The organism is Actinosynnema sp. ALI-1.44, assembly GCF_001984155.1.
In the GTDB taxonomy this organism is placed as follows: Bacteria; Actinomycetota; Actinomycetes; order Mycobacteriales; family Pseudonocardiaceae; genus Kibdelosporangium.
In genome coordinates, this window is sequence record NZ_MTQO01000044.1 from 230687 (window position 1) to 286848 (window position 56162).

Genomic DNA, 56162 nt, shown 5'->3' on the forward strand with positions numbered 1-56162 from the left:
CGCCCCGGCGGATGGCCAGGTCCACCCCGTCGACGGCGTACACGTAGCCGATGGTCCGGTCCAGCACCACCCCGCGCCTGATCGGGAAGTGCACCTTGAGGTCGTCGACCTCGACCAGAGTGCCGGTCATGTGAGTGCCTCCCGCTGGGTCGCGGTGACCGGGTTGTGGCAGCGCAGCAACCGCCGGGACACCAACGGGTCCACCGCCATCTCCGGGGTCACCTCGACACAGGTGTCGATGGCGTTGGGGCAGCGGGGCGCGAACGCACAGCCGTTCTGCCATGGGATGTTGTCGGCCACCGAGCCCTTGATCGGCACCAGCCGTTCGCCCCTGGGTGAGTCCAGTCGCGGGATCGACGACAGCAGGCCGTGCGTGTAGGGATGTCGTGGCGCCGCGAACAGGTCGTGGCGCTTGGCCCGTTCGACCACCCGGCCCGCGTAGAGCACGTTCACCTCGTCGCACAGACCCGCGACCACACCGAGGTCGTGGGTGATCATGATCAGTGCCGTCCCGGTGTCCCGGACCAGTTCCGCGAGCAGCGCGAGGATCTGCGCCTGGATGGTCACGTCCAACGCCGTGGTCGGCTCGTCGGCGATCAGCAGCCGTGGCCGGCAGGCCAGCGCGATGGCGATCAAGGCGCGCTGCCGCATGCCACCGGACAGCTGGTGCGGGTACTCGCTGAGCCTGCGCCGCGGATCGGGGATGCCGACCTTGTCCAGCAACTCGGCCGCCTCCATCGCGGCCTGCTTGCGGGGCGTGCCCTGGTGGCGTTCGAGCACCTCGGTGACCTGCAACCCGATCGGCACGACCGGGTTGAGCGAGGACAGCGGATCCTGGAACACCATGCCGAGGTCGCGGCCGCGGCGGTCACGCATCTGCCGGTCGGACAACGACAACAGCTCGGTGCCGTCGAACCGCGCCGAACCGGTGACCTGGTTGCCCCGCTTCGGCAACAGTCCCATGATCGACATCGCGGTGACCGACTTGCCGCAGCCGGACTCGCCGACCAGCCCGACCGTCTGGCCGGGTGCCACGTCGAAACTGACGCCGTCGACCGCGGCGACCGGTTGCTCTCCCGTGCGCTGATGCCCCCTTGACCGGAACACCACCGAGAGGTCACGGACTTCGAGCAGTGCCATCAGCCGATCACCGCCTGCTCTTCGGGTCGAGCGCCTCGCGCAGGGATTCGCCCACCAGCGTGAACCCGAGCGCGACGACGATGATGCAGCCCGCGGGCCAGAACGCCAGCTGCGGGTGGCTGTCGATGACGTTCTGCGCCTGGCCGAGCATCTGGCCCCACTCCGGTAGCCGGTCGTCGGGGTTGCCCAGGCCGAGGAACGACAGCCCGGCCGCCTCGATGATCGCGATCGCGAGGACGAGGGTGGCCTGCACGATCACCGGTCCCAACGAGTTCGGCAGCATGTGCCGGAACACGATCGCCCTCTGCCGCACGCCCAGCGCACGCGCGGCGAGCACGTGGTCGCTGTGCCGTTGCGCCAGCATCGAACCGCGCAGCAGCCGGGCGAACACCGGGATCTGCACGATCGCCACGGCCAGGATCACGGTGTACTGGTTGGGCTGGGCGAACAGCGCACCGATGGAGACCGCGAGCAGCAGGCCCGGGATCGACAGCATCACGTCGACCGCGCGCATGACCACGGTGTCCACCCAGCCGCTCAGCGCGCCCGCGAGCGTGCCCAGCACCAGCCCGCCGGCCAGGCCGATCAGCGTGGCCAGCACACCGACGAGCAGCGTCTGCTGCGCCCCGACCAGCAGGCGGGACAACAGGTCCCGGCCGACCTGGTCACCGCCGAGCGGGTGCCCCGGCTGGGGGGGTGGGATCTCGTTGCGGGCGCGGACGACCTGGTCGCCCAGCATCGGATCGGCCGGGTCGTGCGCGGCCAGCAGCGGCGACAGGATCGCCAGCACCACGAACAACACCACGATCCCCGCACCGACCAGGAACACCGGGTTGCGGCGCAGTCTGCGCCACGCCGCGGCGGCCAGGCTCACCCCGGCGTCCGATTCGGCGGCCCGCTGAGCCAGTTCGTCGATCTTGTCCGTGCGAGCCGTCATCGCCCACCGCCCGATCCGGTCCGGATCCGTGGGTCGATCACCGCGTACGACAGGTCGACCGCCAGATTGACGAGTACGAAAACCCCTGCCGCGCTGAGGATCAGCAACAGCAGGACCGGGTAGTCGCGGCGTTCGAAGCCGATCGCGAGCGCCTGCCCGATGCCGGGGAAGGCGAACACCTTCTCGGTCAGCACGGCACCGGCGAGCAGTGCCCCGGTTTGCAGCCCGATCGTGGTCACCACAGGCAACATCGAGTTGCGCAGCACGTGCCGGCGCGTGATCACCTGGGTGGTCAGGCCCTTCGACTCCGCGGTGCGCACGAAGTCCTCGTCGAGCACGTCGAGCACCGAGGCGCGCGTGATCCGCACGATCACCGAGAACGGGATGCTGGACAACGCGATCGCGGGCAGGATCAGGTGTTTGACCGCGTCCCACGCCGCGTCGAACTCGCGCGTGATCAGGCCGTCGAGGACGAAGAACCCGGTGACCCGCGTCGCGTCGAGCCCGCCCTCCTGCCGTCCGGTGGTGGGAAACCAGCCCAGTTCCACCGCGAAGACCTGCTTGAGCACGAACGCGAGGAAGAACACCGGCACGGCGACCCCGATGAGCGAGCCCACCACGCTGAGGTTGTCCAGCAGCCCGCCGCGACGGCGAGCGGCCAGGTACCCCAACGGGATCCCGACCGCGATGGCGATCACGATGGCCAGCACCGACAGCTCGAGGGTCGCAGGGAACCGCTGCACGAAGATCGCCGCGGCCGAGTCGCCCGGCTGGACACCCGTGGACACACCGAAGTCCCCGGACGCGGCGCGCCCGAGAAACTTGAAGTACTGCACGAAGATGGGCTGGTCGAGTCCCAGCTCCGCGGTCAGCCGGGCCCGGGACTCGGGGGTGATCCGCTCGCCGAGGAGGGCCGAGACCGGCCCTCCCGGCAGCGAACGCAACCACGCGAACAGCAGCAGCGACAGCGCCAGGACGACGAACACGAGCTGCAGCAGCCGCCGAACGGTGTAACGGAGCACTGTTTCGTTCCGCCCGTCAGCCGAGGCTGACCGCGTTGAACCGCTCGTCGGTCAACGGGCTGGGCACCAGGCCACTGACCTTGGCGGACGTGACCAGCGCGGGCGGCGAATGGGCAACCGGGACCGCGGGGAGGTACTCCGCCTTCAGTTTCTTGTTCAGCGCCTCGTACATCGCCTTGCGCTTGGCCGTGTCCGGCTCCGCGTCGGCCGCCTTGACCTCGGCGGACAGCTGGTTGCCCCAGGTCGCCGAGCCGGTGGCGAACCGGTTGTCCGGGTCGGCGAAGAAGTTGCCGATGAAGTTGTCCGGCGTGTTGTAGTCGCCGTTCCAGCCCAGCAGGAACACGTCGGCCTTGGCCTGGTCGACGTCTTCGAGGTAGCCGCCGTTCCACGGCTTGCTGACCACGTTGAGCTTCAGGCCGACCGCCTCGAGGTTGCCCCGGACGAATCCGAAGATGTCCCGTGGGCTGGGCATGTAGGGCCTGCTGACCTCGGTGGGCCAGTAGATCGTGACCGCGAGTCCGCTCGCGCCCGCCTCGGCGAGCAGGGACTTCGCCTTGTCCGGGTTGTAGTCGTACTTCCGCACATCACCGGTCCAGCCGAATATGGTGTCCGGGTACAGGTTCTCGGCGACCTTGGCGCCCTCCGGGTACTGCTGCTTGACCAGTCCCTCGCGGTCGATGGCGTGGGCGATCGCCTGGCGCACCCGCAGATCGCGCAACTTCTCGTTGGACTTCTGGCCGATGCCGATGTACATGACGTTGAACGCGGGCCGGATGAGCAGCTTATGGCCGTCCTTCTTCAACTGCTCCCAGTCCGCGGGCGACGGCAGGTCGTAGCCCTGGACGTCGCCGGACTGCAGCGCCTGCTTGCGTGCCGTCTCGTCCGGGATCGCGCGCAGGATCAGCTTGTCGAGAAACGTCTTCGGACCCCAGTAGTCGTCGTTGCGGACCAGTTCGACGGTGCCGTTGGCCTTGTCGTACTTGCTGAACTTGAACGGGCCGGTGCCGCTGGGGTGCTGCTGGCCGTACGCCGGGTAGACGAAGCTGTCGCCCTGCTTGACGACGTTGTCCGCGTCGTGTTGCTTCATGGCGGCCGGGCTCTGCATGGCGAACGACGGCAGGCCGAGGATGTCGGGGAACTTGCTGGTGTAGCTGGTGAGCTCGACCACGACGGTCTGCGGGTCCTTCACCGCGCAGGACTTGTAGAGCGACGGCTTGGCACCGTCGGAGAACCCGCCGAAGTTGTCCTGCCAGTAGCCCGTGACCGCGGTGCTCTGGCCCGCGCCCTTCTGGTTGTACCAGCGGTTGAAGTTCTGGCAGGCCGCCTCGGCGTCGAACTCGGTGCCGTCGTGGAACTTGGCGCCCTTGCGCAGGGTGAACGTCCACTGCTTGCCGTCGGGGGTCGACGTCCACTTCTCGGCAAGGCCGGGGCCCGCCTCCGCGGTGCCCGGCTTGAACTCGACGAGCCCTTCGAAGATCTGCTGGGAAGTGCGGAAGGTCGCGCCGTCGGTGGCGAAGAACGGGTCGAACAGTTTCGGTGCGCCCTCGGTCGCGAACGTCATGGTGCCACCGGTTTTCGCGGCGCCGCCGGAGGCGTTCGGGTCGTTCTGGCTTCGCTGGGACTCCGCACAGCCGGATAACACGAGCAGCGCGGCGAGACCGACTGCTGCCAGGTGGCCGGTTCGGACCTTGCGGGTATGCACCATCGAACACCCCAAACAGTGAGAACGGCACGTTCTGGTCGCCGACCATATCCCGATCCGGGGCTTTCTCAGGTTACGAATCGGCCAAACCATGCCGTGGACCAGCGATTGCCCAACGGTGTCACGAACACGTGTCCGTCCTGTCACCATGGACCCCGTTCGATCCGCAAGGGCCATCAGTCGGGTGAGGGGCGATGGGATGGACAGGACATCGGCGGTGTCGGCGTTGTCGGCTGTTGTCGCGTTGACCAGTGCGCTGGTGACCGTCACGCTTGGCGCCTTCTTCGAGTACCGGCGCCAGCGGGCGACAAGGCGGCACGAGCGCCGCGCCCTGCTGGCGCGATACCGAGATCCGTTGCTGGAAACGACTTCCGCGTTGCAGGTGCGGCTCACGGAGCTGATGAACCACGGGCAGCGGACGATCGACAAGGACACACACGCCTACCGATACCTGCGGTACAACACCATATACCGCTTGGCGGAATACCTCGGCTGCGTGGAGATCATCCGACGGGAAGTCGTCTACCTCGACACCGGGTCACGGCGCCGCGACAAACGACTGCTCGACCACCTCGCGTCCATCCACGAGGCGTTGAACGAGAACCACGCCGAAGATTCGCTGTTTCGGCTGTACGGCGGCGAACAGCGAGCGATCGGCGAGCTCATGATCGAACCCGAGCCTGACCCCCACGGCAGGCACAGGTGCATCGGTTACGCGGCCTTCCACCGGAAGATCGCCGAAGACCCCGAATTCACCGGGTGGTTCCAGCCGCTCCTCGACGACTTCGACCGGGCGGCCGACGACGCCACCGCCGGACGCGCCCGCATGTCGCGATTGCGGCTGGCACTGGTCGACCTGCTGCGGTTCCTCGATCCCCGGCACCGACGCCTCCTCTTCGAACGGAGATAGCCCGCCGATGAACAACTCGCTACCGCTGATCTCGGCCGCGGTGTCCGTGGCGGGTGCGCTGGTCACAGCGGTTCTGGGTGCGGTGTTCGAGCACCGCCGTCAACGGGGTCAGCGCGTGCAGGAACGAAACCACCTGGCGAGCAGGTACAGCCATCCCCTGCTGCGCGCGGCCTCGGCGCTGCACAACAGGGTCGGCTGGTTCCTCCGGCAGATCCAGGACGAGAGAACACCCGTCATCCGCCATGCCGACCAGCGGGACACCGACTACGCCAGGTACGACACGCTCTTCCGATTCGCGTGCTACCTCGGCTGGGTCGAGGTCATGCTGCAGGAGGTCCACTTCCTCGACCTGGGCAGCCGCAGGCGCAACCACAAACTGGCCGTCCTGTTGGTCGGGGTCCAGGACGCGCTGTCCCGCGACGACCCGGATCTCGGGCCGGTTTTCCGCACGCGCGGCGGCGAACAACGCGCTATCGGCGAGCTCATGGTGGTCCGGGACGAGCGGGAGGACACTCGGACGCGCTGCCTCGGCTACGTCACGTTCAGGTCCAAATTGGACGATGAGCCCACCTTCGCGTGCTGGTTCGCCCCGGTGCTCGCCGACATCGACAAGGCACTCGCCCAGCCGCTCGAAGCCAAGGCGCGGATGCACAAGGTGCACGCGGCGCTGTCCGCGCTGATCGACTTCCTCGATCCGCACCACGTCCTGCTGCCGTTCTCCCACAACCCGCTCACCCCTGACCGGTGACAATCGGGTCGCTCAGCGCGTTTAGCCATGGCTGACCTTGGGAAACCCGGGTGGCCACAGCTGTTGTTCTGCCCCACGAAACGAGGACCCATGCAGTGCCGAGTCGAAGAACGGGATCACGCCGTCATCGTGTCAGTGACCGGAGCCGTCGACTTGGTCGGACAAGCCGCTTTCGCCGACGCGGTGCGCGATGCCCTGGGACGGGAACCGTCGTCGGTGGTGATCGACCTCGCCGGGGTCACTTTCCTCGCGTCGCCCGGTCTCGCCGTCCTGGTCGAGGCCCAGGAGAACGCGATGCGCGCCCACAAGAGCCTGCAGGTGGCGGTCGGCAACGGCATCGCCGCGCGATCGCTCGAGGTGACCGGCCTGGCGCAGGTCCTGTCCCTGGTGCCGGACACGGACACGGCTCTGGGCGGTTAGGAGTCCCCCGACAACCGCGTGGGCGGCGGCAGCTCGGACTTGTCCGGGCGCGGAGAAACCGCCTGAAGAAAGACGTTTCACGCTCCCCTGAAACCCCTTGAACCGCCGGGCGGTGTTATCGCTACAGTTCCGGAGGTTCGACACGAAATGGGGGTTCGAATGAGGAAATTCCTCACCGCCGGTCTGACCGCGTTGCTGGCAGCCGGAACGGCCGGGGCCATCAGCGTGCCTGCTCACGCGGACGCACAGCTCGATTTCGGGGCCTGTCCCGCGGATGTCGCACAGGTTTACCCGCAGCTGAAATGCGCGACGGTAAACGTGCCGCTCGACTATTCCCGACCGTTTGGCGCCCGGATGAACGTGCTCGTTTCGAAACAGTCGAGCGCGAACCCGGCAAAACGACGCGGAGTGCTTTTCGTCAACCCCGGCGGCCCGGCGAGTTCCGCGGTGATGCAAGCGGGCAAGCTGACCCAGCCGTCGGCGAACGGCTACACCCGGCTGCCGAAGGAAGTGCTCGAGGCGTACGACGTCATCGGGGTCGATTCCCGCGGCACCGGCCACAGCCAGCCGTTGAGCTGCGTCGACGAGGACTACTGGAGCCGGCTGCAACCCGACCCCGACCTTGCCTCGGAGCGGGACAAGAGCTGGGAACGCTGGAAGGCCTTCGCCCGTTCGTGCGTGGAGAAGAACGCCGACAAGCTCAAGTACACCGGCAGCCGCAGTGTCATCAAGGACATGGACCACGTGCGCACGCTGCTCGGTGAGGAGAAGATCAGCTACCTGGGCTACTCCTACGGTACCTACCTCGGCAGCGCGTACGCCGAGACGTACCCGGACCGGGTCGACCGGATGGTTCTCGACAGTTCGATGAACCCTGTGGAACCGCAGATGTGGTACCACAACTCGACCGGGCAGGTCACTGCGGGCGCGCCCCGCCAACGCTCCTACCTCGAGTGGATCGCCAAGTACGACAACGTGTTCCACCTCGGCAAGACCTACGACCAGGTGAACGCGGCCTGGCAGAAGCTGCTCGGCGACTTCCGCGCACGGCCACGGGGGCCGGGCAAGAACGTCGGCGCGGTCGAGTTGATGGACGTCTACATCGCCAACCTGTCCCACGAGATCTACTGGGAGCCGCTCGCCAAGGCGATGGCCGACTACGTGCTGCGCGGCGACGAGCGCGCCGTGCTGGACTGGGCGACCCCGTCGGGTGGCGCGGCGGGTGAGAGCTTCATCGCCGGGATGATCTCGATCGCGTGCGTCGACTCCGACGCGCCCGCCGACCGGACGAGGATCGAACGCGACTTCGACCAGTTGGCCAGGACCAGCGAGTTCGCCTGGTACAACGTGTCGATCCCGTCCGCGTGCGCGAACTGGGCCGCCGGGCACGACCAGCGGATCGTGCCGTCCGGCCGGAACCTGCCGCCGATCCTGATGTTCGGCAGCGACGGGGACTCCGCCACGCCGTACGCGAACACGGTCGCGATGCACAAGCGGCTGCCCAGTTCGGTGCTGGTGACCGAGCGCGGCTCGGGCACCCACTGCGTGTTCGGCAGCCACCCGGCGATGGTCAACTGGGAGGCGCAGCGCATCGGCAAGGCATACCTCGCCGACGGTGTTCTTCCCAGCGGTGACATCGACATCGCGCCGCACCCGCTCCCCGTGCCGACCGCGTCGACTCCCGCGGCCGCGCGCCCGGCGGTCGTGTCGTCGCAGGCGTGACACCCGTCCGGCTCTCCGGTTGCCTGGCCGGGGAGCCGGTCATTTCGTGGCTATCACCCAGCGGTTGGACTCCAGCGCGTCATGCGGTGGGTCGGGCAGCGGGCCGCGGCCGTGCCGTCGGGTGAAGTCGAACGGGGTGTGGACCCGTGTCGTCCAGCCACGGGAGCTGAGGGCGGCGGCTGAGTCCGGGCGTCGGCCCAGGTCGAACAGGGCGAGCAGGTCGATCCCGATCTGGGTTTTCGTCGACGTGTAGATCGGGTGGTCACGGGCCAGTGCGAGGTCACGGATCGGCTTGATCTCGTAGACGATGGTGCTGCCCGGTGCGGACAACCGGTCCATGATCTCGATCAGGTGGCGTTCCGCATCGGCTGACAGGTACAACAACAGGCCCTCCACCACCCAGGTGGTGGGTTCGTCCAGCCGGAATTCACCCAGCAGCCCTGCCCAGTCGGTGCTCAGATCCGCCGGGATCGTCCTGCGGGTCGTGCGCGGCCGGGCTCCCACCGCGTCCAGGACTTCCTGCTTGAACGCCAGCACTCCCGGCTTGTCCAGTTCGTACACGACCGAGCCGGGTGGCCAGTCCAGCCGGAACGCCCTCGTGTCCAGGCCGGCTCCGAGCAGCACCATTTGGCGGTTGCCCGCGTCCAGCACCACGTCGTCGAGCACACGGGTGCGCAGGCCGAAGTAGCGGCCCAGTCTGCCCCACAAGGGGTTCGCGTCGCCGTCCGGCACCTCACGCGGGTGAACGGGCCAGGACGCTGAGGCTGGTGCGGCCCGCACGAAGTGTTCGGCGTACTCGTCACGGGCCAGCGCGTCAGGGCGGTGTGTTTCGATCGCACGGGCCGCCGCGACCATGAGCGCTGTCAGGCCGACGCCTCCGCTGATTTCCCCGCCAGGCTCCTCGCACCACTCCTTCGTGCCCGCGGTGATCACCGTGCGCCCGGCACCAGGTGGTCACCGGCGATCCCGGTCGCGTCCGGCTGGTAGTAGTCCTTGATCCCGGTGACCCAGACGGAGACCGTGATCTGGTCGTCGTCGTTGGGCTCGAACGCGTCGAAGAGCGCGTCGATGTTCGGGCGCTTGAACCCGATGGCGGTCATGAGCGCGGTGAACACCGGGCGCTCGATGAGGCCGTCGCCGTCCGGGTCGCCGAGTGCCGCGAGCGCGCGGGCGAACTCGTCGATCGTGTCGTCGAAGCGTTCCGGCGACAGCACGCACGCCCGGAACTCCTCGATGCCGACCCGGCCGTCGCGGTCCGCGTCCAGTTCGGTGACCAGTGTCGTCCAGTACCGGCGAAACGCCGACACGATGGCGTCTTTGGCCTCGTCACCGGATTCCGACGCGACCGCGACGACCCGGCTGGCCATCAGCTCGAAGTCGGCGGCCTCGAGGTCGCCGCTGCCGTCGACATCGAAGAGCCTGAAGAGCAGATCCACGCGATCCACGGCGTCCGCAGCCATGTGTGCTCCCCTATCGTCCGAGTTGGCCCCAGAAAACCTCAACGGGATGGCGGGAAACAGCTGTCTCACCGGAAAGGATGACTCGAACACCCCATTCAGCCGACAACGGGTGCGGCGACGACTGCGACGAAAGTGCGACAGCGGTGGACAGCGGACTACCGCGGTTCGCCGAGTTCGTCGATCGCCCCGGTACGGAAATCAGCGGTGAACTCGGCGATCCTGGCGATCCCCTCGTGCTGCCACACGCGGCCCAGTTGGTCGCGGGCGTCCTCGTAACCGGCTTCGCACAACGCCGCGACCCGGTCAGGGGACAGGTCGACCAGCCCGGTCAGACCCCCGATCGGGCCACCGGGGTTCAGCGGCCTGCTCGGCATGATCTCGATCAGGTTGAAGTCCGGGTCCGCGGGGTTGAACAGCGGGTACGGCTTGAGGTGCACGACGACCACCCGGCTGACATCCACCAGTTCGGCGAGCGCGCCGACAGGCAGGTTGTCCGCGATCCCACCGTCGCGGTAGACGCGCCCGTCGACCACGCGCGGCGGCATGACGATCGGCAGTGCCGCACTGGCCAGCACCGTGTTGTGGATGAACTCCTTCGGCTGGCTGTTCACGCGGATCCATTCCGCCTTCGCGCCGAGGAACCAGCCGCGGACCACGTCGAGCGCCCACCCGAACCTCGGGTGCAGGATCGCGCGGTCCGGCCCGTCCTTCCTCGGCAGGCGGAAGAACCGCTCGATCCCGCCGATCGACGGGTCCACCGACGGGAACACCGAAACCAGCAGCGGCAGTCCGCGCTGCACGTCGTCGAGGTCGACGAACCGCATCAAGAGACCGTCGAGGAAGTCCCGCCCGAACAACGGGCCTTTCATCCGGGACACCAGGTTGAGCAGCTGCAACCGGGTCGGCTCGTCCACGACCGGCCGTTCGGCCAGGTCCGGTGCCACCTCCTCGCCGTCGGTCAGCGCGGCCCGATGCGGTGGTCTGCCCGTCCGCTCCGCGACGTACGTCCACGCCTCGACCATCCGCTCGGCACCGGCCGTGAGCGACGGTGCGGCCGCCAGGATCGCTCCGTTGAGCGCGCCGATACTCGCTCCGGACACCGCAGTCACCGGCGTGCCTGTTTCGGCCAGAAATCGCGCCACACCGGCCTGATAGGCGCCGCGGGCACCGCCACCGGCGAGCACCAACGCGACGGGCTCGGCACGGGGATCCGTGATTCCCCTGCGTTGGAAGGCTTCAGCGGGATCACGCAGTCCCCGCGGCAGCGGACGGCGCGGGCGTGTTTCCCGCGCCCGGTTCTCCGCTCTGTCCGCGAGGCGCCGCGCCTGTTCGGCGATGTCCCGTGCCGACATTTCGTGTTCGGTCATCGCTTCACCCTTCGCCGGACACGCGGGGAGGCCGCCACAACGCCGCCCGAGCGGCCAACGCGGACGCCGACTGCTCAGCGACGGCGCGTTCGACGAAAGCCTTGGCCGTCAACTGGTTCGGCACCCACCGGCTGCCGGTGAAGCGACCGGCCAGCCGGAGCAGGCCGGCGCGGGTGGTGTCCGGCGGCTGGTCAAGACCGACGGCGAACGCGCTGCTCAGCGGGCCCTGGTCGAGTGGCGCATAGGCCTCGGTCAGGCCGACGCCGAGCAGTTCGGCGACCATCATCCGCTCGTCCTCCGACCCGAGTTCGCTGATCGCCTCGGCCAGGACGTCGACGAACGGCCGCCGCCCCTCCCACGCCCGCTCCGGCCGGGTCGCCTTGATGATCGTGCGGACAAGCCGTTTCTGGAACCACTGCGGGTCGGTCGGCATGCCTGCCGCCGTGCGGGGCGCCATCAGCTCGTACGCACCGCTCGGTCCACTCGCGACTTCCTGCGCCAGCAACAGGACCTGGATCGCCCACGGCATGTCGGTGTACGTCTCCCCGTCGCTCCACCGTTCCGTGCTCAGGGTGAACGCTTCGGTCGCCGCGGCACGCAGTTCGAGGATCTCCAGCCGACCGGCGTGGTCGGTCAGTGTCTCCGTGTGCGCGGCCAGGATCCCGGAGTGCTCGGCGAGGACCTTCGCGTGGGACGCCAGCATGAGGGCGTGCCTGCCGAGGACGAGGTCGTGTTCGTCGAGCCGGTCCTGGCAGAGGGCGACCAGTTCACCCAGCCTGCCGGTCATCCTGGCCAGGTCGGCGATGTCCGCCGCGTTGCGCCGCGCCAGCCCGGTGGTGTGCTGCACCGTGTACTGGACCTCTCGCAGGTGCCCCGCGACGCGGGCGACGTCGACGTCCACGGCGATGCCCCGGGCCCGCATTCCGTCCAGTTCGGCCACGATCTCCCGCTGGGTGCCGACCAGGTTGCGGTTGATCTGGGTCTGCACCTTGCCGGTGAACGCCTCGGCGATCCGGCGGAAGAAACCGGGCTTCGCCCGGCGTTCCACGTATCCCGACGTGCGTTCGACCGACTGCGCCAGCTCCTTGACCACCCGCCCGCCCGCTCCCGGAACCCGGTCGAGCATCGCGCCGAGTGCGTTCCGCAGGAACGACATCGCGTCAGTCACCCGCCACTTCGGGCAGTTCGGTGAACACGACCGGGAGGCCGAACGTGTGCCCGCCGACCCGGTACGCGGGCACGACGACGAAGCTCGGCACGCCGTCCTCGGTGCTCGGGTGCCAGATGTGGTACTCCTCCCCCGCCGCGGGCGGAGTGAAGTCGAACTCGACCTCGCGCCCGGTCGCCGCGATCCTCGCCCGCAGCCTGGTCGCCGCGTCGACGAACCGCCGCAGCCTGCCCAGGTCACCGGGTTCCAGGTCGATCACGTTGCCGACCAAGGCGTTCCGCACGCCGTCGGTGTCCACCATCGGACCGGTCAGACAAGCCTGCATTATCTCGCGCACAGCCACGGCGACCGAGGTGATCGGGTCGTACTCGCCCGTCGCGTCGTGTGGCCGGGCGCTGGTCACCAACGCCCTGGCCTTCTGCGTGCCGAGGTTGGTGAGTTCACTCGCGAGCGGGTGGTGTGCGTGATCCTGTTCTCGTAAGAGATCGGCGTCGGCGCGCACGCGCTCGGCACGCAGGTTGCGCCAGCTGTCGTCCAGCGTGTTCAGGCTGTCACGGACGGGGCCGACGGCGTGTTCCGCGGCGGCGGCTGCCTCACGGCGTGCCACGTCGAGCATTTCCTCTCGCAGCGCGGCGAACTCCGCTTGCATCTCCCTGCGCAGCACACCCAGCTGGTTGTACACGCCGCCGCGCGTCTGCACCCCGTCGACCTTGGCCAGATGAGCTGTGTGCGTTTGCACCTCTTGCATGACGCGGTTGACAGACTGCCGCAGCCCTTCGGTGATCCGTCGATCACTGAGGCTCCCGGACCGCAACGTCCCGACGCTGGTCCGCAACTGCGCGACGTCGTCACGCAGTTGGTGGTAGCCAGCCGGTACTCGCTGCGCCTCGGCGGCCTGCGCGTCCTCGATGGTCTGCCTGCGGTGGCCGTCGATCCTCGAGTCCAGCTCCGCGATCTCCTCGTAGCGCTTGGCGACGTCGAGCACGATCTTCGGGATCTCCAGGTTGGCCTGGGACATCCCCTTGGCGGCACCCTCGTCCAACGCCTGCTGGAGCGCCACCCACAGGTCGGCGATCTCGTCCTTCAGCTCCCGCACCTGGGCCAGCAACTCCTCGACCGGGTCGTGTGTCGTGTCCCCAGCCGACTTGCCCAACACCATGTCCACCAACCACCTAACGCACATAGTCGATCTCGAATCTGGTTTCGGCTTCCTCGCCTGTTCGCGGGTTCACCGCACGCACCCGGGTCTGGGCGTTGCCGAAGTAGAAGTAGAGCTCGACGGTCCGTTCGGCCCTCGGTACGCCGATCGACTCGGTCAGGTCGATCGTGACCGTGCCGAGCAGTTTGCCGTTGGCCTCGGTGACCCACTCGGGATTCTCGTCGTCCGGGGTTTCGAACACCCGCACCACAACGGAATCCGTCTGGCTGCTCGCCGCCGAGACCTCCATGCGACGGGCGAAGTCGACCTCGACGCTCTGTCCCTTGGCGACGAGCCGGTGGAAGCGGGTCGTGCAGTACAGTTCGTTGTCGTCGCCCGCGAACTGGCTCTCCAACGGATCGACGCCCTGCCGGAACAGCACGCTCGCCTGGTAGCCGAGGGTGAACCGCGCGCGCCGGGCCCGGATCACGCTGGGGTTGTAGCAGTAGTGGACCGCGCCGAACATGACCGCGCCCGCCGGGTCCTCGGCCAACAGCACCCGCGCGTCGTCCTTGAAGGTCGCGGCGATCCGCGCCTGCAGGTATTCCGACCGGCCGAAACCGCCGACGACGACGAGCAGTTCGGGACCGGTGGCGGGGCCGTCGTTGCGCGCCATCGTGCGCAACTGCTTGCGGATCACGTCCATCATCGGGTCGAGCATGGTGTCGAAGATCTTCTGCACGTCGGCCTCGGGCACCACGACACCCCACTGGCTGCCGTACGCGTCGGCGAGCGACCGCCTGGTCGGCTCGTCGAGCAGACCCCACAGCGCGGGTGGGACGGTGAGCATCACCGGGTCGACGATCCGCGGCGCGCCGTCGATCACCTCGACGGCGACGTTGGCCTTCTCGATCTCCCACTGGTCCTGCAGCGCCTGCAGGTCGGCCGCGCAGTCCGCCTTCGCCTTCGCGATGACGTCGGGGCCGAGCCGAGCGGCGAGGAAGTCGTCGATCAGCGCGGCGTTGGTGTACTCGGACCCGAACTTGCCGCCGTCAGGCTGGCCGATCTCGCTCAACCGGGCGCTGCCGTCCGGTGCCCGGCCCAGTTTGTACGCGGTGATGTCGATCGTGCCGCCGCCGCAGTCGACCACCATGAACCGCGACGCCAGACCGCCGTCGTTGAGTTCGAGGAACTCCCGGTCGTCGTCGGTGCCGAGTACGTAGTTGCTGCGCACCATGCAGTAGAGGGCGGCGGCCTCCGGCTCGATGGCCAGCAGCAGGCGGTCCTCGTCGTCGGGCAGTCCGGCCTCGACAGCGGCCTGGCGCATCAGCCGAAGGTCGGCCTGCTCCCAGATCGCGGGGACGGTCAGGCACCAGCGGATGTGGTCAGGCCGGTAGTCCCGCTTGCCGACGTCCGTGATCACCTCCTGGTAGACGCCACGCAGGTACTCGGTGATCAGGTGCCGCGCGTCGTGCGGGTCCGCCAGTCGAACAGTGCCTTCGCCACGCGGCACGTCACCGTGGTAGGCGTCGGGTTTCAACATCATCTTGAACGCGTACGCGTAACCGATGCCGGATTCCCCGGCACTCCGCGCACGGACCCACCGCCGCCGCGCCTCGAATCCCCGCGCGGACACCGAACCGTCCTGAAAGAACAGCGCGGACAGGTTCTTCGGATACACCACAGGCGCGCCGCGATGGTCGGCTTTGTAGTTGATTATCCGCCGGTGTGCGTCGTTGTTGACGGCATCGACGGTCGCCCAGGCCCAGCCGGTTCCGTGTGTGCCGAAATCGATCGCCGCGACCACCTGCCATTTGTCAACCACGACACACACCACCCGCGAACCGCAGAGAAACCAAGAGCGAAGACCCAAGAATCAACACGCTCACGTATCGCGCACGCCCCAGTCGCGTTAACGCGCCCCGCGAATCCACACCATCGGAGACAAATCCGTGACGTTGGAAACTATCAAACGACAAATCAGGGCGGGGTCAGGGGCACGGTTTCTCCCTTCCGTACGGCCTGCCGTCAAAGGTCGACGACGAGACGCCCGGACAGCGCACGGGAAACGCAGCAATACATCCGGCCGGGCGGTGCGCCGATGTCGTCGCGGTGCTCCGGTTCACCGTCCACGACAGTGATCTCACAACTGCCGCACACCCCTTCCCGGCAGCCGGACGAGACCCGGCACCCCGCGTGGTTCAAGGCGTCCAACATGGACTCTTCGGCGGCGACGGGCACGGTCTTCCCCGATCGGACGCAGTGCACCTCGAACGGCTGGTTGGGCGCGAACTGCCTGACCGTCGGCTGGAACCGCTCGATGTGCAGCCGCTGCGCGGGAAACACCGCCTCGGCCGCGTCGAGCATCGACATGGGGCCGCAGCAGTACACCAGCGCTTGGGGGTTCAGCGCGGCCGCCAGGGCCGCGAAGTCGGGCCTGCCGTGCTCTTCTGTGGCGTACACGCGCACCCGGTCGCCGTACGCGGCCCGAAGCTCGCCCGCGAACGGCATGGTGACCAACGACCTGCCCACGTACACCAGCGTCGCCACAGCACCCGATTCGACCGCCGCCGCGAGCATGGACACCATGGGCGTGATCCCGATGCCACCGGCGACGAACAGGTACTCCGGCGCGGGCAGCAGCGGGAAGTTGTTCCGTGGCAACGAGACTTCCATCGTACGACCGGTGCGCAGGAACAGGTGGATGTACTCCGAGCCGCCACGGCTGAGCCGGTCGTGACGGACGGCCACGCGGTAGCTGCCGCGGTCGGCCGGGTCCCCGCACAGCGAGTACTGCCGGGTCAGCCAGTTGGGCAACGCCAGATCCACGTGCGCGCCCGGTTCCCACGGCGCCAGCGGGCCGTCCGCACCGCGCAGGACGAGCGACACCGTGCCGTCGGCGACCGGCTCCACCCGGTCGAGAACTGTCGTCTGCATCGAACAATCCCCTCAGTACAGCTGCCGGTAGGCGGTTTCGAGCATGTTCTCCAATACCGCCGGATCGACGTCGAGCCCCATCTGGTCGACGGCGACCTCACCGGCGGACGGCAACTCCGCGGCCAACGCCTGGCTCGCGGGATCCCACAGCCGGGACCGGATCAGCGCGCGCCCGCAGTGGAAGAACGCCTCCACCACCTCCACGACGATCGCCAACTGCGCGTCCTTGCCCTCGGTGCGCATCCGGGCGAGCACGTCGGGTTCGTCAGTGGGGTACGCGTGACCGTTGACGCGCATCACCTCCCGCATGCCGGGGATGACGAACATCAGCCCGATCCCGTCGTTCTCGGCGAGATTGCGGAACGAGTCGGCGAGCTTGTTGCCCGGACGGTCGGGGATGGCGAGGGTGCGTTCGTCGAGCACCTTGACGAAGCCCGGGTAGTCGCCACGCGGTGAGCAGTCAGGCAGTCCGTGCGCGTCCGAGGTGGCCATCGCCACGAACGGGGAGTGCGCGATGAATCGGTGGCCGTGCCGGTCGATCCGATCATGGACCTTGGCCCTGATCATGTCCTCCGGTTCACCGATCCGAGCGCGCACCTCTTCGTACGAAACCCGCCTCGGGCGCGCACTCATGAGGGTATCGTTGCTGGTCATGACACAATTATGAGCAATTGTTCAGTTCGTCCGCTACTCGCTTTCGCACCGGCTCGCAGGAGGGTTCATGACGTCGGAACAGCGTCGCATCCAGCCACGTAAACAGCCGCGCCAGATCCGCGCCGAGCTGACCAGACAGCGCATCCTCACCGCGGCTGCTCACATTTTCGCCGAGTACGGCTACGCCGCGGGCACCACGAACCGGATCGCCGAGCGGGCGCGAGTCTCGATCGGCTCGCTGTACCAGTACTACCCGAACAAGGACGCGATCCTGGCCGAACTGCTGACCCGCCACCTCGACGGCGACAGGGCCACCGAGACGCTCCGCGCGCACAAGGACAGACCGGACCCGCTCGAGGACATCATCCGGGTGTTCGTGCACACGGTGATCGAGAACCACCTCGACGACCCCGCACTGCTGCGGATCATGCTCGAGCAGGCACCCCGCTCCAGCGAGCTGATCGAGCGGATCACCCAGCAGGAATGGGAGATGATCGGCGACCTGCGGGAGCTGCTGGACCGCCACCCCGAGGCCAGGGTCAACGACAAGGACACGGCTGCCCGGCTCGTCGCATACACAGTGGAGCTGACCGTGCACTCGCTCGTCGCCGCGCCCAATTCCATCGACGTCACCCGGCTGGAGAACGAACTCGTCGCGATGATCACCAGTTACCTGCGCACGGAGCGGTGAGCGGCTTCACCGGACAGATGTGGCCGAGGCACGCTGCCGCCCACCGACGAGCTAACGCACCCCGACGACGTCCGTGTCGGCGTCGGCGTCGGCGTCGGCGGTGATGTGGTCGGTGTCCGTGTCGTAGTCGAACAGTTCGGCGTATCGGCCCCAGTCGATCGCGGTGTCCAGCTGCTGCCGGGCGTCCGCGGGTGAGAAGCCACGGCGGAGCAGGTCGAGGAAGAAACTCGCGCGGAGGCTGCCGCCCGCGCTGCTGGCCAGCGCCGTGCAGATGGTTCGGACCAGCGGCGCCCGGTGCCGGACCTGTTCGGCGAAGATCTTCTTGCTGTCCTGGATGTCCGCCGTCGTGAACCGGGTGCCCAGGTCGGTCAGCGTCAGGTCCGCGCCTGCCACGTGCACGAAGTCCAGCATCGTCGCCGCGTCCACCAACGGCAGCAGGTCGTCGATCTCGAAGTTCAGGTCCGCGGCGATCTCCGGCAGGTCGACGTGCCCGCCCTTGGCGTTGACGATCTCCACGAGACCCGCCAGGCCGCCGACCGACGCGGTCGGCAGCGGGCGGGCGGTCGGCGTCGCGTCCGTGGGCTCCGGGACGTGCACGTCCGGCTCGCGGCCGGTGAGCAGGTCGTAGAGCTGGTCGACCAGCTCTACGAACCCGGGAGCCCGGCGGTCGCGTGGCCGGTCGATGTCGATCTGGACCTCGGCGCGGATGTGGCCGGGGTTGGCGCCGAGCACGATCACGCGGTCGGCGAGCAGCACCGCCTCCTCGATGTTGTGCGTGACGATGCAGATGCCCTTCGTCGGGAACGTCCCGCTGGTCCACAACGACATCAGCTCGGTGCGCAGGTTCTCCGCGGTGAGCACGTCGAGCGCGGAGAACGGCTCGTCCATCAGCAGCAGGTCCGGTTCCAGCACGAGCGCACGGGCGAAGCCGACGCGTTGCCGCATGCCGCCGGACAGCTCCTTGGGGTAGGCCGACTCGAACCCGTCGAGTCCGATCAGGTCGATCGCTTTCAACGCCTGGTCACGGCGTTGCGCCCGCGGCACCGCACGCGCGGCGAGACCGAGTTCCACATTGTCCTGCACAGTCAGCCACGGCATCAGCGCGAACGACTGGAACACCATGGCGGTGCCCGGATTGGCGCCGTTGATCACCTGGCCTCTGTACCGGACCGTGCCGCTGCTGGGCGCGATCAGCCCGGCGATGGTGCGCAACAGCGTGGACTTGCCGGACCCGGACCGGCCGAGCAGGGCGACGATCTCCCCGGCGCGCAGGTCGAGGTCGACGGCGTCCAGGACGCGCAACTCGTCCCCGGCGATCCCGGTGAAGCTCTTGCTCACCGACTCGACGTTGACGATCGTTTCAAGTGACATCGGGACCTCCGGCGGCTCAGAGCGTGAATCGACGTTCGGACAAGGCGTACAGGCGACGCCAGAACAAGCGGTTGAGCCCGACGACGTACAGGCTCATGACGGTGACACCGATGAGGATGCGCGGGCCGTCACCGACGCTGGTGGCCTGCGCGATGTACGCGCCGAGGCCGGTCGCGGTCAACGTGGTGCCGCCGTAGCTGACGACCTCGGCCACGATCGAGGCGTTCCAGGCGCCGCCCGCGGCGGTGATGCCCCCGGTGACGTAACTGGGGAAGATCGCGGGCAGCACCAGCCTGCGCCACCACAGCGCACGCGGCAGCCTCAGGTTGGCGGCGGCTTCCCGCAGGTCGTTCGGGATCGCCGACGCCCCGGCGATCACGTTGAACAGGATGTACCACTGCGCGCCCAGCGACATCAGCAGGATGCCGCCCCAGTCCAGGCTGATCCCGGTGGCCACGAGCACCGCCGTGATGATCGGGAACAGGAAGTTCGCCGGGAAGCTGGCCAGCACCTGCACCACCGGCTGCGCCAGCCGGGACACCTTCGGGTTCAGCCCGATCCACACCCCGATCGGCACCCAGATCAGGCTGGCCACCGCGACCAGCAGGATCACCCGGCCGAACGTGACCAGGCCCAGCAGCAGCGCGTGGCCGACCTCGCCGAACCCCGCGGTGTCCGTGATGTAGGTGACCATGCGGACGGTGCCGTAGGCGAGGACCGCGAGCACCACGACCGCGAAGACGATGTCGCCGATCCGGCGGCGTACAGGAGAGGTCCGCAGCGGGTGTTCCGCCAGGCCGAACACCCCCATGATCCGGTCGAGCGGCATGACCAGCCAGCCGAGCGCCTTGCCGAGCAGCGCCGGGATCCGCGAACGGCGCAACACGGTGAGCACGATGCTGCGGGGCGCGTCCGCGGCCTCGGAGTCCTCGACGCGGAACCGTTCCGCCCACGCCGTGAGCGGCCGCCAGAACAGCACGTTCACCGCGATCACCATGACGATCATCACGCCGATCGCCAACAGGACCTTGCCCAGGTCGGCCTCGGCGGTGGCCGTGGCGACGAACGAGCCGATGCCGGGCAGCGCGTACTCGCGGTTGTTCACGCTCAACGCCTCCGAGGCGACCAGGAAGAACCAGCCACCGCCGAAGCTCATCATCCCGTTCCAGACCAACGGGATCATCCCGCTGGGCACGTCCACCCGCCAGAACCGCTGCCAGCGCGACAGCCTCAGGTCGCGCGCGGCCTCGTCGAGCTCACGCGGCTGGGAGACCAGCGAGTGGTGGAACGCGAACGTCATGTTCCACGCCTGCGAGGTGAAGATCGCGAACACCGACGCGCACTCCAGGCCGAGCTGCGAACCGGGGAACAACGCGATGAACCCGGTGATCGTCACCGACAGGAACCCCAGGATCGGCACGGACTGCAGGATGTCCAGCACCGGAAGCATGACCTTCTCCGCCCGGCGCAACCTGGCCGCCGCCGTGGCGTACACGAACGTGAACACAATGGACAAGGCGAGCGCCGCGAACATGCGCAGCAGCGACCGGGCCGCGTAGTAGGGCAGTTCGGCCGGGTCAGTGGACACTGTGGATGGTGCGGTGGTCTCGTCGAACGGCACGTCGACGCCCTGGGACAGGCGCACGACGGCCCACAGCAGCACAGCCGCGCCGAGAAAGACCACCACGTCGGCGGCGCGCCGGATCGGCCGGTCACCGCGCAGACTCCCCTGGGCGTCCCGCGACGGGTAGGACCGGAGTAACGTCATTCCTCGTCTCCGTTCACGCTTGTCACCTGCCACCGGACGCTGGTGACGGACGGCTCAAGACTCAGCCGGCTCACCGCCGACTCCATTTGTTTGTCGTCGCGTCGGTCCCCGGCCAGTTCGGCCCGGACCTCCACGTATCCCTCGTTGGCGCTGTTGGTGCTGGACACCGACAGCAGCCGGAAGTCGGTGCGTGTCAACGACTGCACGAGCAACGCGCGCACATGCGCCTCGGCGTCGTCCTTGGTGACGGCCATGAACGCGTAGAAGGTGGGCTCCTCGTCGCCGGTGTCCGGGCGGCGGTCGACCGCGCGGCCGACCACCCGCAGCGCCACGTTCACCACGATCACCACGACCGTGCCGACCGCCGCGGTCTGGTAGAGCCCGGCTCCGGCCAGCGAGCCGACCGCGGCGGAGCACCACAGCGTCGCCGCCGTGTTCAGGCCGCGCACGCTCAGGCCGTCGCGCAGGATCACCCCGGCGCCGAGGAACCCGATGCCGGACACGACCTGCGCCGCGACACGCGTGGGGTCCGCGTTGCCGGGGGCGCTGCCGAAGCCGTAGGCGGACAACACCACGAACAGCGTGGCCCCGACCGCGACGAGCGCGTTGGTGCGCAACCCGGCCATCCGCGCCCGGTACTGGCGTTCGAAGCCGATCAAAGCGCCCAGCCCCACACCGGTACCCACGCGCATCAGCATTTCGACAGTCGTCATCGCCCGCTCCAGTCTCTTGTCCACTTCAGACTCTGACGGTCCGGCGCGCACGCCGCCACCGCAGCGGATGTCACAACCAAGGTCCCCGGTGACGCAGGTGGCGCGCCTTGACGGCCTGCGCGGCCAGCGCGTATCCGACCAGGACCACCGGCAGCCATGCGTAGAAACCCAGCGGCAGCGCGGTCATCCGCAGCGCGTCCGCGACCGGTGTCCACGGCAGCACCAGGCCGACGAACGCCACCGCCACCGCGGCGGCCAGCACCGGCCGGGCCGGGATTCCCACCCGGTGGCGTGAGCGCAGCACCAGCACGATCAGCACCTGCGACAGCAGGCCTTCGGTGAACCAGCCCGCCTGGAACATCGCCTGTTCGGCGGGCGTGTCCGTGCCGACCAGCCACCACAGGCCCGCGAACGTGATCACGTCGAACAGCGAGCTGAGCGGGCCGAAGGTGAGCATGAACCGGGTCAGCCCACCGGTGCCCCACCGCCGCGGTTCACGCAGGTAGTCCTCGTCGACCTTGTCCCACGGCAGGGTCAGCTGCGCGGCGTCGTACAGCAGGTTCTGCACCATCAGTTGGATCGGCAGCATCGGCAGGAACGGCAGGGTCGCGGCGGCCACCAGGACGCTGACCACGTTGCCGAGGTTCGAGCTGGCGGTGATCTTGACGTACTTCATGGTGTTGCCCAGCGTGCGGCGCCCTTCCAGCACCGCGCCCGCGATCACCGTCAGGTCCTTGGCCAGCAGGATCAGGTCGGCGGCGTCCTTGGCGACGTCGGTGGCGGTGTCCGCCGCGATCCCCACGTCGGCGGTCCGCAGCGCCACCGTGTCGTTGACGCCGTCGCCGATGAACCCGACGGCGTGCCCGACGTCCCGCAACGCGGTCACGATCCGAGCCTTGTGCACCGGGTTGATCTGCGCGAACACCGTCGTGTGCTGCACAAGGCGGCGCAGTTGGGCGTCGTTCGCCTTCTCCACCTGGTGACCGACCACGATGTCACCGACAGGCACGCCGACCTGCTCGGCCACCCGTGCGGCGACGTGCCGGTTGTCGCCGGTGAGGATCTTGACCGCGACACCGTGCCGGTCGAGCATGCGGACCGCTTCGGCGGCGCTGTCCCGCACCGGATCGACGAACCCGACGAACCCGACCAGCACGAGGTTCGCCTCGTCGGTCTCGTCGTAGCCGTCGAGCCGAGCCGGGAGCTGGCGGGCGGCGACAGCCAGGACCCGCATGCCGTGGTCGGAGTAGGCGCGGACGACGTCCTGTGCCTGGTCACGTCGTGGCCCGGTCAGTTCGACCACGTCGCCCTCCTGCCACGCGTGGGTGCAGCGCGGCAGGATCTCGTCGGGGTCGCCCTTGGTGATCAGCAGGTGTTCGCCGGGCTGCTGGCGCACGACGACCGTGGTGCGCCGCCGGGTGTGGTCGAACCCGATCTCGTCGACCAGCGCGAACATCGCGTCGGTGAGCAGGGGCTCGTCGTCGCCCGCGAGCTGGTCGACGATCGCCTCGTCGAGCCGGTTGCGCGGCCCGGTCTGGAAGTGGGCCGCGAGGTAGGCGTGCTCGGCGGCCTCGCCGTCCGGCCTGCCCGCCAGGTCGACGCTGTGCGCGTAGGTCACCCGGTCCTCGGTGAGGGTGCCGGTCTTGTCCACGCACAGCACGTCCATGCCCGCCAGGTCCTGGATGGCGTTGAGCCGGGTGATGACGACCTTCTTGCGTGACAGCTGAACGGCGCCGCGGGCGAGGTTCGCGGTGACGATCACGGGCAGCATCTCGGGGGTGAGGCCGACCGCGACCGCCACGGCGAACAGCGCGGCCTGTGCCCAGTCGCCGGTGACGAACCCGTTGACCGCGAGCACGATCGGCGCCATCACGAGCATGAACCGCACCAGCGTCCAGCCGACCGAACGCACACCACGGTCGAAGCTGGACTCCGGACGGGCGTACCGGGCCTGTTCACCCATCACACCGAGGTACGTCCGTGCGCCGACGGCGACCACCACGGCCGTCGCGGTGCCGCTGACCACCGACGTACCCGCGAAGCACACCGCGGCCATGTCGTCCTCGGCGTGGCCGGACGGCGGTTGTTTGCGCACGGGCAGGGCTTCGCCGGACAACGCCGATTGGTCGACCGTCAACGCGGTGGCCGAGACCAGCCGGACATCCGCGGGCACGACGTCCCCGGCCATGAGCAGGACGACATCACCGGGGACCAGGTCGTCCGGCGGGATCTCCCGGTCGGCAGGAGCGATCCCGGCTTCCGGCCGCCTGCGGACCGTGGTCGTCGTGGTGACCAACGCCCGCAGACCGCGAACGGCTTGATCCGAACGCACCTGCTGCCATACGCGCAACGCGATGCTGAGCACCACCATCGCGCCGACGGTCACAGCGGCGCGCCCGTCACCGAGCACGACGAACACCACGGCCAAAACGGTCAACAGGGCCGCGAACGGACTAGCCACTGTGGATCGGAACCACCGTGCCCGATCCCGCTCGCGACGCTCGGCCGTGTGCGGGACCGACCGGCTTGCGGCCTCGTGCTCGGTCAGCCCCTTCGGCGAGCTGGACAGCCGCCGGTACAGCGTGACCGGGGCCGCCGTCGCCAGCTCGCGGATTTCGGGGTCCACAACGGACACCGTACGGCTCACCGCACGGCTCCCACCAGTGGGAGTTCTTCCTTGTGGGATACAACGAATTCACGCGCCCAGACGGCGATCATGCGACGGCCGGCCGGATCGGTGGGGTCCACGATCCAGCGTGCGCGCAGCGGTGTCGCGGTCGGACGGAAAACGCGCGTGGTCATGCCAGCCACTCCCCTTCACTCAGAAAAGGGGCGCCACAAACCAGACATAGCGACAACGACCGGAAAAACCCGGACGGCTGACGGAGGTCAGCCCGGGGGGACCGCCGTGGAAGCGGCGGCGCAAGGGGTTTGCCCGGTCAGGTCGGGACTGTCGTCCGGCATGTGCCGCTCACCTCGCTTCCATGGTCTCGAACAGGACGCGATGAGCCCAGCGCTCATCGCCGACATCCACACTCTACCCACCATCCACCCGCGACAGTCAAGCGCTTGCACAAGTGTTGTCGTGTGAGTCACGCTGTAGAGGTGTCAGTCCCGCCGCCACCCGAGCTCGTCAACCGCCCGCTGCCGCCGGAGTTGCTCCAGGACGCCGCGGCCACGTTCGGGATGCTGTCCGCGACCGTGCGCCTGCAGATCGTCTGGCTGCTGGCAGGCGAGGAGCGTGACGTCGGCACGCTCGCCGAGGAGACAGACCAGACGGTGCAGGCGGTCAGCCACCACCTGGCCAAGCTGAAGCTCGCCGGGCTCGTGCAGGCACGCCGGGACGGCCGCCGTCAGATCTACTACGTGGACAGTCCGATCGTCGTGGCAGTGGTCCACCTCCTCGTCGGTGAACGGCACGAACTGCGACGCCCCGCCAGACGCGCACGCCGCGCGTGATGGCCGCGTGCGACCCCCGCCGAAATGACCGCAAGAATTCCGCAAGACCGCAGGTGGCGCACGCCCGATCCCCTCCGATAAAGTACCCGTCACCGCCAGCCGTGAAAGCATTCGCCACTGCGGTTTCGATGCTTCGGCCTTGCCAGAAGGGGAACCATGAGGTCGGGAAAACTGGTTCTGTGCGCAGGACTCGTCGCACTGCTGACGGCGTGTTCCGGCGGTGACGACAACGCTGACAAAAGCAATTCCGGCGGCGACAAGAAGACCGACAGTCCGGCTGCGGATTCGTCATCAGGGTCGTCGGGAGCGAAGAATTTCGACGATTTCCCCGGCGAGAGCCTGGTGTACACCGAAGGCGGCTTCAAGATCGGCGTGAAGGTCAAGGCGATCGACTCGACGTGGAAGGCCGAGGTGCTGGACAAGCCCGCCGACCCCGGCAAGCACTTCCTGGCGGTGTGGATCGTGGTCACCCCGGAGCTGCCCGACCGCGGCACCGACAAGGTGAGCATCTCCAAGCGGTTCCACGTCCGCTACAAGGCAACCGACGGCAAGTGCGACCCGAAGACGCCCGCGAAGCAGTCGGGTTACTGCTACGAGTGGGGCTGGCCGGGCAGTTCGCTCGTCCCGAGGGTGGATTCCAACTGGCGTGAGGGCTCGTGGATCCAGAGCGAGTACACGCGCGACGACGTCAAGAAGGGCCAGACCCTCTACGGACTTGTAGGTTTCCAGATCGACGACTCCGTCAAGACGACCGAGTTCGAATTCTGCGCCCCGTCGAAGGAACAATCCAGCAACGAGGAGAAGTTCCCCTGCATGCCGGTCAAGACCCCGGACGGCTCGCGCTAGTGCTGTGACCGGATAGGTTCGCCGGGGATGTCAGGCCGCGTGGGTGATGGGGCGGCCTCCCCGTCGATGCCTTTCTCGCTGCGGATGCGAGCTCGTTCGGGTCGTTGGGCGGCCAGCACTTCGGGGCGGCGGGCGTTGGCGTTGCGCCATCGCAGGTAGGCGTGCAGCGCGCGTGTCGGCCCCACCATCGAACCGGTCGGGCTGCGTCACCGCACAGCGGCACCCCGGTGAACCGCTCCGGTCACGGCACTGGCGACGCGTAGTTCCACCCTTCCGAAGTCGGACCACTCGATTTTCGTCATGAACGACGTTCCTCACCTTCCATGGTGTGAGGACCTCGTGACAGGAGGACGAGACACAACCCGGCACCACACATGATGACGAGGAAGAATGACACGCCCGCCGCTGCGAGACCCACTTGGTCGCTCAGCCATCCGATGCAGATGACCGGCAAGGAGCTGGCGAGATAGCCGCACAGGTAATATCGAGTGGTGACTGCCGCCGACCGACTCGGGAGAACCACCGCATTCAGTGCGGACAACCCGCTAGATGTCGTCATTCCGTGTCCGACACCGAGCACAGCGGTGGATAACAGGAAACCCGACCCGCTGGCGGCCAGCACCGTGACAACCGCGCAGAGACTTCCGCCTGCCATAATGATCAGCCCGACTCGCTCCACCATATGCCGAGAAAGGTTCCGGGCGAATGCCTGCCCCGCAGCGGCGGTGGCCAGTAGAACTGTCACTGCCAGTGCGCCCAGCAGGCGCGCCGCAGCGAGATCACGCTGCAGAAGGCTTGGGACAAGCGACAGGTAATACCCATTCAATGCGTAGGCGCAGCACAAGGTCGCCGTTGACAGCACAATTCGACGGCGACCGCCGAATGTGCGGTGGCTGCGCGCCTTCCATGTCGGAGCCGCCTGCCGGGGAGCCGCCGGAACCGTCGCGAGCAGCACCAGGCTGATGACCGGGAACGGCAGGTAGATCCAGTAGACCTGATGCGTGGGATCGGGCAGCCAGTGCACCCCGGCCCCTGCGAGCAGTGGGCCGCACCCGAGACCGGCCGCGATGCCCGCCGAAGCACGCAGCGCGGCCGCCCGTGCCGGGAGGCAGTCGCGCAGCATCGTCGTCAGGGTTGCGGTACACAGTCCCACGCTGATGCCGGAAACGACCCTGGCCGCACTGACGGTCGCCGCCGTGTCGGCCAACAGGAATACCGCAGTTGCCGCGACGGACAGTGCGGCGGCCGTCAACGCGACGGCCTTACCGCCCCAACGTCGCGTCGCTGTTCCCGAGATCAGCAGCGAGACGATCACCCCGAGCACATAGGCGGCGAATATGCCTGTCACGTACTGGTCGGTGAGGTGATACCGCTGACGGTAAAGCTCGAAAATCGGAGTCGTCAGCGTGCTGCCCGCAGTGAGACTGACCAGGCTCACCACCAAGGCCGTCCGCGTTAGCCGCGATGCCACCGGGGCGTTGGTGACGTTGGTGGATGGAACAGCCTGACGAGCGATTGCCCACCCCCAAAGAGGATACAAGCTAATGGCACGCCATTTTAGCAGAGTCCTTGTTGGGGTCGCAGTGACGTTCCCAGGACTCGGCCAGTTACGTGGAAGTGCATCGCCGATTTGTCCAGTATTTGGCCAGGGCAGGGTCGTCGGGCGAGTACCTGCCGGTGGCCGGTGCGGGCCGGACGATCTTTGTCCAAGCGTATTGGTGGAGGTAGGCGCCGCTGTCGCAGTCACCGAAGCCCCCTGCCGGTTGCGTAACCATCGACCCAATCCTACCGAGAATATACCGTTTTGCTCTCATTGCTAAACATCGAGCAAGGCGCTATCGTCGGCATGGCTGATGTTGGTTCATCCCACTGAAGCGGGGGAAAGATTACGTGAATGTTTTTACGTTCAACAACGTAATGTCGGAAATCCTGAGCATTCGGTCCAGGTATGTTAGAGATCGGGCGGTTTTCGTTCCCGGTGACCAAATGACCCGCCTGCTGGCCGCACTGGGTGCGACGGAAGAAGACCTACAGAAGATCAAACTGGTCAGTGACAACCTCTCGAAGGACCCCACGCTACCGTTCAGGGAATCCCGGAATGGCAGGTTCTGCATCGACTTCGACACGGCACAAGCATACCGCCTCGAGTTTCAGCCCTTCGTGCTTTCGGCCGAGGAAGACTTTGTCAGGCATGACTCCAATATGGTGCGCAGATTCGACGAAATCGGAAACGACTTGCAACTGAACTCGACCCTCCAGGCGCTTCTGAAATTCAAGTCGTTGGTCATCAAGGACGTGCCGATCAAGCACCGGCCTGACCTGGATTACACGTCCAACAAATGGGTGTGCACCTTGTTCAATCTCAGGACGATCACCACGCCCGACTTGACGGGAGAGCCCGCGCTGGAGGGAGTTCACAGCGACGGTGTCGATCACACGATGACGACATTTCTCGGCAGCCGGAACATGACGGCTGACAGTGCCGTAACCCAAGTCCACGACATGAGAGAGACGAACGCCATCCGGTGGGATGAGACGGATCCGGCGTTGATCCTCGGCAGTTGGCAGCACCAGGACTTCCTCGACACGTTGCTGATCGTCGACCACGAGCGGAAGCACAGCCTGTCGCCGGTTCTGGCTGTGGGGGAAGAGAAGACCGCCACCAGGGACATGCTGATCTTTTTCACCAGGAAGCCTGTGCAAGAGGGCCACATCTCCTATCCGTATGACTCGCTTAACCTGCATGAGGCCCTTCCGATGTCGGTCGACCTGCTGCGGTAGTCGACAGGGCCTGCACACAAGGCTCCGGTGGACGTTTTCCTCGTGCCGAACAAGCGATGCGGCCAGGGTCGAACCCCGCCTCACGCAGTGGAGATTCCCATCGATCACGCGACTCGGCAGGAATCAGCCGATGCACGCACTGCGACGGTGCGGGGGCGAGAACCTGTCGCTTGAATTCGAGCACCGCCGGTTGATCGATCTCGAAAACGGTCGTACCCGTCGGCCACGGAAGCCGATGGGCACGGGAATCGAGCCCGGCCGCCAGGACCCCGACCTGCCGCACGCCGTCGTTCACCGCCTGGCGCAGAGCATCGTCGATGAACTTGCCGCGAATTCCGAGGAGGTCGGACAAGGGACGCCAGCTGCCTTCCGACCCGTCCGCGCCTGGTCGGGTCGGCAGGCTGCCACCCGGATCCGCCGCGCTACCAGGCGCTCGGCATACGGGTCGCTGATCAGCGCGTCGTCCCGGTGCGTCTCGACAGCGCGGCCCGCTGTCGCAACCATGGCAGTGGCCCCCACATCGGTCGTCACGTCCCATCCGTTCGGTCGAAGATTCATCCAGCTTCATCGTTTTCATCGGGCCACGTCCGCATGCGGTATGTCGAATCGGCTCTGCTGTCCCGTTCGCGGGCTGCTCCGTCGGGCGCGATCACGAAGGGTTCCAGGCGAGTCGCACCGCCGACGGTTCTGGTCCTGGTGGTGGTGCGCACGGTGGATCCACGAAATGCTGAAGCTGACTTCCGCGTATGACAGACATTGTTCCAGCAGAAACACCGCCGGCCAACTCGGTGTCCACTGCCCGGGGTGAACCTCAGTCACCTGTCGCCAGGGGGCAAGTTGGTGGTACCAGCTGTAGAAAACCCTTCACCAGCAGGACAGACGTCGCCACAAGAGCGAGCCACCTCACGCATGCACGCGCACTGTCGCGAGCGTTTCTGCCGACGTGCGTTGGTGAGCGTGCATCGTGTGGCAGGTTTCGCCAACCCGTGATGACCGCGGCGCCTCACCTCTGACGACTCCTCGCGCTGTTTCCGGCCATTGTGGTCACTCTCATACGAATACCAGATTCCAATGTGGATTGATGTCGACGGTCAGGCACCGCGGCCCGTGTTCGGGCAAGGACCATGCTCATTGCGGCTGCTGCCTTCCTGCTCAGACAGCCTGCGCACTTTCACCGGTTCAGCCACCCACAGCACGACCTGGTCAGCACCGCGCGGCGACGAGGAACATCGGGACCGCGACGAAGACCCGGTTCGCCCGGCCGCGTTCGGCCTGCTCGGCCAACCAGCTTTCGTGCTGGGTTATCCGGCCCAGCAGGGCGAGCGCGGTCTCGTCGGTGAACACGCCGGTGTGCACTTCGACGATCGGGTCGGTGAATCCGGCGTCGAGCAGCAGATTGCGGTATTTCCGCGCGACGCGAGGTGACGGGAACGTGTCCGCTTTGGCGTGGATCAGCCTGCGGGTCGTCTCCGGGTCGTCGGAGTCGACGACGATCGTGTCCCAGTCGGGCCCCAGCAGCACGATCCGCCCACCCGGCGCCAGCACCCGTCGGGCCTCGGCCACGGCCCGAGCCGGGTCGTCGAGCGTGTGCAGCACCTTGTCCGCGCGGTAGCCTGTGACCGATCCGGTTTCGAGTCGAAGGTCGTGGGCGTCGCCGACCTGAAACTCGTTGCCCGGCCACCGTTCCCGCGCCACGGCGATCATCTCGGCATCACGGTCGATGCCGATCGCGGTGGCTCCGCGACCGGCCAGTTCGGCGACGGCGCGGCCACCGCCGCAGCCGACGTCGACCACGGTTCGACCGGTGAGGTCGCCGAGCAACTCGTAGGAACGTGCGCGCAGTGCGATGGAGTCGGGTCGCGCGTCACCGGCATCGAGGGCAGCCAACAAACTGGACATGCCCGCCATGCTCGGACTTAATGTCGACATGAAGTCAAGCCCGATGACGATCGGCCAGGTCGCCGACCACTTCGGCCTGCCGACGCACGTGCTGCGGCACTGGGAGTCGGTCGGCCTGCTCTCCCCCGCCCGCGTCGAGGGCAGCCACCGCCGCTACACCCACGAAGACGTGGTCCGGGTAGCGTCGATCGTGCGCGCGAAACAGGCCGGGCTGTCACTACCGGACATCCGTGCGTTCCTCGCGGCAGGCGACCCGGCCGCCCGCAAGGACGTGCTCCGCCGCAACCACCGCGAGCTGCACGCCAGGATGACGGCGCTGCGAGCGGCGTTGGACCTCCTGGAAGCCGGGCTGAACTGCACGCACGAGGACATCGTGACCTGCCCGAACTACCAGGCCACCCTCACGGAACTGCTCGGACGAACGCGCATGTGATCCGGATTCCCGCCCATGTGCCGGGTCCGACCGGGTCGTGTTCAATGAGGATCATGAGTACCGACGCGCTGACCGCCGAGGACCTCGAATTCCTCGCACGCCCCCTGCACGGGTTCCTGACCGTGGCCGCGGGGCCGACCCCGCCCCAGCCCCGGCCGGTGTGGTTCGAGGCCACTGCCGAAGGAAAGGTGCAGCTGTTCACGGAGGCGGGTTCGCTCAAAGTGCGGCGGCTGAACCGCGATCCGCGCGCCTCGATCGTCGTCGCCGCCCCGGTGGGCGAACCGGAGCACTGGGTTTCGGTCGCCGGGCGCGTCACGGTGGAGCCCGATGGAGCACAGGAGCTCTGTGCGCGCTTGGGCGCCCGGTACTGGGATCTCGACAACCCGACTCTCGCCGACCAGATCGCCCAGATGCAGGCCGCCGAGCTGCTTCGTCTCGTCATCCACCCGGAGACTGTGCGTCGCTACGCCTAAGCACCCCGCGGCTACCCCCGCGGCTCCCCCGCAACGAATGTGGCCTTCGTTGCGTTTTTGGCAACGAAGGCCACATTGGTTGCACAGGCCAGCGGAGCGGAACCGTGGGAAGGGCTGCCGTCAGCCGACGCAGGACTGGACTGCCTTGGCCAGGCTTGCCGCCCGGGGGTCGTCCGGCCGGAACGACCAGTGGTTCGTCACGTACGCGAACCCGACACCGGCATCCGGGTCCGCGAACCCGATCGACCCGCCGGATCCCGGGTGACCGAAGGAACCCGGCCCCAGCATCGGCATCGGCGGACACGCCCGCCAGAAACCGAGCGACATGTTGAAGGACCGGTCAGCCGGGATGTCCAAGCCCGGCGGCAACCCGTGCATCCGTGTCCTGTCCGTCTGGATTTCCGTCGCACGGGAGACAGTCGCCGGGTCGAGCAGCCGCACTCCGTCGACGTCACTCACCGTCGCTGCATACATCCGGGCCACCGAGTGAGCGTCCGCGAGCATGTTCGCGGCTGGGAACTCCGCCGCACGCCAGGCCCGGGTGGTGTGGTACTCGGTCGTGTGGTCCAGCGCCCCGCCGAGTTCCCCTGCGCGGGCCTGGACCGAGTCCGCGCCCCACACGGCGTTGATCCATGCCTTGACTGTCTCCGGGTCCAGTCCCGCAGTCGCGGTTATCCCCGCGATGAGCTCGTCCAGGGTGAACGGGGCCGCGTACTCGATCCGGGCCACATGCTGTTCCTGCTCGGCGGGCAGGCCGATCCAGGCGCGCAGCCCCAACGGCTGGGCCACCTCGTCGGCGAAGAAGGTGCCGAGGGACTTCCCGGTGATCCGCCGGACGACCTCGCCGACCAGGAATCCATAGGTCATGCTGTGATACACGTGCTCAGTGCCCGGCTCCCACAATGGTTTCTGGGCTTCCAGCGCGCGGATCACCGGGTGCCAGGCGCATGCCTCTTCGAACGTCAGCGGTCCGTCCACAATCGGCAGACCCGCCTGGTGCGACAGCAGCCAGCGGACCGGGATGTCCGCCTTGCCCGCCGCGGCGAACTCCGGCCAGTACCGGGCCACGGGGGCGTCCAGGTCCAACTCTCCTCGTTGGGCCAGGAGGTGGGCGCAGATCGCGGTGGCGCCTTTCGTCGTCGACGCGACCTGGACGATGGTGTCCGAGGTCCATGGCTGGTTCGCCTCGCGGTCGGCCTGGCCGCCGCGCAGGTCGGCGACGAGACGACCGTCCGCGTACACGCTGCACGCCGCGCCGACCTCACCGGGGTTTCCGTCGAAGTTCGCACGGAACGCGTCGGCGACCTTGCCCCAGCCGTCCTCGACGTGGCTCGTGGTGTCCATCATGCTCTCGTTCCTTTCCGATCCGGGGGTTTCAGCCGCAGAACACCTTGGTGACGAGCGCCTTGCTCGCCTGCCGCAGTCCGGCCGCCTTGGACATCGCGGCATCGTCCACATAGGTCGCCGATGCCTCCAGGGTCCTGCTGCCGTCCGGCGTGCTGTACATCAGCGACGCGGCGCCCTGGACGCCGCCGTTGTGGGTGAGCACCGTGACGCCGCAACCCGCGTCCTGCACGAACATGCCGAGGCCGTAGCCCAGTGCGGCCGGTTTCGGGTGTGGCTTGCGCATCTCGGCCATCAGTGCGGGCGGGAGGAGCTTTCCGCCGACCAACGCGGCGAAGAACGTGTGGAGATCCGCGGTGGTCGAGATCATGTCACCGGCACTGGAGATCCAGGACGGGTTGTTCCGCGTGATGTCGACCGTCTTCGACCGACCGTTCTCCGAGTACTGGTAGTAGCTGTGCGCGTGCGGGCCGGGGATCTCCGGGAACGTCTCCGGTGCCAGGGTGTCGCGCAGTCCGAGTGGTCGCAGGATCCGCCGCCGCAGCTCGTCGGGGAACGCGTGGCCGGTGACCTTCTCGATCAGGAGCCTGGCCAGGACGTAGTTGGTGTTGGAGTAGTTCCAGTCCGTTCCCGGCTCGAACCGCGCGGGCTTGGACAACGCGAACCGCACCAGTTCCTCCGGCCGGTACGTGCGGAACCGGCTGTCCACCCATTCCTTGCCTGACCACGTGATCCCTGGCACGACCGTGCCGTCGTCGTAGTACTCGCCGGTGAAGTTGAAGACCCCGCTGGTGTGCTGCAACAACATCCGCACGGTGATCCGCCGGTCCAACCCGAACCCCGGCAGGTAGTCGGCCGCCGGGGCGTCCAGCCCGACCTTGCCCTCGGCCACCAGTTGCAGCACGACAGTCGCGACGAAGGTCTTGGTGTTGCTGCCGACGCGGAACCGACCGTTCGTCGGTGGTTTCGCGGCCTTGCCCAGTTCGCGTGCCCCGGCGCTGCCGACCCACTCCCCTCGCTGGTCGTGGACACGCACCTGCACCCCGACGGCGCCGGAGTCCACGAACGCCCGCATGGCCTCCCGCAGCTCCGGACGGTCCTGCGCAGCGGGCGCCGACGTGGCCGCTCCCGCCAGCAGTGTGACCGCAAGCGCCACGACCCCGGCTCGCCGGACGAACCGGATCTTGTTGTTCTCGGTGCCCCTGTTCATGTCGACCACGATCACGAGCCGCGCTGACGCCGATCAGTCACCGCCCTGACACGGCCCCTGACACCGATGCCATGGCATTCCGGCGTGCACGCCGGATGATGATCTCGACCACGAACAGGTTGACGATCCACCCCAGAGTCTGGCCGATCGGGATCATCGACGTCGCCTCCTCCCCGATCGACCCGAGGTCCGCACCCCCGAACGGCACCTGGGCCAGCAGGAGCAGCGGAACGAGGATGCGTGACGTGACAGCGAGGAACGTCAGCGCGTAATTGCGCATCATCCACTCCCGGTGGTGCACGAAATCACGCCGACGAGCCGCCCGGTAGGCCTGAAACCCGGTGATCAGCCACAGGACGGCGGCGACGGTGAGGCCGACCTGCGTAACGGGCCGACCGGACCAGATGGCCACGGGGATCGTGGCCACCGCCGACGGCACGACCCCGGCCAGGAGGTAGATCCGGCCGATCGTTCGGTGGACTCGCCTGCGTGCCCGTACCTTCGGAATGAACTGCAGCGGACCGAGAACAAGCGCCACCGCGGCCGTGAAGATGTGCCCGACCAGGACCGAGTACTGGAGGCTGTCACGCACGTCGAGGCGGCTGTCGCCGATGTCGAGGCTGAGGTATGGCTGCGCGAGCACCCCGCTGAAGATCAGCGCGACGACGAACAGCAACCAAGCTCGCTTCTTCCGCATGACCCAAGCCCTCCCACTCGCTCAGCGCCATGCTCCCTTCCCTGCTGCCCCACGGTCATACGTCGCCAAGCGGCAGTGTCCTACGCAAAGCTGCGTACACACGGGCGGTGCACCCATTCACCGATCGCCATTTATCGATCACGGCGCTGAGTCGTAGCTCCAGGAAGTGTTGGACAAAACAGGGCACGCCGGGCGGATACTCAGCGCATGAGCTCTGACGCCACTCGGGTACTCCGGAAGGTCGCGGTACGCGTGTTCGTACTCGCGTTCCTCTGCGGGATCCTGGAGCAGCCGCTGGCGGCCATGGCGCTCGCCCTCGCCGGTTTCGGGCTGCTTTTCGCGCCGGTCAACCCGGCTGAGCCACGCCGTCAGGGCCCCGTTCGATGAGGTGCCGCAGCAACGCCCGCGCCGCCGGGTTGACCGGTTCCGGCTGGCGCCCGGCCAGGTAGATCACCCGGTTGAAGTCGGCGTCGTCGATCTCGGCGAACGGCATCCCGGCGCGCTCGGCCACCGACCGGGGCACGATGGTGACGCCGAGACCGGCCGCCACCAGGTCGACCAGCAGCGGCACGTGGGTGGCCGCGCACACCGGGTTGTGCCGCAGACCGGCGTCGGCGAACCGGCGGCGGACCATCGTCTGCATGACGCTGCCGGTGTAGTCGACGAACGGTTCGTCGTCGATCTCCGCGAACGGCACGCTGCGCCGCTTTTCCAGCCGGTGTCCCGGGTAGGTGACCAGGACCAGGAGTTGGCTCCACTGCGCGAAACAGGTCAGGCCACCCGGCAGCGGCCCGTCCGCGGCCAGGTAGGCCAGGTCGAGTTCGCCGCTGGTGACGGCCGCGCTGAGGTCGGCGACGCGGCCGTCCCGGACGTGGATCCGGATGCCCGGGTACCGCGACCGGAACACGCCGAGCTCGCGGGGCAGGTCCACGACCGTCAACGTCTGGATCGTGCCGACGGACACCGCACCCCGCGACAGGCCGATGACGTCGGACACCGCGCCCCGTGCCACGTCGATGTCGGCCACGAGCCGACGCGCGACCGGCAGCAGCGCGCGACCGGCCTCGGTCAGGATGACGCGACGGGTGGTCCGTTCGAACAGCTGCGCGCCCAGTTCGTGCTCGAGCTTGCGGATCGAGGAGCTCAACGCCGACTGCACGATGTGGGCCCGCTGTGCCGCCACGGTGAAGCTGCCCTCACCTGCGACCGCGAGGAAGTGCTCCAGCTGCCTCAGTTCCATCAGCGAAGGCCGACCCAGCGGTGATACGCGGCCATGTCGACGTTGCTGCCGCACACGATCGTAGCCACGTGCCGCCCGGCGAAACGGTCGCGGTTCTCGAGTACCGCCGCGATGCCCAGCGCCGCCGACGGCTCGACGACGAGACCGGCGTGTTCAAGCAGCATCCGCATCCCGGTCACGATCGACGACTCCTCGACCAGGACGGCGTCGTCCGCGACCAGCAGCAGGTCCGCCAGGACCTCGGGAATGGGACACCGGCCCGCCACGCCGTCGGCGATGGTGGCGATCGAGTCGGTGGTGACCACGCGTCGTTCGTGCCAGGAGCGGGTCATCGCCGGAGCGCCCAGCGGCTGGACGCAGATCACCTCGACACCGGGCGCCAGTGCCTTCATCACGTGCCCCACACCGGTGGCCATCGCGCCGCCGCCGAGGGCGATCAGCACGGTGTCGACGTACGGTGCCGCGTCGGCGAGTTCCAGGCCGATGGTGGCCGCGCCTTCGCAGGTTTCGATGTCCAGGCTGTCCTCCACCAGCCTGATGCCGTCGGCGCGGGCGATGTCCGCCGCCCGTTCGCGTGCCAGTTCGTGGTCGCCGTCCACCAGTTCCAGCTTGGCTTCCAGCGCACGGATCCGGTCGAGCTTCGCCACTGTCGCGTGCCGTGATGCCACGACGGTGACGTCGAGCCCCCGGCCGCGACCGGACCAAGCGAGGGCTTGGCCAAGGTTTCCCGCACTGGCGCACACCACGGCGCGCGGGCCGCGCTCGGCGAGTTCGCTCGCGACCAACTCGGTGCCTCGGCCCTTGAAGCTGCGGACCGGGTTCGCCGTTTCGAGTTTGACGCTCACCGCGCACCCGAGGTACGGCTCCAGCGCCTCGCAGCGGTACAGCGGCGTGTCGAGAAAGACCGGGTCGATCACCTGGCGGGCCGCCCGGATCCGAGCGGTGTCAAGGCGCGTCTCCTGCACGAGTCAGCAGTGTAGTGCCGTGCAGGGACATGCGCCCCGATCGACCGTCGGAGCGCATGTCCTCTGTGGTGTCAGAACTTGCGGTCGAGCTTCAGGGTCTTGACCATCTCGTTGGCTCGTTCCTCGAACGAGCGGTCGGATCGCGGCGCCGGGCGGCCCGCGTCACCGTCGGCCGGGACGTCCGGCCTCGGCGCACCGGCACACGTGGTCCGCGAACCGGGCAGGACGCCGTTGATCAGGTAGTCGTTGATCTTCTCCGTGGCGCAGGGGTTGTTGCCGTACTGGCCGTGCGAGCCCTCGTCGGCGATCGAGACGAGGTTGTCGTTGAGCTTCGACGCCATCGCCGGGCCGCCGTCGTACTGGGTGGCCGGGTCGAACTCGGCCTGGATCACGAGACCGGTCGGGTATCCCTTGCGCTTGAGGTCGACGAGCCGCTCCGGCGGGGTGAACGACCGGAAGGTGCATTCGGTCGGTTCGGCCGCGTTCGCGCCCCGGCCGTACGGGTAGCGCTCGCGGAACAGCCGCATCTGCTCGTAGTAGACGTTCAGGTCCGCGGGCCAGTCGGCTTCACAGGTCACCGTGGGGAAGATCTCGTTGAACGTCTCGGGGTTCAGGGCCTTGTTGAGCGCGTGGAGCCCCTTGCCGGTGTCCGGCGGCAGGGTCCCGCCGACGGATTCCTTGATCTTGCCGACGAGTTCGGCCAGCAGCGCCCAGTTGGGCCGAGGAGTGGCCCAGAATCCCACCACCTGGTCGAACACGTTGCGGTCGATCTGCGGGAAATCGGGGGTGTCCGGCCACGGGATCGGTTTGGCGGCCAGTTGTTTGCCGATCGCGTCGAGTGCGGCGCTCACCTGCGCGACCGAACTGCCGAGGTGGTACGTCTTGTCCCGCGCGGCCACCCATTTCACCCAGGCGTCGACGCTCTGGTTCACGGCGACGGCCTGTTGCTTGGACGCCTCGTAGTAGAACCACTCCGGGTGCATCGACGAGTCGAGCACGCTGCGGTTGAGCTTGCTGGGGAACAAGCTGCCGTACACCGCGCCCAGGTACGTGCCGTAGGAGAAGCCGAGGTAGTTGATTTTCTTCTCACCCAGCGCCTCCCGGATCACGTCCATGTCCCGTGCGGTGTTGGCCGTGCTCACGAACGGCCGCAGCCCACCGCCCGCACGCTGGCAGGCGGCTTCCCTGGCGCGTGCGGCCGCGGCGATCGCGGGGAACTGGTCGTCCGTCGGTCTGGTCCTCGGCGGCTCCCAATAGGCGACCTCGCACATGAGCTGGGTCGAGCGGCCGACACCCCGCGGGTCGAAGCCGATCAGGTCGTAGCTGGTGCCGATCGCCTCGGATTCCAGGAAGGACGGCATCAACAGCCCACTCCCGCCTGGCCCGCCGGGGTTGAGCAGCAGCACGCCCTGCCGTTTGGCCGGGTCCTTGGCCTTGCGGCGGCTGATCGCGACGTTGAGCTTGCCGTCACCGGGCTTGCGGTAGTTCATCGGCACGGTCAGCGTCGCGCAGTCCATGCCCGCCCAAAGCTTGTCCCACTCCTCCTGCGGCCATCCGGGCGGCGGCTGCCCGGCGACGCACTGCGCCCACGAAACGCCCTGCTTCGCGACCGAAGTCAGGTCGGCATCTCCTGCCGCAGCAGGAAAAGTGCACAGTCCTAAAGCGACAGTCGCACCGGCGGCGACAGCGGTGGCGCGCAGCGGCCCCGCTGCCCCTAGTCGAATCCTCACGAAATCACCCTCCATCCAGGTGCGCGTTCGACAAGATCGCACGGAGCGAGAAAGTAGTGACGCAGCGTTAAGCGCCGGATAAGCGAAGTGGCGAGAATATGCACGCGATGCCCCCTGGTGGACTTGACCAAGAACCGTTCGTAACCTGTTCGTGATCCTGTGTTCGATCAAGGAGCGCTCGGAAACATGCACTTACGGCGGTTCACACGGTTGTTCGCGGCCTCCGCGCTTGTCCTGGCGCTGCCCGCCCTGCCTGCGACAGCACAGCCCACGACCCAGGCCGACGCGGTCGAGCGGTACCGCGAGCTCAACGTCGAAGCCGAGCAGGTGCACCAGGACTTCCTGCAGGCCACGGAGGACAAGGTCGCCAAGCAGGCGGAACTCGACAAGGCGACCGCCGACCTCGCGGCCGCACAGCGCGCCGAGGCCGCGGCGAAGGACAGCCAGGCCCGGTTCCGTGGCCAGGTCGACGACCTGAGCAGTGCCCGGTTCCGCGGCGCCCGCTTCGACAAGATGATGGCGTTGCTCACCGGCAAGTCCGAGCGTGACTTCCTGGACAGAGCCACCGCGTTGGGTGTGCTGGCCGAGCAGAGCAATCAAACCCTGCGGGACATGGCGGACGCGGTCGCCGCGACGGAGAAGGCGCAAAGCCAGGCGTCACAGGCCCAGCACACGGCGACAACAGCCCGGGACGCCGCGGTCAAGCTGACCAACGAGATCGCCGCGCGACAAGCGGCCCTCGACACGAAGATCGCGAAAGTCAAGGCGGACCTGGACAAGCTCACCGCGGCGCAGAAAGCCGAACTGGCAGGACCGCCGGACCCTGTTCCCCCAACCCCGCCGCCCGCACGCACCACTCAGCCCAAGCCGCCCGCGCCGACCAAGGCGCCTGCGCCGCCGCCCTCCACGGGCGCACCCGCCGACGCCGCGGCACGAGCGGTGGCCGCCGCTCTGAGCAGGCGCGGTGACGCTTACGTCTGGGGCGGCACCAAACCCGGCGGTTTCGACTGCTCCGGCCTGACACTGTGGTCCTACGCCCAGGCGGGAATCTCACTCCCCCGCACCAGCCGTGCCCAGTTCGGCGCGGGCATATCCGTGCCCAAGGATCAGCTGCGCCCCGGCGATCTGCTGTTCTACGGCTCCAGCGCGGGCTCGATCCACCACGTGGCGATGTACGTCGGTGGCGGCAACATCGTGCACGCGTCGACGTACGGGGTGCCGGTCAAGTCCGGGCCGATGTCCATCGGCGGTCGGGATTACTTCGGTGCGCGACGAATCGTCGGCTGAGCCGCACGACAACGCACGGGCGCCCCGTGCCGCCGCAGGGACGCCCGTGCCGGGAAACGGTTAGAGCGTCGCTTCCCACGCGGTCACCGCGCCACCGGTCACCTGGTCGATCCAGGCCCGGTAGCCGGGGACGCTGTTGTACAGGCCGGGGCCGTTGAGGCAGTTGGCGCTGTTGTTGCCGGAACGGCTGGTGGCACCGGTCAGTTCACCGTTGAGGATGGACGGTCCACCCGAGTCGCCGTAGCACGCGCTGGTCCCGGGCGCGCCCTGGAAGCAGATCTCCTTGCCCGGCTTGAAACTGGCCGTGCACCGCGAGTCGGCGACCCTGGTGCTCTCCACTTCGCGCAACTGCGGTGACGAACCACCGCAGCCCGGGTTGCCACAGGTCTGGCCGTGGCCGATCAGCGTGTTGACGCTGCCGACCGGCGGGTGGTTCGCCGCAATCCTGATCGGCTTCGACGTGGCCGCCCTCGACAGCCGCACGACGGCGATGTCGTTCTGGCCGAGGGTGGCGCTGGCCGCGGTGATGACCTCGCCACCGGATCCGGTGTTGACCGAACCGATCCGTGCCGTGAACCCACCACCGGTGGAGCCCTGGACACAGTGCTTGGCGGTGACGAGCCACTGCGGCGCGATCAGCGAAGCACCGCAGAAATGACGGCCACTTCGTTGCAGTGAAGCGAAGAAGGAGTACGGCGTGGTGACGACCCGGCCGCCGATGATGAACGGTTGGGCCTGCGGTTCAGCCTGCTGGACGGCCTGGGCCGGAGCACCCAGCCCCAGGCCGACCGTCGAGACGACGGCGGCTGCCGCGAGCATGGTCAGACGACGAATCCACATTGTTGCTTCGAACCTCCTACAGAGCAGGGGTGTCCGGCAGGTCGGACATCTGTAGTGCGGTAACAATCGACACCTGACCGTAGTGGGCTGTAATGTGTCGTGGTACCCCCCGTTAGTACCAACCTCGTTGCAGTGGAAAATTTCCGGTACACAGCGTTTTCCGAGTAGGATTTGCGTAACGGCACTGCGACCGCCTGATACGTTTCCGTCACCGCATGCCGCTAACACCTGACGCCGTTCGTCGACTTTTTCCGTGTGACCTCGAAGCGAGCGATCGGCGACGATCTGATCGAGAGGAAGATCGACGCTGCCTTGGTGGGACGACGCCGTGTCGCAGGCAGCGGGCGAGGTCAGGCGCTGAGTCAGGGAGGACGGCCTGGGGTCCGGAACACGCGAGCAGTGGCTGCGGGAACCGGCGCGGTTTCAAGCCGTCCTTCGACGCGGCCACCGCCGTCGCCGACTACGTAAAATGGCGTACCGAGAATCCACGGTAGGACAGATCAGGTGACGCGGCCGGGCGCGTCACCCCACTGTTCGTAGGCGCGGCTCGCGAGCAGGTCACGCAACCGGTCCATGGCGTCCCAGACGTCGACAAAACGGGTGTACAACGGGGAAGGGCCGATACGCAGCCGGTTGGGCTCCCGGTAGTCGCAGATCACCCCGACGTGCCCGAGCGCCTGGCAGATCCGCCACGCGTCGGGGTGTTCCAGCGTCACATGCCCACCACGCCGGTCGGAGTCGAGCGGCGAAGCAACCCGCATCCCGGTCGGAGCGAGGTCGATCACGAACTCGCCGAGCCGCTTGCCCTTGTCCCGGATCCGCGCCACCCCGGCCTCCTCGACGACCGCCAACGCCGGATCCACCGCGGCCAGGGACAGCACGGGCGGGGTGCCGACGAGGAACCGCTCGATCCCGTCGACCGGGTGGTAGTCCGTGCCCATCCGGAACTGGTCGCGTTGCCCGAACCACCCCCAGATCGGCTGCCGCAGCGTCGACCGCAGTTCCTTGCGGACGTAGAGGAACGCTGGTGCCCCCGGGCCGCCGTTGAGGTACTTGTACGTGCACCCGACGGCCAGATCAGCGCCGGAAGCGTGCAACTGGACGGGAAACACACCCGCGCTGTGCGAAAGATCCCACAGCACCACCGCTCCAGCCCGTCGAGCCAACGCGTTCACCGCGGCCATGTCGTTCAACGCTCCCGAACGATACGACGCGTGGGACAGCACGACGAGCGCCACGTCGTCGTCGAGCGCGGCCGACAGCTCGTCGAGATCAAGTCCGGCATCCACATCAGACGGCAAAGCCCGCACCGACAGGCCGCGTTCGGCGGCGAGCCCCTGCACGATGTAGCGGTCGGTCGGGAAATCCTCGGCGTCGAGCACGATCGTGCGCCGCTCCGGACTGCCCGCCAGCACAGCGGCCGCCAGCTTGTACAGGTTGACCGACGTCGAGTCCGACAGCACGACTTCGCCAGGCCGGGCACCGAGAACGTGCTCAGCGAGCCGATCACCGAGCCGGCTCGCCCAGTCGATCCACGTGTGCCACGTCCGGACAAGCCCCGTGCCCCACTGGTCGCGCACCACCGCGTCGAGGAAATCCGCGGTGGCGGCGGGCAGCCGTCCGAGTGAGTTCCCGTCCAGGTAGACCAGGCCCGGGTCATCGATCACGAACCGGTCCCGCAGCCGCGCAAGGGGGTCGGCCGCGTCCAGTTCCTCCGCCATCCGACGCGTGATCATGCCGACCAGCATGGCTGATCCGTCCCGGCAGTACCAGTCGGATGCGCCGAGAGCTCGAGTGTTCAGCCGGGTTCTAACCCGCGTAAACACTCACGAGCAGACCGGCCATCCGGACACCGGCTGTGTGCCCGCTTCGATGTGCCGTCACGTCAAGGCAGTGCGCGGGTATTCCGGACAGGTAGAGGTCCCCGACCAGGTCGAGCAGTTTGTGCCTGGCCGGTTCGTCCGGGTACCGGGGTTCGTTGCCGTATCCGTCGGGACCGATCAGCACGACGGACTCGATGTCGAGGCCCTGTCCCAGACCGCTCGCGAGCAGAGCCGTCACTTCGTGTGCGTGTGCGATGGTCCGTGCACGGGATATGCCGCTGATGTACTCATCCGACATCACGCACTGCACTGTTTGTGGGACACCGAAACATTCGTACGTGTAAGTCCAATGACCCGTGCCAGGCCGGACGCGGATCCAAGCGTCGCCGTCCTCGACGAAGAGCTCCCTGTCCGGCAGTACCACGTCCTGGGGCGGGAGTTCGTCGACGTCTCCCAGTACCCCGACGAAGTCCGCCGCGCTGCCGTCCAGCGCGGGCAGTTCCGGGTAGGACAGTTCGACCTCGGCATCGGTGATCTCCATGCCGGAGAACGCGCTCATGATGTGCTCGACCGTTGCCACGTCGCCGAGCGTGGTGTGCCTTGTGGTATCGGTGACCGCCTCCGGTGCCGCCGGTATCCGCGCTTCGCCGTGCCGGAAGGCGATACCGTTGTCCCCGGGGTGGACGGTCACTCGTACCGGGCGCCCCGAGTGCAGCCCCCTTCCGGTCAGTCGAACCGGTTTCGCCACTGTCCTGCGGGGCACCCTCACTCGCCGCGCTCCAGCTTCTCGATCCGTTCGTGCAGGTGCGGCAGCCGGGCCACGATCCGCAGCCCCTCGGCCAGCGGGCGCGCGGGGACACCGTAGTACGCGCCGGGTTCCCGGATGTCCTTCGTCGTCAGCGTCCGCACCGCCAAGGACACGTCGTCCGCCACTGTCACGTGGTCCGCGACACCGGTCTGCCCCGCCATCGTCACCCTGTTGCCCAGCACGGCGCTCCCGGCGACGGCCGACTGACCGCAGATCACCGTGTGGTCGCCGATTCGCGTGTTGTGTCCGATCTGGACCAGGTTGTCGAGCTTCACCCCGTTGCCGAGTTCCGTCGCGCCCGCGGTGGCCCGATCGACCGCGCTGCCCGCCCCGATCTCCACGTCGTCGCCGATCACGACACCCCCGACGTGGTCGACCTTCTGGTGCGCGTCGCCGTCCCACCGAAACCCGAATCCGTCGGCACCCAGCGTCACGTGGGCGTGCACGATGCATCGAACGCCGATCTCCACGTCCTGGTAGAGAACAACATGGGGATACAGCACGGTGTACTCACCGACGGTGCACCCCTCGCCCACGTAGCAGAACGGGAAAACCTGCGCGCCCGCGCCGATCCGCGCACCTCGCTCGACCACGACGTACGGCCCGACCGACGCGGTGTCGTCCACTTCGGCCGACGCATCCACGACCGCGGTCGGGTGGACACCCGGCCGCGACGGCAGTGGTCGCCGGTACATCGTCAGGAACTTCTCAAACGCCACACGGGGTTCGTCCGCGACGAGGTGCGGCCGGTCGACCGCCACCCCGGGCGGCACGATCACCGCACCGGCCGTGTGCGCGGTCAACTGCCGCAGATACTTCTTGCCCTGGCAGAAAGTCAGGCCTTCCCGGTCGTCCGAATCGACGGGAACCGGCCTCGTCACCCGGAAATCCGGGCCGCTGCCGACCTCGGTACCCAACAACCCGGCCAGCTCGGCCAACGACCAGCTCATGCACGCACCTCCCGGTAGAACGACGAGATCCCCCGCAACGACCGCTCGGCAACGAACTTCTTCAGCGTGCCGACCAGTTCCGTGCTGTCGTCGGGCTCCTCGCCCGCCCGTAATCGGTGGAACGCGGCCCGCAGCGCCGCGTACTCGTCACCGCGGATCCCGGCTCGGCGCAGGCCGATCACGTTGAGCGCGCGATGCGTGGCCGGATTGCCGTCCACAGCGCAGAACGGCAGCACGTCACGGGTCACCTTGGCCATCGCGCCAACCATTGCCCTGCTGCCGATCCGGACGTGCTGGTGCACTCCCGTCATACCTCCGATCACCGCATGATCGGCCACCGTCACGTGCCCGGCGAGCGCGGACTGTTGGCAGACAACGACACTGTCGCCCACCCAGCAGTCGTGGCTGATGTGGGTCTGGCCCATGATGAGGCAGTCGGCGCCGATCCGGGTCGGCCGGGCCGGTGTGGTCGAACGGTGGATGATCGCACCTTCCCTGACCGCGGTGTTCCGGCCGATCTCCAGACATGTTCCACCAAGGGAGAACGACAGGACTTGCGGATCGCCGCCGATCACCGCGTGCGCGTCGACCCGCACACCGGACGCCAGCCGAACCCCGGCGTGGATCACCGCATACGGTCCGACCTGGACGTCGTCGGCGACATCAGCCTCATCGGACACAACAGCGGTTGGATGAATTCTCGGTGACTGGGTCACTCGCCGAATTCTCGCACAGCTTTCAGTTGAGTTTGCGGGTATCGGCGGGCAAACCGCCACCCGCGTACACATCTTCGGCCAATTTGGCCAACGCGGTGAGCGCGACGTTCTGGCTCCACGGACCGTAGGAAACCCGGGACACGCCGAGCCGCCGCGCCTCGGCCAGCGGGATCGAGCCCGGAATGCCGATCAGGTTGACCTTGCGTTCCCCCAACGCCTCCACCAGCCGCTCGACCTGACCGACATCGAGCTTGCCCGGTACGAAGACGTTCGACGCTCCCGCGTCAAGGTAGGCGCGACCACGCGCAATCGCTTCGGTGAGCACGTCTTCGGGGTCCCGGCCCGGCGACCTGATGAACGCGTCCGTGCGCGCGTTGAGCACGAAGTCGACACCGGCGGACTGTGCGGCGGCGACCGCCGCCTCGACCGCCCGCACCGACTCGTCGAGCGGCTTCATCTGGTCCTCGAGGTTGCACCCCACGGCGCCGACGTCGATGGCCCTGGCGACGGTGCCGCCCGGGTCGCCGTAACCGGCCTCGAGGTCCGCCGTCACCGGCAGGTCCCCGGCCACCCGCACGATCAGGGCGACCTCGGCGATCATCTCGTCACGGGGGATCTTCTCGCCGTCCGGGTAGCCGCGGGAGGCCGCGATGCCGTGGCTCGGGGTGGCCAAGGCGTGTGTGCCGGGTGTCTCGGCGACGACCTTGGCGGTGATGGCGTCCCAGACGTTCACCACGAGCAGCAGTTCCGGCGCGGCGTGCAACTCCTGCAAGCGCGTCGCCTTGTCAGCAGTGGAGATCATGTCCGCCAATGTACGAGAGGTTCCCGGCTGCCGCGCGCCCGGACCACGTGGCGGCCCTCACCCCGTGTGGGGCCGCCACGGGCGTCATGACCCGGCGATGACCGGCACAGGGGCGCGGTCGAGGAAGTCCTCGTCCGCACCGGCGCCACCGCGGTCGGTCAACGGGATGCGGTCGTACACGGCGGGATCGAGGTTGTGCACCTGCCCGCTGGTCACGGCCGTCAGGATTCCGTCGAGGCCGATGCCGACCGCTCTGGTCAGCATCTCCCGGTGGCGTTGCCCCAGGGTCTGGGTCTGGCCGCGGACCTCGAACAGCACCGCGCCGGAGCCGTTCAACGTGAACGTGCCGAGCCCGGTGCCGGGGAGGTTGATGTCCTGCGGGTAGAGGGTGATGTTGCCAAAGGCTGGCCGCTCATTGGCGGCACCCTGCAACGCGTTGTACGCGGCGACGTTGAGCTGCTTGTTGTACTTGAGGTTGTAGGAGTCACGGAACTGCGCCCATTCCGCGCCTTCGGGTGTGTTCGGGTCGGCGACGAACTTGCCGGACAGGCTCAGCGTGACGAACCTGCTGGTGCCGGGAACCTTGTAGCACGCGCCTTGGTGGTGCAGGTCGATGTAGGTGTCGACCTTGCCGAACTCCTGCTTCAGTCCGAGGTAGACGTCCCGCACGGTCTGCGACTCCGGCGTGACGAACCAGCCGGGCTTCGCCGACGTGCCGGGGAAGTCCTGCGGCCGCGGCCGGTAGGTCAGGTCGGGGTGGTAGTCGCGGTTGACGTCGAAGCCCGGCTTGGTGCGGTAGTCGTCGCCCTGCTGCTGCCCGGTGATGTAGTTCCACGCGGGCGGTGCGCCCCGCAGTTGCGGGAACCGGGCCTGCACCTCCTGCCACGTCATGTCGTTGCCACGGCGGTCGAGCTCGGCCGCGTCCGGGTTCATCTTGGGGATCGCGACGATGGTGAGTTCCCGGCGGATCGACTGGGCCTTGCGGGACTCGGACGTGCCGAGGTGGTCGAGCAGGCGGAGGATCGCGTCGGTGCCGGTCTTCTCGTTGCCGTGGATCTCGCTGGTGATCAGGATGACTTTGCGGCCCGTGCCGACCCGGGCGCTCTGCACCAGGCGACCTCGGTTGGACCTGCCGACCTGGGTGACCTGGACCTTGCCCGCGCTCACGCGTTCGATGCGCGCCAACTCGTTGAGCGTCTCCTGGTAGTCGGTGAACTCGGAGATCGGGTTCTCACGAGGTGTCTCGCTACACGCCTCGGCGGCGCTGGCCGAGCTGATCGGTGCGACCACGGTCGGAATCGCGAGCGCGCTGCCCAACATGATCGCGCTCACCCATAGCGCCGGTCGACGCTGACTGGTGACATGCATGCGATCCATTCAACCGGCGCGGCTGTCAGCGCGACAGCGCAGAAGGAATGGTTTCGTGGAGCAGATCAGGGCCCGCTTCACCGTCGGCGCCGACGGCGCGCGCTCGACGGTCGCCCGCCGCCTGGGCCTCGACGTCAACCGGCGGCTGATCATCGGTGTCGAGGAGGTGTTCCCGGTGTCGGCTTCGGCTGTTCCCGCGTTCCACTGCGTCATCGATCCGCGCCTGGCCCCCGGATATCTCGCTTGGCTCGTCGACGACGGGCGGAACGCCCACGTCGGCCTGGCCGGTCGGCCCGCGGGCCTGACCGCGCCACTCCCCCGCCTGCTGCGGACATTCCTGGAGCGGTTCCCGGGGGTGCCAACGCCGATCGGGCCGGCACACCGCCGTGGTGGACCGATTCCTGTCGGCGGGGTGTTGCGCCGGATCGTGAACGCCGACGGCTTGCTCGTCGGTGACGCGGCAGGGGCGGTGTCACCGTTGACGGCCGGAGGCCTCGATCCTTGCTTGCGTATGGCGCAACTTGCTGCTGGCGTCACCTACGACTACTTACGCACCGGCGATGCGGGTGTGTTGCGGCACTACGACGGCTCTGCTTTTCGCGCTCGGTTCCGTCTTCGGCTGCTGTTGAGGGATGTCTTCTCCCAGTTGCGAACCCCGGCCACGGCGGAGGCCGCCTTCTGGTTGCTGCGCACGCCGTTGGGGCGTGCGGCCGCTGCGCGTGTTCTCTTCGGCAGCGGGTCGTTTCCGCCTCAGTGAGACGGCCTGTTATGACGAGTTGGGATTGCCCCATACGCCCACGCGCTGGACAACCTCACACGTGTAGGACAGGAACCCCTGCCGCCGGTGCTCCATGCCGGTGTCCCGTCCAACACGAAGGAGTCTGTGGTGCCCATTCGACGAGGGCTCGGGTTGCTGGCTGCCGCTGGTCTGCTGGTGGCCGGGATCGCCGCGGCCAATCCGCCGTCCGCCGAAGCGGACGTGGCCGCGGTGCCACCCGCCGAGCTCAATTCCGGCGTGACCAGGGCCGGGACAGCTGTTCCCATCGACATGGCGTTGACCTATGGCGGTTCACGGCGAGCGGAGATCCGGGCGCCCGGGTCTACGTACATCAAGGTGCATTTCGGTTCGTTCAAGCTCGCCCACGGCGACTACGTCACCGTGGCCAGCCCCGATCGACGTGAAGTGCACACCTACTTCGGTGAGGACGCCCGCGGCTCCGCCTTCACCAAACACGGCGGGTCCGGCTTCGCGGCGATGTCCGTCGACGGTGACACCGCGATCGTGACTCTGCACGCCACCGGCTCACGAAACCCCGCTCGGCTCGGCGTCCGGATCAACCAGTACTTCCGCGGCTACGACACGGCCGAAACCGCCGCGCACAACCCCGGCACCCTCAGCGTGTGCGGGACCGATGCGCGTCGGGACGTCGCCTGCTACCAGACCAGCCATCCGACCGAGTACACCCGTGCCAACGCCGTCGCACGGCAGTTGCTCAACGGCATCGGCCACTGCACCGCGTGGCGTGTCGGGAACACCAACAGGATGCTGACCAACCAGCACTGCATGGAGAACGCGTCCGACCTGCGGGCCAGCGAGTTCCAGTTCGACTACCAGTGCGCCACCTGCGGCGGCAACAACCCGCGCACGGGCACGAAGGTCAGCGGCCTCGAACTGATCAAGATCAGTGGGCTCAACCAACTCGACTACGCGCTGTTCAGCGTGAACAACTTCGACCGCGTCCAGTCGTTCGGCACGCTGTACCTCGAGACCAGGGAGTCCATCGCGGGCGAACGCATCTACATTCCCGGCCACGGGGACGTCAAGCCGAAACGGTTGTCCCTCTTCGAGGACAGCCAGGGCGGCGCCACGTGCAAGATCGACACGGTCTCCGCGGGCGTCAACACCGGCTACCGGTGCGACACGTCCGGCGGCAACTCGGGTTCGCCTGTTCTCGCCGCGTCCTCGCACAAGGTGATCGCGTTGCACCACCTCGGCGGCTGCCCGAACTGGGGAACCCGGATCAAACTCGTGTACGACCAGATCAGGACCGACATCGACAACACCCCTCGATGACGGACCCATCGGCCGTTGTTCGGGTTATGCCGAATCGGCATGGACCGATGCCCGCGCCGCGCGCTACTTTCTCGGAAGTGGGCGTGCCGGCGTGGGAGGTGCCCTTGGATGTGGAGATCCGGCACCTGCGGATGCTCGTGACGATCGCCGACGCGGGAAGCGTGACCGCGGCGTCGAAAAGGCTGGGGCTGTCCCAGCCCGCACTGACCGCGCAGTTGCAACGGATCGAACGCAACCTCGGCGGCAGCCTGTTCGTCCGCCGCACCGACGGCTCGGTCCCGACACCGCTGGGCCAGGATGTGCTCAACCACGCCCGCGCGGTGTTGTGCGGCGTGCAGAGCATCCGGCAACGAGTCGCGCAACACCGGCAACCGCCGACGAACGCCCCGGTCCGGATCGGCGGCTACTGCGGTTTCCTGCACGTCCACGTCGCACGATGGGTCGCCCAGGCATCCTGGGCGACCGGCGTGCGGGTGTGGGAGGAGTTGATCCCGCAGTCCACAGTCGACATGGTGGCCCGCGGCGACCTGGACATGGCGCTGTTCTACGAATGGCCGGGCGGCGAGGTCACCCTGCCACCAGGACTGCGCGGCCAGGCGATCTACCCGGACGAACCGGTCTTCGTGATCATGGCGCACGACCACCCACTGGCGAAGCACCGAAGCGTGACCCTGGCGGACATAGCCGACCACCCGTGGGCGGACGAACCACCCGGGCTGACACCGTGGTCGGTGTATCGGCAACAGGTGTGCCACCGGGCCGGAGTGATCCTCGACCAGCAACACCACTCGGTCTTCGTCCCCACCGTGCACCAACTGGTCCTGGCCAGGCTGGCGGTGGCCCCCGCGATCGCCACGGCACGGGACCTGCCCGGCCGGATGGTGGTCCGCAGCCTGGACGACAACCCCATGCGCCAGACGCTGAAACTGGTGTACCGGACGGATGGGGCGGTCGCGGCTCACATAGAGGAGTTGACGCATCAGATCGTGCAGGCTTACACGGCACGGTCGCAGTGCAGCACGGCTTTCGGTCACTGGTGGGCCGACCAGGGGCGGCATCTCGCGCCGTCGTTCTGAGTACGGTTCGGCGATCGTGGCGAAGGAATGCGAAACGGTGTTCTGGTTGATGAAGTGCCTGGTGAAAGAGTGTGGTCCCCGCGTACGCGGGAATGTGCTCTCCGAAGCAGTGATCAGGGTCAGTCAGGTCCACGCAGGGTGAAGATCACCCGCAACACGTGCTCGACGGCCGCCGGGAACACCGCGCCACGCAATTCGTCGCGTGTGCCGAGGTTGTGGGCGGCGAACTCGAGCATCCGGTCCTTACCCATTCGGCGGACCACGAGTCCCGCGATCTCCTCCAGGTCCAGGTCAGGGTGGTCCAGACGGATGAGGGCGAACTCGACAACGAGTTCCTCGTCCGTCATGGACCCTCCTTCCCTATGCCGACTGAGCATAGTTCATTTGTCTATCGCGGCGGCTTGATCGACATCACGTGGTGGAAGACGTCCCGCGGGTCCCAGCGGGCCTTCACTTGCTGGAGCCTCCGGTAGTTGTCCTTGTAGTACAACGCGTGCCATGGAACGCCGGATGTGTTCCACTTCGGATCGGTGGTGTCGCTGTCCGGGTAGTTGATGTACGAGCCGTCGTTCACGCCGTTCGGAGCGGGAACGCCACCGGTTTCCTCGTACATCGCGCGGTACCAGCGGCGGATCCAGTCGAGGTTCGCCTGTTCTGCTTTCGGGTCTGTCCAGGAGACCGTGTAGATCACCTTCATGATGCTGTCGCGTTGGGGCAACACGGTCGCGTCCGGCGCCACGGTGTTGACTTTCCCGCCGTACGACAGCAGCCAGAGCAGGGCACTCTCGTTGTTGTGGTCCGTGCTGGTCAGGTACTCGTACGCCGTCTCGATCTGCGCGTCGGTGAAGCGCTTGCGCAGGTAGGCGGCTTTTCCTTTGTACATCCCGGATTCGTCGTTCTGGCTGAGCGATCCGAGCTTCACCGCCGCCAGCCACGGCCGCCGCGTGACCGGCAGTATCGTCGTCGTCCCCGGCACTGCCCTGGTGACGTCCGCGATGTAGGCGCTCAGCAGTTCGTCCGCGTCGGGCAGGGTTCCGTCCATCGACACCACCATGCCGAACCCGCCGGGCTCGGTGCCTTTCATCTTCCTGGTGATCAGCAGCGGACTGAACAGACTGGCGTACCGGGACCCTGGTGCGCTGTTGCGCTCGTGCCATTCGCCGTAGTTGCGCAGCAGCCTGGTGAACGACTCCTTGGTGATGTCACGCCAGTTCCACCCGACGCCGGTGCTGATCGTGACAGCGGGCGGCTTCGGCAGCAGCCGGGACGGGTCGCTTCCGGTCGCGCCGGGTGTTCGCATCCAGTACCGGGTGACCACGCCGAAGTTGCCGCCACCGCCTCCGGTGTGCGCCCACCACAGGTCGTGGTTCTCGTCATCGGGTTCACGAGTCGCGACCACGGCACGCGCCCGTCCCGAGCGGTCCACCACGACGACCTCGACCGCGTACAGGTAGTCCACGACCGAGCCGAGCGACCGCGACAACGGACCATATCCGCCGCCTTGGATGTGCCCGCCCGCCGCGACGCCGCCGCATTGGCCGCCCGGGATCGTGACGCCCCAGGTCAGGTACAGCCGCTGGTACACCTCCCACAGCGACGCACCTGGTTCGATCATGAACGCGTTGCGGCGCTGGTCGAACGTGATCTGCCGCATCGCCGACAGGTCGACGACCACCTCGGTGCCGTCACCGACGAAGTTCTCGTAGCAGTGCCCGCCGCTGCGGACCGTCACACGCTTGCCCGCCCGCATCGCGTCGTTCACCGCCCGTACGACCTGCTCGGTCGTGGTGGGCAGCCGGAAGTACTGCGGACGCGGGAAGAACCGCTCGTTCGTGCGACGCAGCACAAGGTCCTCGTAACGGGCGTCGCTCGCCGGGATCGTGGCGGCCGTCTCCGGCTCCGCAGCCGCCGCCTCACCGCCGACCAGGGCCGTACCACCCAGCACCGTGCCACCCAGTGCGGCTGTACCGGCGAGGAATCGCCGTCGTGTGGGACCAGACATGTTTTCCCCCAACACTTTCGTGGTTGTATCTGCTCACGGGTGACGCTAGCGGCCCCGCTGCGGCGACGACATCCGTCTGGACGCACTCCGGAGGTGGGCCTAGGCCCACCTCCGGGTAGCGATTCCTGGTTTGGAGTTTCCGCTGTCCTGGGAACCCTCCGGCGTCGATGGACGCGGTGCATGACACAGCGGGGGACGAGTGGCCAAGGACAGCGAGGTCCCACCTGGTCTGGCGGCGGCAGTCGCGCTCGGCGGGGAGACGGGTGCGCAGTTCGCTGCCTACGACTGGGCGGCGCACCCGGCGACCGGGCCAAGACGGCGTTCCTGACCAACGTCAGCCACGAGTTCCGCACGCCGCTGACGGTGCTGCTCGGCCCGCTCGACGACGCCATCGCCGACAGCGGTGGCGACCCGGAGCAGGTCGAACGCCTGGACACCGCCCGCCGCAACGCCCACAGGCTGCTGCGGCGCGCGCGTCAGCGGGGCCGAACGCGAACGCGCCGAACGCGAACGAAACCAGGTGCACACCAGCAAAGCGCAGTTCTCCGCGCGACCCGGCACCGCGGAGTCCATTGAGGACATCCTGGCCGCGCTCGTGTCGTCACCGGGCACGTCGCTGGACGCCGACACGGTCGCGATCGCCACGACCGACGTCGGCTCCGACCAGATCCGCATCCACTACGCCGGTACGCTGCCGACAGAACTGCGGGACCGCTACCACGCGGTCGCCCCCGACGCGCCGCTGCCCTGGACCGACGTGATCGCCATCGGGCAGCCTCTCGTCATCGCCGACACAGCCGACGCCGACCCGCGGTACGAGGCCGTCGTCCGCGACTGGTCCGGCAGCGTCCGCGCCGCGGCCGTCTACCCGTTGAAGGGCTCCGCCGGAGCGGTCCACGGTTCGCTCGCGCTGCTCTGGTCCACCCCACACCTTGGGACCCGGCGAGCTGAACGCCCTCACCACACTGTCCGCGCGGACCTACCACGCGCTCGACCGTGTGCGCGCCATCCAGCGCGAACACCAGATCGCCACCGACTTCCATGACCACCTGCTCGACCTCGACCGGCGGCCGTCGTGGCCGCACGCTACGAGCCGACCGCGGAGGCCATGCGGGTCGGCGGCGACTGGTACCTCGTCGCCCCGTTGGACCATCCGGCACGCGTCGGCGTGTCCGTCGGTGACGTGGTCGGGCACGGCCTTCCGGCCGCCACCGTGATGAGCAAGCTGCGCAGTGCGCTCACCGCAGCGGCGTTGACCGTGAGCGACCCGCGAGCGCGCCGCCGCTGCGCCACCAGTTCCGCGCGTGGCTGACCGGGCTGGATCTGGGCGACGTGCTCGTGCACGACATCCTGCTGGCGGTCGGCGAAGCGGTCAGCAACGCCATCGAGCACGGCAGCGGATCGAATCCGCACGCGACCGTGTTCGTCGAGGCGTTCGCGGACGAGAACACGATCACCACCACGGTGTCCGACACCGGGCGCTGGACCAGCGACTCGTCGGCCAGCCACCGCGAGGCCCAGCGCGCACGTGGCCCAACTGGACGGCCACGTCACCACCGCCACGATCACGGGCGAGATCGACGTGACCAACGCCGACGACCTGGCCGGATCACTTGGCGAAATCCCCGGCGAGCAGGCGCTCGTGCTCGACCTGAGCACCCTGAGCTACCTCGACAGCGCCGGGTTCGCGGTGCTCGACCGGATCCTGTCCGAGCGTCCCGTCGTGGTCGTCCTGGCACCGGGGAGCAAACTCCGCAGGGCGGCCACCCTCATGGGCTGCACTACCACGATGACGTCGCCACGGCCCAAGCCGCCGCGCGAGCGCAGACCATGCCATGATCGCGGGATGGCCACGATCGTCGCCTTCCACGCCCACCCCGACGACGAGGTGCTGCTGACCGGCGGAACGCTGGCGCGGTTCGCCGCCGAAGGCCACCGGGTGGTGATCGTCGTGGCCTGCGACGGGATCGTGCGCCCCGAAGCCACCGGCCCGGCGCTGCGGGCCCGCCTCGACGAACTGCACGCCAGCGCCGCCGCGCTCGGCGTCGCCAGGGTCGAGCACCTCGGTTACGCCGACACGGGGCACGGCTCCAGGCTGTCGGCGGACCCGCCGGGGCGGACCAGGTTCGGCAACGCCCCTGTCGACGAGTCCGCGGGCAAGCTCGCGGACCTGCTCCGCGCCGAAGACGCCGACCTGCTGCTCAGCTACGACCCGAGCGGCGGCTACGGGCACCGCGACCACGTCCGCGTCCACCAGGTCGGGGCGCGCGCGGCCGAGCTGACCGGAGTCCGGGTCCTGGAGGCCACGCTGCCCCGCGAGCCCGTCGTCCGGCTCTTCCACGCGTTGCGCGTGCTCAGGCTGGTTCGCCGCTATGACCCGCAGGTCATCGCCACCAGCTACAGCCCACGCTCGGCGATCACCCACCGGATCGATGTCCGGCGGTACGCCACCCACAAGCGCGCCGCGCTGGCCGCCCACCGCTCCCAGACCCACGGCACCGGCCGGGCCGCGCCGTTGTTCCGTGCACTGGCGGCCCTGCCCGCCCCGATCTTCGGGCTGCTGCTCGGCCGCGAGTGGTTCGTCGACCCCGCCTCTGGCTCCACCCGCACCACCAGCGACAATCTTTCCCACTAGAGCTGTCCGCCGTGCACGGCGTGGTCCGGGGTGCGGTACCTTCTCGAACGGCATTCCCAGTCGTTGGCGTCGGTCCACGCATAACCGTCGCCAACGCGGTTACGGCGAACTGGCGGTGGGTACCTCAGGCACGGGCCCGACCAGCCCGCCCGTGTATGAGGAGCTGCGCACCGCATGCTTGATGACACCGGCCCGGATCCGTCCCGGCCCGCCGTGACCATGTCCGCCGATTCCGTGCGTGCGTGGGCGCGCGCCCTGCCAGCGCCGGCATGCGAGGTCGTACTGGGCGCGGACCTCGACCAGCCCTATCTGTTCCACGTGTTCGCCGGAGTCGGCACAGCGCTGTCCGCCCAGCGACGGGCGGTAGGCCAGTGGGCACGCGGCCTCGGCCTCGGCGGTTACGGCGCCGACGACATCGTGCTCGCCGTGGACGAGGCAGTCACCAACGCGATCGAGCACGGCTACCGCGGCCGCACCGAGGGCGAACCCGGCACGGTGGGGCTGTTCTGTGGCAACAACCCCGACCAGCGGATGGCGTGCGTCATCGTGGCCGACAAGGGCTCCTGGCTGGCCCCGAGTGCTCCCGGGGTTCGCGGACGTGGCCTGTTGTTGATGGGAAAGCTCGCCGACAGGTTCGACCTCTACCCCGCCGACGGGGGCACGGTCGCGTTGCTCGGCTGGTTCACACACTGAGTACCGGGTCAAGCCACAGTGCACAGTGCACAGGCGTGTGACTCGCTGTCCGCACACGGCTCCTCAACGGGCTTTCGGTAGATCAGGCGCAGGTTCTGCGGTCCGGCGGCGGTCCGGTGGCGTTCGAACAGGGTCTCCAGCAG

Annotated in this window: 58 protein-coding genes and 1 pseudogene (2 of these 59 running past the window's edge); 21 read left to right on the forward strand and 38 right to left on the reverse strand. The window is 67.9% G+C overall.

What is annotated here, in order from left to right; all coding sequences use genetic code 11:
* The 5 genes in view from ALI144C_RS19690 to ALI144C_RS19710 are tightly spaced (at most 16 nt apart) and all read right to left on the reverse strand, a layout consistent with a single transcriptional unit that may run on beyond the window.
* Positions 1-130 carry the 5' portion of an ABC transporter ATP-binding protein gene (locus ALI144C_RS19690; RefSeq protein ID WP_076988575.1) on the reverse strand. Its footprint begins 980 nt before the window's first position, so only the first 130 of its 1110 coding nucleotides appear in the window; the start codon lies at positions 128-130; the stop codon falls past the left edge of the window.
* Entirely contained in the window at positions 127-1140 is a 1014-nt protein-coding gene (locus ALI144C_RS19695; protein ID WP_076988576.1) for an ABC transporter ATP-binding protein, read from the reverse strand. The genes ALI144C_RS19690 and ALI144C_RS19695 overlap by 4 nt, the downstream gene beginning before the upstream one ends.
* 7 nt (positions 1141-1147) lie before the next feature.
* Entirely contained in the window at positions 1148-2077 is a 930-nt protein-coding gene (locus tag ALI144C_RS19700) for an ABC transporter permease (RefSeq protein WP_076988577.1), read from the reverse strand.
* Positions 2074-3099: an ABC transporter permease gene (locus ALI144C_RS19705; protein WP_076988578.1), complete on the reverse strand. Its 1026-nt coding sequence runs from the start codon at positions 3097-3099 to the stop codon at positions 2074-2076. The genes ALI144C_RS19700 and ALI144C_RS19705 overlap by 4 nt, the downstream gene beginning before the upstream one ends.
* Before the next feature lie 16 nt (positions 3100-3115).
* Positions 3116-4804 (reverse strand): ABC transporter substrate-binding protein, encoded by a 1689-nt coding sequence (locus tag ALI144C_RS19710; RefSeq protein WP_076988579.1) that lies wholly within the window; start codon positions 4802-4804, stop codon positions 3116-3118.
* A gap of 196 nt (positions 4805-5000) precedes the next feature.
* On the opposite strand from ALI144C_RS19710, the gene ALI144C_RS19715 reads away from it, so the two are divergent.
* The 4 genes from ALI144C_RS19715 (at position 5001) to ALI144C_RS19730 (ending at position 8601) form a co-directional block, all read left to right on the forward strand.
* A complete protein-coding gene (locus tag ALI144C_RS19715; RefSeq protein ID WP_076988580.1) occupies positions 5001-5711 on the forward strand; it encodes a hypothetical protein in 711 nt (236 codons plus the stop codon).
* Positions 5712-5718: 7 nt separating this feature from the next.
* The gene (locus ALI144C_RS19720) at positions 5719-6459 is read left to right on the forward strand and encodes a hypothetical protein (protein WP_076988581.1); all 741 of its coding nucleotides are present in this window, start codon (positions 5719-5721) and stop codon (positions 6457-6459) included.
* Between the two features lie 90 nt (positions 6460-6549).
* Complete coding sequence (locus tag ALI144C_RS19725) at positions 6550-6879, forward strand: STAS domain-containing protein (protein WP_168211296.1); 330 nt, start codon at positions 6550-6552, stop codon at positions 6877-6879.
* Positions 6880-7038: 159 nt separating this feature from the next.
* Entirely contained in the window at positions 7039-8601 is a 1563-nt protein-coding gene (locus ALI144C_RS19730) for an alpha/beta fold hydrolase (RefSeq protein WP_076988583.1), read from the forward strand.
* Between the two features lie 39 nt (positions 8602-8640).
* Here ALI144C_RS19730 and ALI144C_RS19735 read toward each other — a convergent pair whose 3' ends face one another.
* The 8 genes from ALI144C_RS19735 to ALI144C_RS19770 form a co-directional block, all read right to left on the reverse strand.
* Positions 8641-9534, reverse strand: a complete 894-nt coding sequence (locus ALI144C_RS19735) for an SAM-dependent methyltransferase (protein WP_237774226.1) — start codon at positions 9532-9534, stop codon at positions 8641-8643.
* Positions 9531-10061, reverse strand: coding sequence for an EF-hand domain-containing protein (locus ALI144C_RS19740; protein ID WP_076988584.1), 531 nt, complete (start codon positions 10059-10061; stop codon positions 9531-9533). Before ALI144C_RS19740 ends, ALI144C_RS19735 begins: the two co-directional genes overlap by 4 nt.
* A gap of 155 nt (positions 10062-10216) precedes the next feature.
* Positions 10217-11428 (reverse strand): patatin-like phospholipase family protein, encoded by a 1212-nt coding sequence (locus ALI144C_RS19745; RefSeq protein WP_076988585.1) that lies wholly within the window; start codon positions 11426-11428, stop codon positions 10217-10219.
* Between the two features lie 4 nt (positions 11429-11432).
* Positions 11433-12596, reverse strand: coding sequence for a hypothetical protein (locus ALI144C_RS19750; protein ID WP_076988586.1), 1164 nt, complete (start codon positions 12594-12596; stop codon positions 11433-11435).
* Positions 12589-13761: a hypothetical protein gene (locus tag ALI144C_RS19755; RefSeq protein ID WP_076988587.1), complete on the reverse strand. Its 1173-nt coding sequence runs from the start codon at positions 13759-13761 to the stop codon at positions 12589-12591. The genes ALI144C_RS19750 and ALI144C_RS19755 overlap by 8 nt, the downstream gene beginning before the upstream one ends.
* Positions 13762-13768: 7 nt before the next feature.
* A complete protein-coding gene (locus ALI144C_RS19760) occupies positions 13769-15559 on the reverse strand; it encodes a hypothetical protein (RefSeq protein ID WP_076988588.1) in 1791 nt (596 codons plus the stop codon).
* Positions 15560-15762: 203 nt separating this feature from the next.
* Positions 15763-16671 (reverse strand): PDR/VanB family oxidoreductase, encoded by a 909-nt coding sequence (locus tag ALI144C_RS19765; protein WP_076988589.1) that lies wholly within the window; start codon positions 16669-16671, stop codon positions 15763-15765.
* 12 nt (positions 16672-16683) lie between these two features.
* Positions 16684-17325, reverse strand: a complete 642-nt coding sequence (locus ALI144C_RS19770) for an MSMEG_1061 family FMN-dependent PPOX-type flavoprotein (protein WP_076988590.1) — start codon at positions 17323-17325, stop codon at positions 16684-16686.
* Positions 17326-17392: 67 nt separating this feature from the next.
* On the opposite strand from ALI144C_RS19770, the gene ALI144C_RS19775 reads away from it, so the two are divergent.
* A complete protein-coding gene (locus ALI144C_RS19775; protein ID WP_076988591.1) occupies positions 17393-18016 on the forward strand; it encodes a TetR/AcrR family transcriptional regulator in 624 nt (207 codons plus the stop codon).
* A 51-nt stretch (positions 18017-18067) separates the two neighbouring features.
* Here the strand turns inward: ALI144C_RS19775 and ALI144C_RS19780 are convergent, their stop codons facing one another.
* The 5 genes from ALI144C_RS19780 to ALI144C_RS55590 form a co-directional block, all read right to left on the reverse strand.
* Positions 18068-19387, reverse strand: coding sequence for an ABC transporter ATP-binding protein (locus ALI144C_RS19780; protein ID WP_076988592.1), 1320 nt, complete (start codon positions 19385-19387; stop codon positions 18068-18070).
* A gap of 16 nt (positions 19388-19403) precedes the next feature.
* Complete coding sequence (locus tag ALI144C_RS19785) at positions 19404-21155, reverse strand: ABC transporter permease (RefSeq protein WP_076988593.1); 1752 nt, start codon at positions 21153-21155, stop codon at positions 19404-19406.
* Positions 21152-21868: an MgtC/SapB family protein gene (locus tag ALI144C_RS19790; RefSeq protein WP_076988594.1), complete on the reverse strand. Its 717-nt coding sequence runs from the start codon at positions 21866-21868 to the stop codon at positions 21152-21154. The genes ALI144C_RS19785 and ALI144C_RS19790 overlap by 4 nt, the downstream gene beginning before the upstream one ends.
* A gap of 70 nt (positions 21869-21938) precedes the next feature.
* The gene (gene mgtA / locus ALI144C_RS19795) at positions 21939-24515 is read right to left on the reverse strand and encodes a magnesium-translocating P-type ATPase (protein ID WP_076988595.1); all 2577 of its coding nucleotides are present in this window, start codon (positions 24513-24515) and stop codon (positions 21939-21941) included.
* Entirely contained in the window at positions 24512-24670 is a 159-nt protein-coding gene (locus ALI144C_RS55590) for a hypothetical protein (protein WP_168211297.1), read from the reverse strand. The genes mgtA and ALI144C_RS55590 overlap by 4 nt, the downstream gene beginning before the upstream one ends.
* A 303-nt stretch (positions 24671-24973) precedes the next feature.
* On the opposite strand from ALI144C_RS55590, the gene ALI144C_RS19800 reads away from it, so the two are divergent.
* Positions 24974-25327 (forward strand): ArsR/SmtB family transcription factor, encoded by a 354-nt coding sequence (locus ALI144C_RS19800; protein WP_076988596.1) that lies wholly within the window; start codon positions 24974-24976, stop codon positions 25325-25327.
* A 156-nt stretch (positions 25328-25483) separates the two neighbouring features.
* On the forward strand, positions 25484-26173 hold the full coding sequence (locus ALI144C_RS19805) for a hypothetical protein (RefSeq protein ID WP_076988597.1): 690 nt from the start codon (positions 25484-25486) through the stop codon (positions 26171-26173).
* Positions 26174-26471: 298 nt separating this feature from the next.
* Here ALI144C_RS19805 and ALI144C_RS19815 read toward each other — a convergent pair whose 3' ends face one another.
* The gene (locus ALI144C_RS19815; protein WP_076988599.1) at positions 26472-27614 is read right to left on the reverse strand and encodes an MFS transporter; all 1143 of its coding nucleotides are present in this window, start codon (positions 27612-27614) and stop codon (positions 26472-26474) included.
* Between the two features lie 545 nt (positions 27615-28159).
* On the opposite strand from ALI144C_RS19815, the gene ALI144C_RS19820 reads away from it, so the two are divergent.
* Positions 28160-28954, forward strand: a complete 795-nt coding sequence (locus ALI144C_RS19820; RefSeq protein WP_076988737.1) for a 2OG-Fe dioxygenase family protein — start codon at positions 28160-28162, stop codon at positions 28952-28954.
* Here ALI144C_RS19820 and ALI144C_RS59085 read toward each other — a convergent pair.
* From ALI144C_RS59085 to ALI144C_RS19830, 3 genes are all read right to left on the reverse strand, one after another.
* On the reverse strand, positions 28908-29354 hold the full coding sequence (locus ALI144C_RS59085) for a class I SAM-dependent methyltransferase (protein ID WP_441297566.1): 447 nt from the start codon (positions 29352-29354) through the stop codon (positions 28908-28910). The genes ALI144C_RS19820 and ALI144C_RS59085 overlap by 47 nt on opposite strands.
* Positions 29246-29512 carry a class I SAM-dependent methyltransferase gene (locus tag ALI144C_RS59090; protein WP_441297565.1) on the reverse strand — a complete coding sequence of 89 codons (267 nt, stop codon included), beginning with the start codon at positions 29510-29512 and terminating at the stop codon, positions 29246-29248. Before ALI144C_RS59090 ends, ALI144C_RS59085 begins: the two co-directional genes overlap by 109 nt.
* Before the next feature lie 645 nt (positions 29513-30157).
* On the reverse strand, positions 30158-30853 hold the full coding sequence (locus ALI144C_RS19830; RefSeq protein ID WP_076988738.1) for a methyltransferase domain-containing protein: 696 nt from the start codon (positions 30851-30853) through the stop codon (positions 30158-30160).
* A 28-nt stretch (positions 30854-30881) separates the two neighbouring features.
* On the opposite strand from ALI144C_RS19830, the gene ALI144C_RS19835 reads away from it, so the two are divergent.
* On the forward strand, positions 30882-31286 hold the full coding sequence (locus ALI144C_RS19835) for a MerR family transcriptional regulator (RefSeq protein WP_202818997.1): 405 nt from the start codon (positions 30882-30884) through the stop codon (positions 31284-31286).
* A 53-nt stretch (positions 31287-31339) separates the two neighbouring features.
* Positions 31340-31759 (forward strand): pyridoxamine 5'-phosphate oxidase family protein, encoded by a 420-nt coding sequence (locus ALI144C_RS19840; protein ID WP_076988602.1) that lies wholly within the window; start codon positions 31340-31342, stop codon positions 31757-31759.
* Between the two features lie 120 nt (positions 31760-31879).
* On the opposite strand, the gene ALI144C_RS19845 is transcribed toward ALI144C_RS19840, so the two are convergent.
* Genes ALI144C_RS19845 through ALI144C_RS19855 form a run of 3 tightly spaced genes read right to left on the reverse strand, consistent with a single transcriptional unit; the run spans position 31880 to position 35010 of the window.
* Positions 31880-33106, reverse strand: coding sequence for a serine hydrolase domain-containing protein (locus ALI144C_RS19845; RefSeq protein ID WP_076988603.1), 1227 nt, complete (start codon positions 33104-33106; stop codon positions 31880-31882).
* A 28-nt stretch (positions 33107-33134) separates the two neighbouring features.
* Positions 33135-34313 carry a serine hydrolase domain-containing protein gene (locus ALI144C_RS19850; protein WP_076988739.1) on the reverse strand — a complete coding sequence of 393 codons (1179 nt, stop codon included), beginning with the start codon at positions 34311-34313 and terminating at the stop codon, positions 33135-33137.
* Between the two features lie 37 nt (positions 34314-34350).
* Positions 34351-35010 (reverse strand): DUF2306 domain-containing protein, encoded by a 660-nt coding sequence (locus ALI144C_RS19855; RefSeq protein ID WP_076988604.1) that lies wholly within the window; start codon positions 35008-35010, stop codon positions 34351-34353.
* A gap of 207 nt (positions 35011-35217) precedes the next feature.
* On the opposite strand from ALI144C_RS19855, the gene ALI144C_RS19860 reads away from it, so the two are divergent.
* Entirely contained in the window at positions 35218-35397 is a 180-nt protein-coding gene (locus ALI144C_RS19860) for a hypothetical protein (protein WP_076988605.1), read from the forward strand.
* Here ALI144C_RS19860 and ALI144C_RS19865 read toward each other — a convergent pair.
* The 3 genes from ALI144C_RS19865 to ALI144C_RS19875 form a co-directional block, all read right to left on the reverse strand.
* The gene (locus tag ALI144C_RS19865) at positions 35357-36250 is read right to left on the reverse strand and encodes a LysR family transcriptional regulator (RefSeq protein WP_076988606.1); all 894 of its coding nucleotides are present in this window, start codon (positions 36248-36250) and stop codon (positions 35357-35359) included. The two genes, ALI144C_RS19860 and ALI144C_RS19865, sit on opposite strands and share 41 nt — an antisense overlap.
* On the reverse strand, positions 36250-37215 hold the full coding sequence (locus tag ALI144C_RS19870; protein WP_076988607.1) for a threonine ammonia-lyase: 966 nt from the start codon (positions 37213-37215) through the stop codon (positions 36250-36252). The genes ALI144C_RS19865 and ALI144C_RS19870 overlap by 1 nt, the downstream gene beginning before the upstream one ends.
* 71 nt (positions 37216-37286) lie before the next feature.
* Entirely contained in the window at positions 37287-38945 is a 1659-nt protein-coding gene (locus ALI144C_RS19875; RefSeq protein WP_202818998.1) for an alpha/beta fold hydrolase, read from the reverse strand.
* Between the two features lie 186 nt (positions 38946-39131).
* Here ALI144C_RS19875 and ALI144C_RS19880 point away from each other — a divergent pair, with 186 nt between their 5' ends.
* Positions 39132-40232 carry an NlpC/P60 family protein gene (locus ALI144C_RS19880; protein ID WP_076988740.1) on the forward strand — a complete coding sequence of 367 codons (1101 nt, stop codon included), beginning with the start codon at positions 39132-39134 and terminating at the stop codon, positions 40230-40232.
* A gap of 60 nt (positions 40233-40292) precedes the next feature.
* Here ALI144C_RS19880 and ALI144C_RS19885 read toward each other — a convergent pair whose 3' ends face one another.
* The 7 genes from ALI144C_RS19885 to ALI144C_RS19915 all read right to left on the reverse strand — a co-directional run bounded on the left by ALI144C_RS19885 (position 40293) and on the right by ALI144C_RS19915 (position 47539).
* Positions 40293-41072 carry a S1 family peptidase gene (locus ALI144C_RS19885; RefSeq protein ID WP_237774227.1) on the reverse strand — a complete coding sequence of 260 codons (780 nt, stop codon included), beginning with the start codon at positions 41070-41072 and terminating at the stop codon, positions 40293-40295.
* A gap of 500 nt (positions 41073-41572) precedes the next feature.
* A complete protein-coding gene (gene kynU, locus ALI144C_RS19890; RefSeq protein ID WP_076988742.1) occupies positions 41573-42808 on the reverse strand; it encodes a kynureninase in 1236 nt (411 codons plus the stop codon).
* Positions 42809-42881: 73 nt separating this feature from the next.
* On the reverse strand, positions 42882-43664 hold the full coding sequence (locus tag ALI144C_RS19895) for a UDP-3-O-acyl-N-acetylglucosamine deacetylase (protein WP_083753206.1): 783 nt from the start codon (positions 43662-43664) through the stop codon (positions 42882-42884).
* Positions 43661-44653 carry a UDP-3-O-(3-hydroxymyristoyl)glucosamine N-acyltransferase gene (lpxD, locus tag ALI144C_RS19900; RefSeq protein ID WP_076988610.1) on the reverse strand — a complete coding sequence of 331 codons (993 nt, stop codon included), beginning with the start codon at positions 44651-44653 and terminating at the stop codon, positions 43661-43663. Before lpxD ends, ALI144C_RS19895 begins: the two co-directional genes overlap by 4 nt.
* Positions 44650-45333, reverse strand: a complete 684-nt coding sequence (locus tag ALI144C_RS19905) for a hypothetical protein (protein WP_202818999.1) — start codon at positions 45331-45333, stop codon at positions 44650-44652. The genes lpxD and ALI144C_RS19905 overlap by 4 nt, the downstream gene beginning before the upstream one ends.
* A gap of 58 nt (positions 45334-45391) precedes the next feature.
* Positions 45392-46171: an isocitrate lyase/PEP mutase family protein gene (locus ALI144C_RS19910; RefSeq protein WP_076988743.1), complete on the reverse strand. Its 780-nt coding sequence runs from the start codon at positions 46169-46171 to the stop codon at positions 45392-45394.
* 84 nt (positions 46172-46255) lie between these two features.
* Positions 46256-47539: a M14 family zinc carboxypeptidase gene (locus ALI144C_RS19915; protein ID WP_083753208.1), complete on the reverse strand. Its 1284-nt coding sequence runs from the start codon at positions 47537-47539 to the stop codon at positions 46256-46258.
* Between ALI144C_RS19915 and ALI144C_RS19920 the strand changes: the two genes are divergently transcribed.
* From ALI144C_RS19920 to ALI144C_RS19930, 3 genes are all read left to right on the forward strand, one after another.
* A complete protein-coding gene (locus ALI144C_RS19920; RefSeq protein WP_143230741.1) occupies positions 47538-48296 on the forward strand; it encodes an FAD-dependent monooxygenase in 759 nt (252 codons plus the stop codon). The two genes, ALI144C_RS19915 and ALI144C_RS19920, sit on opposite strands and share 2 nt — an antisense overlap.
* Before the next feature lie 129 nt (positions 48297-48425).
* The gene (locus ALI144C_RS19925; protein WP_083753228.1) at positions 48426-49613 is read left to right on the forward strand and encodes a trypsin-like serine peptidase; all 1188 of its coding nucleotides are present in this window, start codon (positions 48426-48428) and stop codon (positions 49611-49613) included.
* A gap of 77 nt (positions 49614-49690) precedes the next feature.
* Positions 49691-50689 (forward strand): LysR family transcriptional regulator, encoded by a 999-nt coding sequence (locus tag ALI144C_RS19930; RefSeq protein ID WP_168211298.1) that lies wholly within the window; start codon positions 49691-49693, stop codon positions 50687-50689.
* Positions 50690-50808: 119 nt separating this feature from the next.
* Here ALI144C_RS19930 and ALI144C_RS19935 read toward each other — a convergent pair whose 3' ends face one another.
* Both ALI144C_RS19935 and ALI144C_RS19940 read right to left on the reverse strand, forming a co-directional pair.
* Positions 50809-51036, reverse strand: a complete 228-nt coding sequence (locus tag ALI144C_RS19935) for a hypothetical protein (RefSeq protein WP_076988612.1) — start codon at positions 51034-51036, stop codon at positions 50809-50811.
* A gap of 41 nt (positions 51037-51077) precedes the next feature.
* On the reverse strand, positions 51078-52691 hold the full coding sequence (locus ALI144C_RS19940; RefSeq protein ID WP_076988613.1) for an FAD-binding oxidoreductase: 1614 nt from the start codon (positions 52689-52691) through the stop codon (positions 51078-51080).
* A 180-nt stretch (positions 52692-52871) separates the two neighbouring features.
* Between ALI144C_RS19940 and ALI144C_RS59095 the strand changes: the two genes are divergently transcribed.
* From ALI144C_RS59095 to ALI144C_RS19975, 6 genes and pseudogenes are all read left to right on the forward strand, one after another.
* Positions 52872-53267 carry a sensor histidine kinase gene (locus ALI144C_RS59095; protein WP_076988614.1) on the forward strand — a complete coding sequence of 132 codons (396 nt, stop codon included), beginning with the start codon at positions 52872-52874 and terminating at the stop codon, positions 53265-53267.
* Complete coding sequence (locus tag ALI144C_RS19950; protein ID WP_076988615.1) at positions 53212-53736, forward strand: hypothetical protein; 525 nt, start codon at positions 53212-53214, stop codon at positions 53734-53736. The genes ALI144C_RS59095 and ALI144C_RS19950 overlap by 56 nt, the downstream gene beginning before the upstream one ends.
* A gap of 30 nt (positions 53737-53766) precedes the next feature.
* Positions 53767-54003: a SpoIIE family protein phosphatase gene (locus ALI144C_RS19955; protein WP_076988616.1), complete on the forward strand. Its 237-nt coding sequence runs from the start codon at positions 53767-53769 to the stop codon at positions 54001-54003.
* A gap of 11 nt (positions 54004-54014) precedes the next feature.
* Positions 54015-54170: pseudogene (locus ALI144C_RS59100) on the forward strand (ATP-binding protein); the annotation flags it as partial.
* Positions 54171-54219: 49 nt separating this feature from the next.
* Entirely contained in the window at positions 54220-55326 is a 1107-nt protein-coding gene (locus ALI144C_RS19970; protein ID WP_083753210.1) for a PIG-L family deacetylase, read from the forward strand.
* A 174-nt stretch (positions 55327-55500) separates the two neighbouring features.
* Positions 55501-56019: an ATP-binding protein gene (locus ALI144C_RS19975; RefSeq protein WP_076988617.1), complete on the forward strand. Its 519-nt coding sequence runs from the start codon at positions 55501-55503 to the stop codon at positions 56017-56019.
* 8 nt (positions 56020-56027) lie between these two features.
* Here the strand turns inward: ALI144C_RS19975 and ALI144C_RS19980 are convergent, their stop codons facing one another.
* On the reverse strand, positions 56028-56162 hold the final stretch of the coding sequence (locus ALI144C_RS19980) for a class I SAM-dependent methyltransferase (RefSeq protein ID WP_076988618.1). 516 nt of this gene lie beyond the right edge of the window; the window shows 135 of its 651 coding nt (coding positions 517-651); its start codon lies beyond the right edge, outside the window; its stop codon occupies positions 56028-56030.

Bases quoted from the DNA above. Each gene is read 5' to 3' on its own strand.
- ALI144C_RS19845 (WP_076988603.1), bottom strand. From the start codon at position 33,106: ATGATGGACACCACGAGCCACGTCGAGGACGGCTGGGGCAAGGTCGCC.
- ALI144C_RS19935 (WP_076988612.1), bottom strand. From the start codon at position 51,036: ATGACGGACGAGGAACTCGTTGTCGAGTTCGCCCTCATCCGTCTGGAC.
- ALI144C_RS19820 (WP_076988737.1), top strand. From the start codon at position 28,160: ATGACCCGCCTGCTGGCCGCACTGGGTGCGACGGAAGAAGACCTACAG.
- ALI144C_RS19780 (WP_076988592.1), bottom strand. From the start codon at position 19,387: ATGTCACTTGAAACGATCGTCAACGTCGAGTCGGTGAGCAAGAGCTTC.
- ALI144C_RS59090 (WP_441297565.1), bottom strand. From the start codon at position 29,512: ATGAATCTTCGACCGAACGGATGGGACGTGACGACCGATGTGGGGGCC.
- ALI144C_RS19850 (WP_076988739.1), bottom strand. From the start codon at position 34,313: ATGAACAGGGGCACCGAGAACAACAAGATCCGGTTCGTCCGGCGAGCC.
- ALI144C_RS19790 (WP_076988594.1), bottom strand. From the start codon at position 21,868: ATGACGACTGTCGAAATGCTGATGCGCGTGGGTACCGGTGTGGGGCTG.
- ALI144C_RS19775 (WP_076988591.1), top strand. From the start codon at position 17,393: ATGACGTCGGAACAGCGTCGCATCCAGCCACGTAAACAGCCGCGCCAG.
- ALI144C_RS19805 (WP_076988597.1), top strand. From the start codon at position 25,484: ATGAGGTCGGGAAAACTGGTTCTGTGCGCAGGACTCGTCGCACTGCTG.
- ALI144C_RS19840 (WP_076988602.1), top strand. From the start codon at position 31,340: ATGAGTACCGACGCGCTGACCGCCGAGGACCTCGAATTCCTCGCACGC.
- kynU (WP_076988742.1), bottom strand. From the start codon at position 42,808: ATGATCACGCGTCGGATGGCGGAGGAACTGGACGCGGCCGACCCCCTT.
- ALI144C_RS55590 (WP_168211297.1), bottom strand. From the start codon at position 24,670: ATGACCACGCGCGTTTTCCGTCCGACCGCGACACCGCTGCGCGCACGC.
- ALI144C_RS19975 (WP_076988617.1), top strand. From the start codon at position 55,501: ATGCTTGATGACACCGGCCCGGATCCGTCCCGGCCCGCCGTGACCATG.
- ALI144C_RS19715 (WP_076988580.1), top strand. From the start codon at position 5,001: ATGGACAGGACATCGGCGGTGTCGGCGTTGTCGGCTGTTGTCGCGTTG.
- ALI144C_RS19765 (WP_076988589.1), bottom strand. From the start codon at position 16,671: ATGCAGACGACAGTTCTCGACCGGGTGGAGCCGGTCGCCGACGGCACG.
- ALI144C_RS19700 (WP_076988577.1), bottom strand. From the start codon at position 2,077: ATGACGGCTCGCACGGACAAGATCGACGAACTGGCTCAGCGGGCCGCC.
- ALI144C_RS19855 (WP_076988604.1), bottom strand. From the start codon at position 35,010: ATGCGGAAGAAGCGAGCTTGGTTGCTGTTCGTCGTCGCGCTGATCTTC.
- ALI144C_RS19880 (WP_076988740.1), top strand. From the start codon at position 39,132: ATGCACTTACGGCGGTTCACACGGTTGTTCGCGGCCTCCGCGCTTGTC.
- ALI144C_RS19940 (WP_076988613.1), bottom strand. From the start codon at position 52,691: ATGTCTGGTCCCACACGACGGCGATTCCTCGCCGGTACAGCCGCACTG.
- ALI144C_RS19920 (WP_143230741.1), top strand. From the start codon at position 47,538: ATGCGATCCATTCAACCGGCGCGGCTGTCAGCGCGACAGCGCAGAAGG.
- ALI144C_RS19745 (WP_076988585.1), bottom strand. From the start codon at position 11,428: ATGACCGAACACGAAATGTCGGCACGGGACATCGCCGAACAGGCGCGG.
- ALI144C_RS19720 (WP_076988581.1), top strand. From the start codon at position 5,719: ATGAACAACTCGCTACCGCTGATCTCGGCCGCGGTGTCCGTGGCGGGT.
- ALI144C_RS19915 (WP_083753208.1), bottom strand. From the start codon at position 47,539: ATGCATGTCACCAGTCAGCGTCGACCGGCGCTATGGGTGAGCGCGATC.
- ALI144C_RS19835 (WP_202818997.1), top strand. From the start codon at position 30,882: ATGAAGTCAAGCCCGATGACGATCGGCCAGGTCGCCGACCACTTCGGC.
- ALI144C_RS19730 (WP_076988583.1), top strand. From the start codon at position 7,039: ATGAGGAAATTCCTCACCGCCGGTCTGACCGCGTTGCTGGCAGCCGGA.
- ALI144C_RS19695 (WP_076988576.1), bottom strand. From the start codon at position 1,140: ATGGCACTGCTCGAAGTCCGTGACCTCTCGGTGGTGTTCCGGTCAAGG.
- ALI144C_RS19770 (WP_076988590.1), bottom strand. From the start codon at position 17,325: ATGACCAGCAACGATACCCTCATGAGTGCGCGCCCGAGGCGGGTTTCG.
- ALI144C_RS19885 (WP_237774227.1), bottom strand. From the start codon at position 41,072: ATGTGGATTCGTCGTCTGACCATGCTCGCGGCAGCCGCCGTCGTCTCG.
- ALI144C_RS59095 (WP_076988614.1), top strand. From the start codon at position 52,872: ATGACACAGCGGGGGACGAGTGGCCAAGGACAGCGAGGTCCCACCTGG.
- ALI144C_RS19910 (WP_076988743.1), bottom strand. From the start codon at position 46,171: ATGATCTCCACTGCTGACAAGGCGACGCGCTTGCAGGAGTTGCACGCC.
- ALI144C_RS19785 (WP_076988593.1), bottom strand. From the start codon at position 21,155: ATGACGTTACTCCGGTCCTACCCGTCGCGGGACGCCCAGGGGAGTCTG.
- ALI144C_RS19860 (WP_076988605.1), top strand. From the start codon at position 35,218: ATGAGCTCTGACGCCACTCGGGTACTCCGGAAGGTCGCGGTACGCGTG.
- lpxD (WP_076988610.1), bottom strand. From the start codon at position 44,653: ATGAGCTGGTCGTTGGCCGAGCTGGCCGGGTTGTTGGGTACCGAGGTC.
- ALI144C_RS19710 (WP_076988579.1), bottom strand. From the start codon at position 4,804: ATGGTGCATACCCGCAAGGTCCGAACCGGCCACCTGGCAGCAGTCGGT.
- ALI144C_RS19740 (WP_076988584.1), bottom strand. From the start codon at position 10,061: ATGGCTGCGGACGCCGTGGATCGCGTGGATCTGCTCTTCAGGCTCTTC.
- ALI144C_RS19865 (WP_076988606.1), bottom strand. From the start codon at position 36,250: ATGGAACTGAGGCAGCTGGAGCACTTCCTCGCGGTCGCAGGTGAGGGC.
- ALI144C_RS19830 (WP_076988738.1), bottom strand. From the start codon at position 30,853: ATGTCCAGTTTGTTGGCTGCCCTCGATGCCGGTGACGCGCGACCCGAC.
- ALI144C_RS19725 (WP_168211296.1), top strand. From the start codon at position 6,550: ATGCAGTGCCGAGTCGAAGAACGGGATCACGCCGTCATCGTGTCAGTG.